Annotated in this window: 59 protein-coding genes (1 of these 59 running past the window's edge); 30 read left to right on the top strand and 29 right to left on the bottom strand. The window is 67.3% G+C overall.

Features of this window, described 5'->3' with window-relative positions:
- Together WDU93_RS05955 and WDU93_RS05950 are read left to right on the top strand one after the other, a co-directional pair.
- On the top strand, positions 1–752 hold the 3' portion of the coding sequence (locus WDU93_RS05955) for an FAD-binding oxidoreductase (protein ID WP_337318587.1). The gene continues 7 nt to the left of window position 1, outside the view; the window shows 752 of its 759 coding nt (coding positions 8–759); the start codon falls outside the window, past its left edge; its stop codon occupies positions 750–752.
- Positions 752–1039 (top strand): DUF6510 family protein, encoded by a 288-nt coding sequence (locus tag WDU93_RS05950; RefSeq protein ID WP_131941901.1) that lies wholly within the window; start codon positions 752–754, stop codon positions 1037–1039. Before WDU93_RS05955 ends, WDU93_RS05950 begins: the two co-directional genes overlap by 1 nt.
- Here the strand turns inward: WDU93_RS05950 and WDU93_RS05945 are convergent.
- On the bottom strand, positions 1009–1647 hold the full coding sequence (locus WDU93_RS05945; protein WP_221844558.1) for a TetR/AcrR family transcriptional regulator: 639 nt from the start codon (positions 1645–1647) through the stop codon (positions 1009–1011). The genes WDU93_RS05950 and WDU93_RS05945 overlap by 31 nt on opposite strands.
- Before the next feature lie 446 nt (positions 1648–2093).
- Here WDU93_RS05945 and WDU93_RS05940 point away from each other — a divergent pair, with 446 nt between their 5' ends.
- On the top strand, positions 2094–2543 hold the full coding sequence (locus WDU93_RS05940; protein ID WP_337318583.1) for a hypothetical protein: 450 nt from the start codon (positions 2094–2096) through the stop codon (positions 2541–2543).
- A complete protein-coding gene (locus tag WDU93_RS05935) occupies positions 2543–3295 on the top strand; it encodes a helix-turn-helix domain-containing protein (RefSeq protein WP_337318581.1) in 753 nt (250 codons plus the stop codon). Before WDU93_RS05940 ends, WDU93_RS05935 begins: the two co-directional genes overlap by 1 nt.
- A 2-nt stretch (positions 3296–3297) precedes the next feature.
- Here the strand turns inward: WDU93_RS05935 and WDU93_RS05930 are convergent, their stop codons facing one another.
- From WDU93_RS05930 to WDU93_RS05905, 6 genes are all read right to left on the bottom strand, one after another.
- The gene (locus WDU93_RS05930) at positions 3298–3984 is read right to left on the bottom strand and encodes an RraA family protein (protein WP_230955752.1); all 687 of its coding nucleotides are present in this window, start codon (positions 3982–3984) and stop codon (positions 3298–3300) included.
- An 84-nt stretch (positions 3985–4068) separates the two neighbouring features.
- Positions 4069–4632: a peptide-methionine (S)-S-oxide reductase MsrA gene (gene msrA, locus WDU93_RS05925; RefSeq protein WP_020625394.1), complete on the bottom strand. Its 564-nt coding sequence runs from the start codon at positions 4630–4632 to the stop codon at positions 4069–4071.
- Entirely contained in the window at positions 4629–5105 is a 477-nt protein-coding gene (msrB, locus tag WDU93_RS05920) for a peptide-methionine (R)-S-oxide reductase MsrB (protein WP_024357795.1), read from the bottom strand. Before msrB ends, msrA (WDU93_RS05925) begins: the two co-directional genes overlap by 4 nt.
- 126 nt (positions 5106–5231) lie before the next feature.
- The gene (cysS, locus tag WDU93_RS05915) at positions 5232–6680 is read right to left on the bottom strand and encodes a cysteine--tRNA ligase (protein ID WP_074041310.1); all 1449 of its coding nucleotides are present in this window, start codon (positions 6678–6680) and stop codon (positions 5232–5234) included.
- A gap of 3 nt (positions 6681–6683) precedes the next feature.
- Positions 6684–7547 (bottom strand): DNA-3-methyladenine glycosylase family protein, encoded by an 864-nt coding sequence (locus WDU93_RS05910; RefSeq protein ID WP_074041311.1) that lies wholly within the window; start codon positions 7545–7547, stop codon positions 6684–6686.
- A gap of 7 nt (positions 7548–7554) precedes the next feature.
- The gene (locus tag WDU93_RS05905) at positions 7555–7929 is read right to left on the bottom strand and encodes a VOC family protein (protein WP_074041313.1); all 375 of its coding nucleotides are present in this window, start codon (positions 7927–7929) and stop codon (positions 7555–7557) included.
- Positions 7930–8006: 77 nt separating this feature from the next.
- On the opposite strand from WDU93_RS05905, the gene WDU93_RS05900 reads away from it, so the two are divergent.
- Complete coding sequence (locus WDU93_RS05900) at positions 8007–8444, top strand: MarR family winged helix-turn-helix transcriptional regulator (protein ID WP_074041316.1); 438 nt, start codon at positions 8007–8009, stop codon at positions 8442–8444.
- Here WDU93_RS05900 and WDU93_RS05895 read toward each other — a convergent pair.
- The 4 genes from WDU93_RS05895 to WDU93_RS05880 are packed head-to-tail and all read right to left on the bottom strand — an operon-like array spanning position 8434 to position 10846.
- Positions 8434–8787 (bottom strand): hypothetical protein, encoded by a 354-nt coding sequence (locus tag WDU93_RS05895; protein ID WP_074041318.1) that lies wholly within the window; start codon positions 8785–8787, stop codon positions 8434–8436. The two genes, WDU93_RS05900 and WDU93_RS05895, sit on opposite strands and share 11 nt — an antisense overlap.
- Entirely contained in the window at positions 8787–9809 is a 1023-nt protein-coding gene (locus WDU93_RS05890; protein WP_131941905.1) for a helix-turn-helix domain-containing protein, read from the bottom strand. Before WDU93_RS05890 ends, WDU93_RS05895 begins: the two co-directional genes overlap by 1 nt.
- Before the next feature lie 45 nt (positions 9810–9854).
- Entirely contained in the window at positions 9855–10313 is a 459-nt protein-coding gene (locus tag WDU93_RS05885) for a DUF5709 domain-containing protein (protein WP_074041172.1), read from the bottom strand.
- On the bottom strand, positions 10310–10846 hold the full coding sequence (locus WDU93_RS05880) for a carboxymuconolactone decarboxylase family protein (protein ID WP_235006254.1): 537 nt from the start codon (positions 10844–10846) through the stop codon (positions 10310–10312). Before WDU93_RS05880 ends, WDU93_RS05885 begins: the two co-directional genes overlap by 4 nt.
- Before the next feature lie 253 nt (positions 10847–11099).
- Between WDU93_RS05880 and msrA (WDU93_RS05875) the strand changes: the two genes are divergently transcribed.
- The 18 genes from msrA (WDU93_RS05875) (at position 11100) to WDU93_RS05790 (ending at position 27888) form a co-directional block, all read left to right on the top strand.
- Positions 11100–11600, top strand: coding sequence for a peptide-methionine (S)-S-oxide reductase MsrA (gene msrA, locus WDU93_RS05875; RefSeq protein ID WP_337318817.1), 501 nt, complete (start codon positions 11100–11102; stop codon positions 11598–11600).
- A 51-nt stretch (positions 11601–11651) separates the two neighbouring features.
- Positions 11652–12020, top strand: a complete 369-nt coding sequence (locus WDU93_RS05870) for a GNAT family N-acetyltransferase (protein WP_186372635.1) — start codon at positions 11652–11654, stop codon at positions 12018–12020.
- A 28-nt stretch (positions 12021–12048) separates the two neighbouring features.
- Complete coding sequence (locus WDU93_RS05865) at positions 12049–12429, top strand: thioredoxin family protein (RefSeq protein ID WP_119217789.1); 381 nt, start codon at positions 12049–12051, stop codon at positions 12427–12429.
- Positions 12429–12917 carry a carboxymuconolactone decarboxylase family protein gene (locus tag WDU93_RS05860; protein ID WP_074041171.1) on the top strand — a complete coding sequence of 163 codons (489 nt, stop codon included), beginning with the start codon at positions 12429–12431 and terminating at the stop codon, positions 12915–12917. The genes WDU93_RS05865 and WDU93_RS05860 overlap by 1 nt, the downstream gene beginning before the upstream one ends.
- 255 nt (positions 12918–13172) lie before the next feature.
- Positions 13173–13946, top strand: a complete 774-nt coding sequence (locus WDU93_RS05855; RefSeq protein ID WP_160126273.1) for an AraC family transcriptional regulator — start codon at positions 13173–13175, stop codon at positions 13944–13946.
- A 583-nt stretch (positions 13947–14529) separates the two neighbouring features.
- Entirely contained in the window at positions 14530–15333 is an 804-nt protein-coding gene (locus WDU93_RS05850) for a hypothetical protein (RefSeq protein ID WP_074041169.1), read from the top strand.
- Complete coding sequence (locus tag WDU93_RS05845; RefSeq protein ID WP_074041168.1) at positions 15330–16505, top strand: ParB N-terminal domain-containing protein; 1176 nt, start codon at positions 15330–15332, stop codon at positions 16503–16505. Before WDU93_RS05850 ends, WDU93_RS05845 begins: the two co-directional genes overlap by 4 nt.
- A gap of 84 nt (positions 16506–16589) precedes the next feature.
- Positions 16590–17279, top strand: coding sequence for a hypothetical protein (locus WDU93_RS05840; RefSeq protein ID WP_144589458.1), 690 nt, complete (start codon positions 16590–16592; stop codon positions 17277–17279).
- Positions 17280–17294: 15 nt separating this feature from the next.
- Entirely contained in the window at positions 17295–18914 is a 1620-nt protein-coding gene (locus tag WDU93_RS05835) for a M23 family metallopeptidase (RefSeq protein WP_235006255.1), read from the top strand.
- Positions 18915–18920: 6 nt separating this feature from the next.
- Positions 18921–19226: a DUF6112 family protein gene (locus WDU93_RS05830; protein ID WP_074041166.1), complete on the top strand. Its 306-nt coding sequence runs from the start codon at positions 18921–18923 to the stop codon at positions 19224–19226.
- A 213-nt stretch (positions 19227–19439) separates the two neighbouring features.
- Positions 19440–19712, top strand: coding sequence for a DUF6112 family protein (locus tag WDU93_RS05825; RefSeq protein WP_337318815.1), 273 nt, complete (start codon positions 19440–19442; stop codon positions 19710–19712).
- 38 nt (positions 19713–19750) lie between these two features.
- Positions 19751–21259: a conjugal transfer protein TrbL gene (locus WDU93_RS05820; RefSeq protein WP_337318539.1), complete on the top strand. Its 1509-nt coding sequence runs from the start codon at positions 19751–19753 to the stop codon at positions 21257–21259.
- Between the two features lie 3 nt (positions 21260–21262).
- On the top strand, positions 21263–22732 hold the full coding sequence (locus WDU93_RS05815) for an SCO6880 family protein (RefSeq protein WP_337318537.1): 1470 nt from the start codon (positions 21263–21265) through the stop codon (positions 22730–22732).
- A gap of 93 nt (positions 22733–22825) precedes the next feature.
- Positions 22826–24295: an ATP-binding protein gene (locus tag WDU93_RS05810; RefSeq protein ID WP_420064045.1), complete on the top strand. Its 1470-nt coding sequence runs from the start codon at positions 22826–22828 to the stop codon at positions 24293–24295.
- Between the two features lie 71 nt (positions 24296–24366).
- Positions 24367–24849: a hypothetical protein gene (locus WDU93_RS05805; RefSeq protein WP_337318533.1), complete on the top strand. Its 483-nt coding sequence runs from the start codon at positions 24367–24369 to the stop codon at positions 24847–24849.
- Positions 24846–26597 (top strand): type IV secretory system conjugative DNA transfer family protein, encoded by a 1752-nt coding sequence (locus WDU93_RS05800; RefSeq protein ID WP_420064043.1) that lies wholly within the window; start codon positions 24846–24848, stop codon positions 26595–26597. The genes WDU93_RS05805 and WDU93_RS05800 overlap by 4 nt, the downstream gene beginning before the upstream one ends.
- Before the next feature lie 112 nt (positions 26598–26709).
- On the top strand, positions 26710–27219 hold the full coding sequence (locus tag WDU93_RS05795) for a single-stranded DNA-binding protein (protein WP_337318531.1): 510 nt from the start codon (positions 26710–26712) through the stop codon (positions 27217–27219).
- 21 nt (positions 27220–27240) lie between these two features.
- On the top strand, positions 27241–27888 hold the full coding sequence (locus tag WDU93_RS05790; RefSeq protein ID WP_337318529.1) for a hypothetical protein: 648 nt from the start codon (positions 27241–27243) through the stop codon (positions 27886–27888).
- Positions 27889–27951: 63 nt separating this feature from the next.
- Here the strand turns inward: WDU93_RS05790 and WDU93_RS05785 are convergent, their stop codons facing one another.
- From WDU93_RS05785 to nrdH, 6 genes are all read right to left on the bottom strand, one after another.
- Positions 27952–28206, bottom strand: coding sequence for a helix-turn-helix domain-containing protein (locus WDU93_RS05785; RefSeq protein WP_313480966.1), 255 nt, complete (start codon positions 28204–28206; stop codon positions 27952–27954).
- 19 nt (positions 28207–28225) lie between these two features.
- Positions 28226–29512 carry a tyrosine-type recombinase/integrase gene (locus tag WDU93_RS05780; protein ID WP_337318525.1) on the bottom strand — a complete coding sequence of 429 codons (1287 nt, stop codon included), beginning with the start codon at positions 29510–29512 and terminating at the stop codon, positions 28226–28228.
- Positions 29513–29878: 366 nt separating this feature from the next.
- On the bottom strand, positions 29879–30859 hold the full coding sequence (nrdF, locus tag WDU93_RS05775) for a class 1b ribonucleoside-diphosphate reductase subunit beta (RefSeq protein WP_337318524.1): 981 nt from the start codon (positions 30857–30859) through the stop codon (positions 29879–29881).
- Positions 30860–30903: 44 nt separating this feature from the next.
- A complete protein-coding gene (gene nrdE / locus WDU93_RS05770) occupies positions 30904–33063 on the bottom strand; it encodes a class 1b ribonucleoside-diphosphate reductase subunit alpha (RefSeq protein WP_337318521.1) in 2160 nt (719 codons plus the stop codon).
- Positions 33045–33479 carry a class Ib ribonucleoside-diphosphate reductase assembly flavoprotein NrdI gene (gene nrdI, locus WDU93_RS05765; RefSeq protein WP_337318519.1) on the bottom strand — a complete coding sequence of 145 codons (435 nt, stop codon included), beginning with the start codon at positions 33477–33479 and terminating at the stop codon, positions 33045–33047. Before nrdI ends, nrdE begins: the two co-directional genes overlap by 19 nt.
- 63 nt (positions 33480–33542) lie before the next feature.
- Positions 33543–33776 (bottom strand): glutaredoxin-like protein NrdH, encoded by a 234-nt coding sequence (gene nrdH / locus WDU93_RS05760; protein WP_337318518.1) that lies wholly within the window; start codon positions 33774–33776, stop codon positions 33543–33545.
- Between the two features lie 378 nt (positions 33777–34154).
- On the opposite strand from nrdH, the gene WDU93_RS05755 reads away from it, so the two are divergent.
- The 4 genes from WDU93_RS05755 (at position 34155) to WDU93_RS05740 (ending at position 38755) form a co-directional block, all read left to right on the top strand.
- Positions 34155–35363 carry an MFS transporter gene (locus WDU93_RS05755; protein ID WP_337318516.1) on the top strand — a complete coding sequence of 403 codons (1209 nt, stop codon included), beginning with the start codon at positions 34155–34157 and terminating at the stop codon, positions 35361–35363.
- A 29-nt stretch (positions 35364–35392) separates the two neighbouring features.
- Complete coding sequence (locus WDU93_RS05750) at positions 35393–36148, top strand: alpha/beta fold hydrolase (protein WP_337318515.1); 756 nt, start codon at positions 35393–35395, stop codon at positions 36146–36148.
- Entirely contained in the window at positions 36145–37305 is a 1161-nt protein-coding gene (locus WDU93_RS05745; RefSeq protein ID WP_337318513.1) for an acyl-CoA dehydrogenase family protein, read from the top strand. The genes WDU93_RS05750 and WDU93_RS05745 overlap by 4 nt, the downstream gene beginning before the upstream one ends.
- A gap of 79 nt (positions 37306–37384) precedes the next feature.
- Complete coding sequence (locus WDU93_RS05740) at positions 37385–38755, top strand: aspartate aminotransferase family protein (RefSeq protein ID WP_337318511.1); 1371 nt, start codon at positions 37385–37387, stop codon at positions 38753–38755.
- A gap of 146 nt (positions 38756–38901) precedes the next feature.
- On the opposite strand, the gene WDU93_RS05735 is transcribed toward WDU93_RS05740, so the two are convergent.
- From WDU93_RS05735 to WDU93_RS05705, 7 genes are all read right to left on the bottom strand, one after another.
- A complete protein-coding gene (locus WDU93_RS05735; protein ID WP_337318509.1) occupies positions 38902–39441 on the bottom strand; it encodes a hypothetical protein in 540 nt (179 codons plus the stop codon).
- Positions 39442–39512: 71 nt separating this feature from the next.
- Positions 39513–41171 carry an amidohydrolase gene (locus WDU93_RS05730; protein WP_337318507.1) on the bottom strand — a complete coding sequence of 553 codons (1659 nt, stop codon included), beginning with the start codon at positions 41169–41171 and terminating at the stop codon, positions 39513–39515.
- Position 41172: 1 nt separating this feature from the next.
- Entirely contained in the window at positions 41173–42027 is an 855-nt protein-coding gene (locus WDU93_RS05725; protein ID WP_337318505.1) for an ABC transporter permease, read from the bottom strand.
- The gene (locus WDU93_RS05720; protein ID WP_337318503.1) at positions 42024–42908 is read right to left on the bottom strand and encodes an ABC transporter permease; all 885 of its coding nucleotides are present in this window, start codon (positions 42906–42908) and stop codon (positions 42024–42026) included. The genes WDU93_RS05725 and WDU93_RS05720 overlap by 4 nt, the downstream gene beginning before the upstream one ends.
- Positions 42901–44085: a polyamine ABC transporter substrate-binding protein gene (locus tag WDU93_RS05715; protein ID WP_337318502.1), complete on the bottom strand. Its 1185-nt coding sequence runs from the start codon at positions 44083–44085 to the stop codon at positions 42901–42903. The genes WDU93_RS05720 and WDU93_RS05715 overlap by 8 nt, the downstream gene beginning before the upstream one ends.
- A 55-nt stretch (positions 44086–44140) precedes the next feature.
- Positions 44141–45298 carry an ABC transporter ATP-binding protein gene (locus WDU93_RS05710; RefSeq protein WP_337318500.1) on the bottom strand — a complete coding sequence of 386 codons (1158 nt, stop codon included), beginning with the start codon at positions 45296–45298 and terminating at the stop codon, positions 44141–44143.
- Between the two features lie 134 nt (positions 45299–45432).
- On the bottom strand, positions 45433–45705 hold the full coding sequence (locus WDU93_RS05705; RefSeq protein WP_337318498.1) for a metal-sensitive transcriptional regulator: 273 nt from the start codon (positions 45703–45705) through the stop codon (positions 45433–45435).
- A gap of 35 nt (positions 45706–45740) precedes the next feature.
- Here WDU93_RS05705 and WDU93_RS05700 point away from each other — a divergent pair, with 35 nt between their 5' ends.
- Positions 45741–47018: a DUF445 domain-containing protein gene (locus WDU93_RS05700; protein ID WP_337318496.1), complete on the top strand. Its 1278-nt coding sequence runs from the start codon at positions 45741–45743 to the stop codon at positions 47016–47018.
- Between the two features lies 1 nt (position 47019).
- Entirely contained in the window at positions 47020–47919 is a 900-nt protein-coding gene (locus WDU93_RS05695) for an arginase family protein (RefSeq protein WP_337318494.1), read from the top strand.
- A 27-nt stretch (positions 47920–47946) separates the two neighbouring features.
- Here the strand turns inward: WDU93_RS05695 and WDU93_RS05690 are convergent, their stop codons facing one another.
- The 4 genes from WDU93_RS05690 to hutH all read right to left on the bottom strand — a co-directional run bounded on the left by WDU93_RS05690 (position 47947) and on the right by hutH (position 53143).
- Positions 47947–48591, bottom strand: a complete 645-nt coding sequence (locus WDU93_RS05690) for an NAD(P)H-binding protein (protein WP_337318493.1) — start codon at positions 48589–48591, stop codon at positions 47947–47949.
- A gap of 37 nt (positions 48592–48628) precedes the next feature.
- A complete protein-coding gene (gene hutI, locus WDU93_RS05685) occupies positions 48629–49789 on the bottom strand; it encodes an imidazolonepropionase (protein ID WP_337318491.1) in 1161 nt (386 codons plus the stop codon).
- A gap of 167 nt (positions 49790–49956) precedes the next feature.
- Positions 49957–51609, bottom strand: a complete 1653-nt coding sequence (hutU, locus tag WDU93_RS05680; protein WP_337318490.1) for a urocanate hydratase — start codon at positions 51607–51609, stop codon at positions 49957–49959.
- Positions 51602–53143, bottom strand: coding sequence for a histidine ammonia-lyase (gene hutH, locus WDU93_RS05675; RefSeq protein WP_337318488.1), 1542 nt, complete (start codon positions 53141–53143; stop codon positions 51602–51604). The genes hutU and hutH overlap by 8 nt, the downstream gene beginning before the upstream one ends.
- Positions 53144–53194: 51 nt before the next feature.
- Between hutH and WDU93_RS05670 the strand changes: the two genes are divergently transcribed.
- Positions 53195–53983, top strand: a complete 789-nt coding sequence (locus WDU93_RS05670) for an IclR family transcriptional regulator (protein ID WP_337318486.1) — start codon at positions 53195–53197, stop codon at positions 53981–53983.
- Here WDU93_RS05670 and WDU93_RS05665 read toward each other — a convergent pair.
- Positions 53962–55370, bottom strand: a 1409-nt coding sequence (locus WDU93_RS05665; RefSeq protein ID WP_337318485.1) for a LuxR C-terminal-related transcriptional regulator, incomplete at its 5' end; no start/stop codon positions are given. The genes WDU93_RS05670 and WDU93_RS05665 overlap by 22 nt on opposite strands.

Here is a 55370-nt window from a genome sequence, read left to right as displayed (position 1 = left end):
AGACCCGGCTCGCTCCGCCTCGCCCCCGCGTGAGGCCGGCGTGGTTCGTCGCCACGGTTTCAGAGGTCCGCCCGGAGACGCCGACCGCGGTGCGGCTGGTGCTCGATGTTCCGGGCTGGCCAGGGAGCGAGGCGGGAAGTCATCTCGATCTACGCCTGACCGCTCCGGACGGCTACCAAGCGACGCGGTCGTACTCGATCGCATCCTCAGAGCCGGGCGGAACGATCGTCCTCGCGGTCGATGAGCTGCCCGATGGCGAGGTGTCACCGTTCCTCGTCCGCGAACTGCGCGCCGGTGATCAGATCGAGGTCCACGGACCGCTGGGATCGTTCTTCCTCTGGCGCCCGGGACAGAGCCAGCGCCCCGTGCAGCTCATCGCCGGCGGGTCAGGCGTCGTTCCCCTCTACGCGATGGCAGCCTCCCATGCGGCCGCGTCCGATCCCGTTCCGTTCCGGCTGCTGTACTCGGTGCGTACGCCCGAAGACATCTATTTCCGCCATGAGCTCCTCGAACTGTCGGACGGGTCGTTCGCCATGGACCTCGTGTATACGCGACGAGCGCCAGCCGGATGGCAGGAGCCCGTCGGACGGCTCACAGAGTCGACTGTCGCCGCGCGGACGCTCCCCCCGGAAGACCGTCCGCGCATTTTCGTGTGCGGTTCGACAGGCTTCGTCGAAGCCGTCGCGCCGTGGCTCGTGAAGCTCGGTCATGCGCCGCAAGACATCCTCACCGAACGATTCGGAGGCCTATGATGACCAGCCATCTTGACGGCAACATCCTCTCCGGGACTCTCGCCGAGTTCCTCGTTCCAGACGCAACGATGATCGAGGGACGCTGCGGAGGTTGCGGGCATATCGCGCCCCTTGGCGAATCAGTCGTGTATCCGGACGCTCCGGGGCTGGTCGTACGCTGCAACACGTGCAGCCATGTGCTGGCGACGATCATCGACGCCGGTGAACGACTCTTCCTCAGCTTTGCGGGGCTGACCGCGTTCGCGATGAAGAGGGATCAGGTTGAGGAGCCGGTCTCTGTCGCGTAGGCCCTGAGCTGTGCGATAGCCATGTCGAGAGCAGCACGCATCGGATAGATGTCTCGGCTCGCCTTCGCCAGAAGATAGCCTCCCTGGAGTGCCGACAGCAGCCCACTGGCAAGCGCTCGCGAGTCCGCATCGCTGCGCAACACGCCGCGTGTCTTCAGCCTCTCCACGGCATCGATCAGCATCTCCAGCCACTCATCGAAGTGGGCAGCGATCGCGCGGCGGGCATCCTCGTTGTGGTCTGCGATCTCGTTCGCCAGAGACCCGAGCGGGCACCCGTATGCGCCGTTGCGTAGCGCGTTCCGTTCGACGAGCTCGTCCCGCCACAGCTCGAACCCGCGCAGGGACTCCACTCGTCGAAGGCGTCGGCGCTGCTGCGTCAGGACGTCCTCTGCCCGGGTCTCGATGACTTCCTTCACGAGTGCGTCCTTGTCGGCGAAGTGCTGATAAACCTGAGACTTCGATGTCGCACTGGCGGCTCGGACGTCGGCGAGGGTCGTCGCGGCGACACCTCGCTCATACATCAGCTGGTTCGCTGCGTCGACGATACGTGCCCTCGTTGCCGCCCCTTTCGGCGTCAACCGGCGTGCACTCGTTCCGTCGGCAGTCACGCCTCCAGGGTAGTCTCCCCCGTCCGCAGGGATCGAAGTCGTCCGTCACGCGATGCCAGCCCGGCCGGTCCAGTCAAGCCCCGCGGAGCGGGAGGCTCGCATCGCATGCCCTCATAATAATGGACCTTTGAGTCCTTCTCCAAGTCGACCCGGATCATGTGAAGCAATCCGCGCCGCCTGCGTTTTCATGCTTCTAGAACCTCTCCTCGTTCGACACTCGGTTCGCGCTTTGGTCTGGCGAGTCCTTTTCTGTCGTCGTAGGCTGGTGGTCATGATGTGCGGGAAGCCACGCGGTTCACGGATCTTCCGTGTGCGCGAGAACGTCCGAGCCAAGGGCTCGATGCCGGCGCCCGCGCGCGCCCGTCCGCGAGAACGTTGCGTGCTCCGCAGGAGAGGGGCGTTCGGTGGACCTGCCTGTCAAGCTCGGTGACGCACAAGAGTTTCTGATGCTCGTTCCTTCCCCTCTTGCGGAGCGGGTGGCTGAGGACGAGCGTCTGGTCGTGGCGGCCTATCGGTTTCGTCGGGGCCTGGGCATCCGGGCCCGCCGGGCGCTGGCTTCACGGATCGAGCACGAGGTGACCACTGCGCTTCACATCGTCCGGCCAGGGACCGTCGTGGTGGCGTTCGACGGTGCCGGCACGATGTCTCGAGCCCGAGTGCACAGGTTGGCGACGGGCGTAGTCGGTGAGGTGAGCAGGAGCGCCACCAATCTCGTCGGCGCGGACACGACCGTGATTGGAGTCGTGGTGATGTCACCGGCCGAGCGAGATCTCGCCGCCGCGTGCGTGCGGCATGTCGCAGAGCAGCCACCGCACCGGGGCGACGGGCTCGTCTTTCACGCCAGCGACCTCCGCCGGGCGAACATCTATGAGCTGATCGAGGAAGCAGTCCTGTGATGACGGTCAGCTCTCCCCGTGGTCGCAGCGAGGACCACCTGTTAGTCATCTACCAGCGTCGGAACGCCTCGGTCCTGTCGCTGCAGGGGCGGGACACCGAGCTGACCCCCGGGAGCATCGTCGTTGTCCCCCGCTCGACGGTGGAGAGCGCGATGCCCACCGAGGATGCCGATCGCATGATCGTCGAGGTGCCGTTGGGTGTGGTGGGGTTGACGGCGGATCAGATCGCTGAGGTCTCGGGTGTCGACCTGCAGGAGCGGACCTCGCTGGCGGCGCTGCTGCGGTCCGTGCTCGGGGGCGTGATGGACTCCGAACTCAGCCTCCGCGACGAGGTCGACGTGTTCGCGCCCGTCGCCGACCTGCTGAAAGTCACCCTGCTCAGCGCCCTCACTCCCGACCGCGCCACGACCCGGTATCCGCTGGCCGAGCAGATCGTCACCTACGTGCTCGACAACCTCACCGACCCCGGCCTCGGAGCCGCCAGGATCGCGAAGGACCTGCACGTGTCCGAGCGTCTGCTCTACGCAGAGATGTCCCGCGCGGACATCAGGCTCGCGCAGCTGATCCAGTCCCAGCGCCTGCGTCGCGTCCGCGACGCCCTGACCGCACCGGCCACCATCGACGTCCCCATCGGTGTCCTCGCCCAACAGCACGGATTCGTCTCCGCCAGCCACTTCAGCCGCATCTTCCGCGAAGAATTCGGCACCACACCCCGCCAATGGCGCAACAACACCACACCACCGGGACCGTGAGGTCACCGCTCGCGTGTCAGGCCTCCGTTGCGACCTTCCCGCGCGATCAGGTCACGGGACGCGCTGTCGTCGGCGCGGATCTGATGGGCGGTCTCGAGCACTTCGTCGATGTCGCTGTCGGGGATGACGACGGCTCCCGATGAGTCGCAGAAGATGTACTGGCCCGGATAGATGCCCACTCCTTCGATGACGACGGGAACATTTGCCTGAAACGGCGTGACCACTGCTCCACCCCAGGCGACGGCCTCTCCCGAGCACCATGCGGCGAACGGTTCCGCGGCCAGTTCGTCGAAGTCACGAAGGCGTCCGTCAGTCAGGACGCCGGCGAGGCCGACGTTGGTCGCACGGGAGAGCTTCGTTCCACCGGCGAGAGACGTCGAGCTGTGGCCGTTGCTGGCCATCACGAGGACCGTGTTGCCGGGATCGGCTGCTGATCCGTCGACGGCCTGGTGGAACAGCCGTCCGAAGGTGTATTCCTCCGGGTCGAGCGCGGCGTGGCAGGTCGGGAAGAAGGAGATCGTCGCGACGCGCCCGAACAGGATGCGTTCGGGTGCCGGACTGACGAGCCCGGTGATATGGGCGCGGTGACGGTGCTTCCGGCCGAGCGCATCGGTCAGGTCTGCGCATGTGAGGACTGCGGCTGACGCTGCGCGACGTCGCTCCACCGCGTTGTCTTCATCTTCGTTCACGGTCGTTCCGCATCATTCCTCCGTCACTGATGACGCGGGGGCGCGCCACCGGCTCAGCGGTGACGCGCCCCCACGTGGACATGGTCAGACGGAAGCCTCGGTCGCCTGGATGCGGCGGGGCAGGACCCAGCCGGCACGAGGGTAGTGGCAGTTGTAGCCGTTCGGATACCGCTGGAGGTAGTCCTGGTGCTCGGGCTCGGCCTCCCAGAACGGGCCGGCGGGCTCGATCGTGGTGACAGCCGATCCTGGCCACAGACCGGAGGCATCGACGTCGGCGATCGTCTCCTTGGCGACCTGCTCCTGCTCGGGGGTGAGCGGGAAGATCGCCGACCGGTAGCTGGTGCCGATATCGTTGCCCTGACGGTTCAGGGTCGACGGGTCGTGGATCTGGAAGAAGAACGCCAGGATGTCCCGGTACGTCGTCTTCGATGGGTCGAAGACGATCTCCACGGCCTCGGCGTGGCCGGGGTGGTTGCGGTAGGTGGCGTGATCGTTCTGCCCGCCGGTGTATCCGGCGCGGGTGCTGATCACGCCCGGCTGCTTGCGGATGAGCTCGTCCACGCCCCAGAAGCAGCCGCCGGCCAGGACGGCCGTCTCGGTGCCGGGTGTGCGGGTGACCTCTCCGGTGTCGTGAATTCCACTGGTCATGATGTGTGCTCCTTCGTGGTCGTGGTGGTGGTCTCGAACAGTGAGCGGAACTCTCCATACCCCTCGGCCTCCAGGTCGGAGACGGGGATGAACCGCAGCGCGGCGGAGTTCATGCAGTAGCGCAGGCCGCCGGCGTTCGCGGGGCCGTCGTCGAAGACGTGCCCGAGGTGGCTGTCCGCCCCGGTAGAGCGGACCTCGGTGCGGGGCATCCAGAGGGATCGGTCCGTCTTCGTGTGGACGGCGTCAGCGACGACCGGCTTGGTGAAGCTGGGCCATCCGGTTCCGCTGTCGTACTTGTCGGTGGATGAGAACAGGGGCTGCCCGGAAACGACGTCCACGTACAGGCCGTCCTCGTGGTTGTCCCAGTACTCGTTGCGGAAAGCCGGCTCGGTGCCGTCCTTCTGGGTGACGCGGTACTGCTGGTCGTTGAGGCGGCTCAGGGCCTCAGAAGTCTTGCTGTAGTCGTGCGACACGATTTCCTCCTTGTCCGGCGCCGCTGGCTGCGGCGTCACTGTTGATAACGCCGGGGTGACGCGGTTTGGTCCCGCTAATCTGGGAATAGGCTGTGACTTGAAGAACCCTCCTGTTGCTATTTCGGATCATGCGCTATTTGCTTCACCGAAGACCCATGTCGTGCTCGACTGACTGTCGCTGAGCACGATGCCGGCGGCGTCGAGTTCGTCACGGATACGGTCTGCCGTGCGGAAGTCCCCGACCGTGCGGGCCTGGGCTCGCTGGTCGAGCGCCTGGGCGATCAGAATCTCCAACGCCCGCTCGACGCGCAGGGGTCCAGCGGTTGATTTGCCCCACGGCATCTCGTGCGGATTGATGCCGAGGACGCCCGTCATGGCGAGCACGGCGTCCCGTGCGTCGGCACCGGCCCGCGCGTCGTGCTGGGTGAGGGCGGTATTGCCGCGCCTGACCTCGTCGTGGAGGACGGCGAGGGCCATGGGGATGTTGAGGTCGTCATCCAAGGCGTTTCTGAATGCGACCGGCAGCTTGCTCGCATCCGCCGTCTGCCTCGAGTCGTTCGCGCTCCGGGCGATGAAGTCTTCGATTCTGCGCATCGCCGCCGCGGCGGATCGCAGGGCGGATTCGGTCAGCTCCAGGTTCGACCGGTAATGGGCCGATCCGAGGTAGTAGCGCAGGTCGATAGGACGTATCCCCTGCAGAAGATCGTCGACGGGTGTCGCGTTGCCGAGGGACTTGCTGATCTTGTCGCCGCCGGACGTGACCCAGCCATTGTGCATCCAGTAGCGCGCGAATCCGTATCCGGCGGCACGGGACTGCGCCTGCTCATTCTCATGATGAGGAAAACGCAGGTCGAGCCCTCCACCGTGGATGTCGAAGCTCTCTCCCAGGTAGCGGAGGATCATCGTCGAGCAGCTCAGATGCCATCCCGGGCGTCCCGGCCCGTAAGGCGAATCCCATGCCGCGCCCGCGGCACTCGCCTCTCCTACCGCCACATCTGAGGGAACGGATTTCCAGAGCGCGAAGTCGCGAGGGTCGCGTTTCCCCGTCGCCTGATCGGCATGTTCGTCTCCGGGGAGAGTGCCGGTCTCCTGTGAGGTCAGAGAACCGTAGTCAGGCCATGATGAGACGTCGAAGTAGACGTCTCTCTCATCGTCTCCCGCTCGGTACGCGTGGCCTCGTTTGATCAGCCGGTCGATGAACGCAAGCATCTCGGCGGTATGCCCCGTCGCGCGCGGCTCGATCGTCGGCGGCAAGATACCGATCATGCGATAGGCGTCGGCGAACGCCCTCTCCTGGCGAGCAGCCCACGCCCACCATGGAACGCCCGCCGTGTTGCTCGCAGCAAGAATCTTGTCGTCCAGGTCGGTGATGTTTCGGACCAGGGTCACGTCGAGCTCGTGGCCGATCTGGAGCCATCGTCGCAACTGGTCGAAGACCACTGCCGAGCGGAGATGGCCGACGTGTGGCGGAGCCTGAACGGTCGGACCGCACAGATAGATGCCGACGCGACCCGGTCGCAGGGGCGCGAACGTGCACAACGATGATGTTCCGCTGTCGAAGAGCCGTAACGTCATCGATCAGCTCATCTCACGGGTGCGCTGCTCTCGGAGCGCACGGAGGTGGACCGCGGCCCAGGAGCGGAAGGGGCGCCAGCGTTCTGCGACCTCCTCAAGCAGCGATTCGGGCCCGTACTGGTAGGAGATCTCGGCGTAAAGGCGGCGTTCCGCGCGCGGAAGGACGTCCTGGGCGTTGGCGCCGCGGATAAGGACGAGGTCCGCGGCGAACGGTCCGATGCCTGTCACCGTGAGGAGCTCGCGGCGAGCAGATTCTTCGGGCGTAGTTCGGAGCCGGGGACCGTTGAGCAGTCCGGTGAGCGCAGCCTCGGCGACAGCCCGGAGATAGTCTGGCTTCCGACCGGGTAGGTCCAGTTCTCCGGCGTCGATGGCGCGGATGAGCGCATCGGGCGCGGGAAAGGCCCCGTCGTCCCCGTGCGCGACGATAAGGTCGCGGCGGACTCGGGCAGCAACCGGGACGCGAGTGCGCTGCGACAAGACGCACCAGGCTGCGGCTTCGTAGGGCGAATGGAAGCCGCACGGGCGATATCCGGGGAGAGCCCTTTGGGCGGTGGCGATGATCGGGTCGCGATCGCCGACAGCCGCCCAGGCCCGCGCGTCCACATCAAGAGAGAGGAAGCGGCACACCTGCTCAGCTGCTGCGGCCAGATCGCCAGTGCCGGACAGGCTGATCTGGGCGCTCTCCCCGCGCTGGGTGACGCGGGCGGACACGGGCGTCCAGTCATGCTCGCTCATAAAGCGCGCAGAGAGGACGTCCGGGTCGCCGCCGGCCGCGATCGCGGTAGGGGTGAATTCTTCCCAGAACCGCTTGCTGGTGCGCAAGGACCACGGCCCGAGGACCTGGACCGAGAGGGTGTGCTGCGCCATGGTGGCATTAGGCGCGGGCGTGAATGGTGACGACGTAGCCGTCGGGGTCACGGAATGAGAACTGCAGTCCGAACGGCCCCTCGAACGGTTCCTGCGCGATCGCCACTCCCGCGTCGACCAGGCGTGCATGCACGCCTTCCGCGTCGTCGTTGTGGAACCAGACTCCGGCGCCGGCGCCGAGCTGAGGCATCGCGTCGAGATCCACACCGGGGAACGGGTCGCGGACGGCGAACGCGGCTCCTCCTGCGGAGAAGACGGTCGCCGCGGGGTTCGAGTCTGGGAGGCGTGTGAGTCCGACGAGCTCCTCGTAGAACTTCGCGGAGACGGCGCGGTCCCGCACCTGGAAAGAGACGAAGTCCGGGCCGGTGGTTGTTGCTGCCATGAGCAGGCTCCTGTTCTGTTCAATATCGCCAGTGTCAATATCCTGACACTCGTTGGAGTGTGTGTCAAACTATTGACATGGATGCATTGGACCGGAGCCCGGAGTCGCTGGGGGTGCTGATCAAGGAGACGCAGTCGCTCCTGAACCAGCGAATGGACGATCGGCTTCGCCCGCTGGCGCTGAGTGTGCCGCAGTACGCGTGCTTGACCGCCTTGCAGGACACGCCAGGCATCACGAGCTCCGAACTCGCCCGGCGCGCGTTCGTGTCTCGCCAGTCGATGAACGTGCTGCTTCAGGGGCTGGAGAAGCGGGGACTGGTCACCCGCTCGAGTGATCCTGGGCCCAGGCGGGAACGGAGCGTGGTGCTGAACGATGCCGCAGAACTCCTCCTCGAACGCGCACATGAGGAAGTCTCCTCGGTCGTTCATCGCATGACCGTGGAGGTTGAGCCGGTGGAGCGCGTCCGTCTTTACGAGCTTCTGGCTCGTTGCCGCGACGCCCTGCTCATTCCTTGACGGCATTGTCAGGCCCGGGGAGCTGATACCGGCCGATGGCGCTGTAGGACCCGCGGCGGAAGCGGAGACCAGCGATCCGCCCGTCTTCGACGAGCCAGCGCAGTTCATAGCACGCGCGGTAGTCCGGCGGCCAGAAGGAACAGAACTGCCCCTCTGCATCCACATACCACTCCCCCAACGTGGGTCTTCCGTTCTCGACGTACACGGTCTTGCCGTCCTCGGCGAATGCCTGCGTTGCCCCGTCCTCGTACAGGATCGATGCGGCCGTCAGCGCGCGAGGGATATCCGGTGCTCGAACTTCCTCCGCGTCGATGACGGTGAGGTCAGATAGCGGCTCGTTCATCAGTACGTCTCCTCTGGCCTGATCTGCTGCGGGCGGTCCAGTCGGCTCTCGTCCTGGGTCTCATCGGGGCGAGGTGTGGTGTTGTTGCGCCATTGGCGGGGTGTGGTGCCGAATTCTTCGCGGAAGATGCGGCTGAAGTGGCTGGCTGAGACGAACCCGTGTTGCTGGGCGAGGACGCCGATGGGGACATCGATGGTGGCCGGTGCGGTCAGGGCGTCGCGGACGCGGCGCAGGCGCTGGGACTGGATCAGTTGCGCGAGCCGGATGTCGGCGCGGGACATCTCTGCGTAGAGCAGACGCTCGGACACGTGCAGGTCCTTCGCGATCCGGGCGGCCCCGAGACCAGGGTCGGTGAGGTTGTCGAGCACGTAGGTGACGATCTGCTCGGCCAGCGGATACCGGGTCGTGGCGCGGTCGGGAGTGAGGGCGCTGAGCAGGGTCACTTTCAGCAGGTCGGCGACAGGCGCGAACACGTCCACCTCGTCGCGCAGGCTGAGCTCGGAGTCCATCACGCCCCCGAGCACGGACTGCAGCAGCGCCGCCAGCGAGGTCCGCTCACGCAGATCCACCCCAGAGACCTCGCCGATCTGATCCGCCGTCAACCCCACCACACCCAACGGCAGTCGGAAGAAGTCCCCGATGACCCCCTCGTCGAAAGCGTGGACGTAGGGGCTCGTGCTCGGGTAAACGACGATGCTGCCTGGAGTCATCACGGTCTGGTCATCCCCACGGCGCAGCATCGACCGGTTGCCGCGCTGGAAGACCACGAACAATGACTCGTCGTTGTCCGCTGTGATCATCCGCTGGGGGCGCATAGCGAGGGCAGCCAGCGAGGGCACCGTCTGGACGGACAGGGCTCTCAGCTGCCCAATGTCTTGGTAAGACACGCTCACGCGAGCCTCGCGGCCTTGCGGGTCGAGAGTCAGGTCTGTCTGGACGAGGTTCTCGCAGAGCATCGTCCGGATCGTCTCCACGCGGTCACGTGGATCAATGCTGCGCGAGTCCCATGTCTGCTGCATCATTACAGCCTCCGCCGGTCTTCCGGGCTTCCCCGGTCTGATTCCAGACTATTGCCGGTCATAGTCGCCCTCGTCGATGACGACATGGATAGCCGCCTCCTCGGCGGAGGCGGCACCATTGTCGATGCCGATGTCGGATGCCCAGAAGTCGGAGGACGGGTCAGGGTTGCCGGGTTCGGTCCAGATCAGCCGCCCAGCGCGTACCGATCCGACCTGGTCGTCAAGGATCTCGCCGTCCGTGCCGATGATGTCGCCGATCCCGTCGCCCATCGGCTCTTCAGGTTCGTACTCCGGCACCTCACGCGCCAAGCGAGCCGCCAGCGGTTCTCGGGTGCGTGCTTCGCGCGCCGTGAATCCCCACGACAGTTCGGATGACCGCCGCTCCGGCGGAGAGTATCCCGGGCCGTCGTCGTCGGAGTCTTCGCCGAGAAGATCCGAGTCGAGGCTCTCATCCGGCGGAAGCAGATCGAACTCGATCTCCTGCCCGCTGACCGATCCGTCAGTCATGATGGGTTCCCTTTCTTTCCCCCGACGCCTGGGCTCTCAGTCTCACGAGCAGGCTCTTCGTCACCGGGCAATACGACTGGCACCGCGCCCTGCGCGAGCTTCAGCCTCGTCCACACGTTCATGTTGATGACGACGGCTGCGATCTCGGCGATCTCACGCTCATCGAAAAACACCGTCAGCCCTTGATGCATCTCATCGAAGTGCTCGTGCTCGTAACGTGTCAGCGCTTCGCAGTACGCGAGTGCGAGTGCTTCGGAACCGGAGAACATCGTGCTCTGCCGCCAGCTCGCCAGGTGCGCGACCATCGCCGCGCCGATGCCGACTTCCACGGCGATACGCGTGTGCAGGATCAGGCAGTAGGAGCACGGATTGATCTGCGCAACCCGCAATCGGAGAAGGGCGGCTAGGCGATCACCGATCGACAGCTTCGCGGTGTACCCGAACCCCGTGGCCATCTGCTTCGCAAGCTCATGGAAGTCAGAGAGATCCGGATCAAAGCGCACATTCTCGAAATCGATCTGCTCTGATATCACGATCTCTCCTCACCGTAGGGCACGGTTCGCTGGCTTGCCGGAGTTCCGGCGCCTCCTCTGACGGTAGGTCCGCTTCTCTGCCCCGTGTGGCCTGCTCCTGCAGAGAGCTGTCTTCTCCCTGCAACCGCCGGTCCCGCTTCCGAACGCCGCAGGTCGCGGACATTACGCTGCACAGCCAGGCCACCTGGACAGCACTCCGCTCCGTATCGTGACCCGAAGGGGCGTGTTGCCCGCCGCGAAGAGAGAGAAGACGATGCCGACCTCGAGAGTGATCCTCGCCAGCGGCTGCTTCTGGGGAGCCCAGGAACTCTTCCGCTCGCTCCCGGGCGTGGTGAGCACCCGTGTCGGATACTCCGGCGACGACGACACGCCCAACGCGACCTACCGTAATCACGGGGATCACGCCGAAGCGCTCGAAGTGATCTATGACCCCTCGGCCATCCGATTCCAGATACTGCTGGAGTTCTTCTTTCAGATTCACGACCCCACGACTCGGAACCGCCAGGGAAACGACATCGGGCGCAGTTACCGATCAGCGATCTTCACGACGACCGAGGGACAGATGAAAGTCGCCTTCCACGTGATCGAAGCGATCAACGCTTCGGGCCGCTGGCCAGGAGAAGTCGTGACCGAGGTCGGCGAAGCCGGCCCTTTCTGGGAGGCCGAACCCGAGCACCAGGACTACCTGCAGAAGCACCCCAATGGGTACTCGTGCCATTTCATCCGGCCCGACTGGGTACTACCGGGCCGCTGACCGAGATCTCGCGATAGGAGAGACATGAAACATCCCGACGGAATGATCGGCTTGACCGCGACCGACGCCGACACCGACCTCCCGGCTGTCTCCTCGGACGCAGCGGAAGACTTCGTCATCACGGAGAACGTCGAGTCAGAGCTGTACGAAGCGACCGTGGACGGCAAGCTCGCTGCAGGCCTGCTCTACAGCAGAACCGGCGACCGGGTGCTCCTCCTCGCAACCTCGGTGTTCCCGGAGTTCCGTGGAAAGGGAGTCGCTGCGCGGCTCCTCGGGGGCGTCCTGGACAGTCTCCGCAAGGACAACATGACCGCGACGGTCTCATGTCCCTTCGCCGCCGCGTACATCCGCGCTCATCCGGAGTATGCCGACATCGTCGACGCGCGATTCCCCGGCAACCCCCACGGACACCACCACTGAGCATCATGAGTACAAGAGGAGAACTCGCATGGCAACCGTCGAACTGACCGAAGACAACTTCGAGGTCACGATCAATCAGAACGACATCGTCCTCGTCGACTTCTGGGCGGACTGGTGCGCACCATGCCACCAGTTTGCGCCGGTCTTCGAGAAGTCATCGTTAGACAATCCGGACGTCGTCCACGCGAAGCTCGACACGGAGTCGGAGCAGCGCATCACCGCGGCCGCCCAGATCACCGCGATTCCGACTCTGCTCGCCTTCCGTGAGGGGTTACTCGTCTTCAGCCAGGCGGGGGCCCTACCGCCCACTGCCTTGGCTGAAGTCGTAGAGAACGTCAGAGGACTCGATATGGACGAGGTCAGAAAGGGCCTCGACTCCGATGGTGACTCGTCCAAGGACGATCGCTGATGTCCACCTTGCATGAACCGCGCCCATACATGGACAAGGCCGTCCCTGAAGCATGGGAAGCCGCTTCTACGTTCGCGACCGCTGTGTCTGAGGCCGCGTCGCAACGTGGGCTCACTCCCGCGGAGAGCGAGTTGGTCAAGGTTCGGGCGTCACAGCTGAACGGATGCGTCTTCTGCCTTGATCTGCATTCACGGCAGGCGAGGCGCGCAGGAGTCAATCAGCAAGTACTCGACGTCTTGCCCGCCTGGCGCGAGTCGACTCTGTTCAGCGATCGAGAGCGAGCCTTGCTCGCGATCGCTGAAGCAGCCACCCGACTCCCGCTCGACGCCGCCGTGAATGCCGAGCTCGCGCAGGCCCGAAACACCCTCGCCGAGGAGGAGTTCGCGGCCGCGGAGTGGGTCGCCGCAGCCATCAATATGTTCAATCGGGTCTCCATCCTCAGCGAACACCGCGTGCGGCCACGCGACTCGGAGGGCAAGCTGAGCTGACAGCGTGCCATGCGCAGCGTGGCCGCTACGCCAGAGGACGCGTTCGAGGCCGCACATGACTTGCCACCCGCTGCGCCCCTCAGGTTCACGCGCCCCTACGCAGCGGTTCGGGCACCAGGCGATATCGCGGCCATAGAGATGGTGCGCACGGTTCCATCAAGCCGTACCGTATTTCGGCACGCGAAGATACTCAACGTCGTCGAAGGCTCTTGCGCCCTCGAGACTGCTGAGAGCGTGCACGTCCTGCGTCCTGGCATGTCTCTTGCCCTCGGCACCGGCAAATGGTGCCGCGTGCGCCCATCACCGTCCGTACGCATCTGGGCCATCTACGCCGACGAACGGTTCTGGCGCACCCAGATGGCATGGTTCCTTCCCGACGCAGAGCGAGTGGTCGCAGGAATGCACCCCCTCGAGTGGGACGGCCGCGCGATCGTCCTTGCACCGGGTATCGCTGCCCTGCGGCAGGTCGAGCCGCTATGGCGACAGATGAGCATCCTGCGTAGCGGGACCCATTCGCCCGAAGTCGTCGCGACTCACACTCTCGAGCTTCTCGCACGATGGATGAGGCTGATACTGCCAACTTTCCTTGATGAAGCATCGGACACCCCCACAACACCGTGGACGCCCATCAATGGACGACTGACCGACACCGGATCTATCGGCTACATCGGTCGAGCAATCCAGTTGCTTCGCGGGCGGATCGCAGAGCCGTGGACCGTTGGAGCACTCTCACGAGAACTCTCACTTTCACGAACCCACCTGACCCGCATGTTCGTACAGCACGCCGGCGCCGCCCCAATGCGCCTACTCACTGAACTCCGGCTCACCGAGTTCGCGCGGCTCATCGAAGAAACAGACATCTCCGTGATGCGTGCCGCGAGCGAAGTCGGGTGGAGCGACCCGCGCGTCGCATCCCACTGGTTCCACCGTCGCTACGGCATCACGCCGACACAATACCGACGCACACCACACACGGTTCCTGATCATCGACAAGGCAAGGCTGTCGCTGTCAATGACTCAGCTCTGTGAGGCGATGGCATCGTCCCAACGAACTTGCCCATCAGGTTCGCAGAGAATGCGACGGTCACCTCGGCTTCCCTTACCGCTACTCGCCGCATGAACCGTGACTCTCGACGAATGACCCAAGTTCGTCACGTGCATCTCGACGGATACGCCGCAGGTCAGTAGACCGGACCAGACATGTCGGGTTCGCTGTGGAGCCTGATGGTCGGCACTCCGTCTGCTATCCGTCCTCGCTCCGTTAATCCTCCCGACGCAGCTCATGGCCGCAAGGCGTTCCGCGTCTTGCGGGAGTCCCTGGGAAGGAGTAGCGCATGGCTATAGAGGGGATACGAGGCGAAGCTCGCGAGGCCTGCAACAGGTTCGCGAAGGTCATGACCAACTTATGCCCCCGGCGGTCGGCCGATGCTGCGGGCCGCGAGTTCGCTGCGGCATGTCCACTGGCAGAGGTGGTGTTGGTCGAGCGTGAGCGAAGAGCAACGCTCATGCCAGACGCGCCGCCCGAGTGCACAGGATCGGTTCCTGACCGCGCCGAGGGTTTGGGGTCGCGTTCACACACCTATTGGTCACCTCGTCCTAAGGAGTTGACCTCATGAGAGAACCTTCATCTGAACCACTTCCGGACTTCACCACCGGCGAAGGGCTCCGTGTCCTGCTGGAGCAGCTCACCGCCGAGCATCTCTGGCGCACACACCCCGCCGCCCGCGCGTTGATGCAGTATGCGCAGGAGAAGTACCTTCCGCTCGCACGGTCCTGGCACCGCGACCCCGCCGATGCCGCGTACGAGGCGTTCATGGCGATGCGGACGCCGGCGATCCGCCGTGCCGCGGACCCGTGGGCGGCGATCACCCGCGCTGTGGAGCTCGGCATCGCGGCCGAGGTGCACGCCGAACGTCTGCTCACCTCGACGGACAAGGCCCGCAGGCCCGATCAGCGTCCCGACGAGTACCCGATGCGGGCCGGCCACTACGAGACATTCTTCTACCATGTGCTCGCCGCCGCGAGCCCGCCGGCCTCACCGACCGTCGCCGTGGAACGGGTAGTGCGGTCCGCGTCGGTGTTCCTGGTGAGCACAGGCTGGCATCCCCGCACCATCGAGACCGCGGTGGAATATATCTGCCACCGGCTGACGACTCTGGCGAGCACCCAATCCGGGATCGACGTGCTCCGCAAAGACGACGCGATGCGGCAACGGCTCGGGTTCTCCGCTCGCGATTGGAGCGGGCTGTTGCGTTTGCTGCTCGGGCCGCGGTCGAAGAAGGAAGCCACCGGTGCCGATCCGGCACGTCTGGGGATCTTTGCGCGGCTGCTGCTCGGTGACCGTACCGAGGATCTTCTTGCTGATCATCAGCTTGCCGCTGTTTCCCGCAAGTTCACGAGAGGGGCGGCCGCATGAACGCGAGGGTGCCCGCAGATGGGCAGCCGGTGGCGCAGTTCCCGATCGACGACATCGTCCTGGGTCGCTCCTTCCGGCGTGAGCTGGGTGATCTGAGCGATCTGACCGCGTCGATCCAAACCCTCGGGCTGCTGTGCCCGATCGTGATCACCTCCGACGGGGTCCTCATCTCCGGCAGGCGCCGCCTGGAAGCGATGCGGCAGCTCGGGCATGCGACCGTCCCGGTGTGGATCGCATCTGAGGTGTCCGACAAGCTGCGCACGCTGCTGGCGATCCAGGACGACAATCTGCTCCACAAGCATTTCACCACGACGGAGAAGGCGGCCCTGTACGCGGAGTACAAGACGCTCCTGGCCGAGGAGAACGCCCGCCGTCAGGCCGCGACTCGGTTCGGCGCCGCCGCCCTCCCGGGCTCGGACGACGGCGAGGCCGACGACAGCGACCCGGAGGAGAAGGAAGTGATGATCGTCGCGACCTATCAGGGTAGCGACAGCGGCCGTTGGGATTCACAACCACCGGCGAAGCGGAAGTCCCGCGTGCAGGCCGCGACCGCGGTGACCGGCCGGGACTCCTCCCAACAGCTCGAGCAGGTCCTCGCGCTGGAACGGCTGGCAACCAACGAGGACGAAGACGAACGAGTCCGGCGGGCAGCCGCCGAAGCGGTCGTGGAGATCAACGGCGACGCGAAGGTCCACGGCCGCTACCACGAGGTCATCGCCCTGCGCGGGGTGTGCTGGCTGGAGAAGACCGCGGTGAACGAGTCCGCGACTGCCGCCGTCCGGGAAGCCGCCGACGACGAGCTCCGCGCGGTGCGGCAGATCGACCGACCGGTGGAACGATCCCGGGCGGTCGCCGCTGCCATCGCCCGTGTCCGCAAGCTCGCCCTCACGCCAACTTCCACTGCGGCAACCGAGGAGGACGGCGAATCGGGTGCGGAGGATGAGGGGATGTCCGCGGACGGGGTCCGGGGCCGCTACCACGCCCGCCGGCTGGTCGACATCCTCGCGAAAGCGGAGGGGTGGTGGGAGATCAACGACGCCACGCTCGTCGGCCAGTACGCCACCGACGAGCAGTGGGAGGCGATCACCAGCCACCGTAAACAGGCGACCGCGTTCCTCGACACCGCCGCCGATGCACGCCGCACCACCACCAGGACGGGCCTGGTGCCGTGAGATGACTGGCCGGGTGGGGTCAGACGCCCGCACCTACATGGCACACACCGTTGACGGATCTGCTGTGAAAGGACGCCCCCTGCCATGTCGACCGATTTCGCCGATGCGGCCCCGCGCAAGCGGGGCCGCGCCCTGTTGATCGCCGGTATCTCCGGAACGATCATCCTTCTCGTCCTGGTCGGCCTGGGCGTGTACGGACTGATCGCCCGCCCGCACGAGAACACGCCTGCCCCGGCCCCGACCGCCTCCGAACAGCGGCCACCGGCTTCGACGCCCTCCGGACCATCTGACCTGATGCCGCTGCCGCGCACGAACGACCCGATCCGGTACGCACGCGCCGTCGCCGTATCCCTCTTCACGTGGGACACGGCATCCGGGCTCGGGCCCGCCGACTACGGGCAGGTCGTGCTCTCCGACGCCGATCCCACCGGAACCGAGACCCCCGGTCTTGCCTCCGACATCGCCGGCTACTTCCCGGCGTCCGACGCCTGGCGGCAGCTCACCGGGCACGCCACTACCCAGCACCTCACCATCGAGACTGCGGTCGTGCCCGACGCCTGGGCCGACGCGGTCGCGCAGGACCGGTCGGGCACGATCGTGGACGGGATGATCGCGGTCACCATCGACGCCACCCGGTATCGCACCGGCACAGTCTCCGGGCAGGAAGCAACCAGTGAACACCCGGTGTCGTTCACCGTGTTCCTCGCATGTGAGCCCGCGTTCGACGACTGTCACACGTTGCGGCTGTCCGAGCTCGACAACCCGCTGCGCTGACCCCCGGGGGCTGTCGTGCTGAAGAAGATCCTCGTCGTGCTGGCGATCCTCGCCCTGTGCGTAGGACCGGCGACCGCGCTCGTCGGCGTCGGGGTGCTGATGAACCCCGCCGCGAACGCGAGCTGCGGCCCCGGGTCGTCGCTGACCGTGGGGCCGATCCCGGACGAGCTGGAAGTGACCACGCGGGACGGTGAGACGTTCACGCTGAACAAGAAGCAACTCACGCACGCCGCGACCATCATCACCGTCGGCGGGCAGACCGACGGCGTCGATGTCCGCGGGGTCACGATCGCGCTCATGGCCGCTCTCACCGAGTCGGTGCTACGGCAACTGTCGAACACCGGCGTTTACCCCGAATCCGGGGACTACCCGAACGACGGCAACGGCAGCGACAACGATTCCCTCGGGTTGTTCCAGATGCGACCGCAGGCCGGGTGGGGCACCGTCGCCGAGCTGATGGACACCACCTACCAGGCCCGCGCGTTCTACGGCGGTCCGTCGGGGCCGAACTTCCCCTCCCCACGGGGGATGCTCGACATCCCCGGCTGGCAGAGCATGGACATGGGCGAGGTCGCCCAGGCGGTCGAGGTCAGCGCGTTCCCGGAGCGATATCAGAACTACCAGCCCGTCGCCGAAGCGATCCTCGCCGCCCTCACCGTGCCGGCACCCTCCGGCACCGGCGGGGGCACCGGGTCGGTACCGGAAACCAGCCGCATCCTGTTCCCGCTGCCCGAGGGGACGTGGACGAAGACCAGCGACTGGGGGTATCGGTCCGACCCGTTCACCGGCGAGACCACCTACCACGCAGGCACCGACTATGCCGCCGCCGACGGCACCCCGATCTACGCGGCCGCTGACGGGCGGGTCGTGTGGTCGGAGTTCAACGGCGGCTACGGCGGCCTCATCATCATCGAGCACACCGTGCAAGGCGAAGCCGTCCGCTCCGTGTACGCGCATATGTGGGAACACGGCATCCACGTCCGAGAAGGACAGACCGTCACCGCCGGCACTCACATCGGCGATGTCGGCTCCTCCGGCCGCTCCACCGGCGCGCACCTGCACTTCGAGATCCGGCCTGGCTCCACCGGCACCGAATCGATCGACGCCGACCAGTGGCTTATCGACCACGGCGCCGCCGAACCGGACGGCACCAGCACCCCCGGCCCCGGCTGCGCACCCGCCGGCACTACTACGCCAGCGGCAGAGTTCACCGGCGACGGCACCGAGATGGTCGATGACCCGACCGGCACCAGCGGGCAGATCACCGCCCGCACCGCGCACATGGTCGTCCAGACCCGCAACGCGTTCGCCGACACCGGGTGGGCGTGCTACTCACCACGACCAGGGACACGGTCGGATCATCCTCTCGGGCGGGCGTGCGATGTCACCGTCGGCAATCAGATCGGCCACTACCCAACCAGCGAGCAGGTCGCCTACGGGTGGCAGGTCACCGAATGGCTTCAAGCCAACGCCGAGCCCCTCGGGATCTCCTACCTCATCTGGCAAGGCACGATCTGGTCGCCCGCGCAGGCGGACGAGGGGTGGCGGCACTATACCGGCGGCGGCATGCACGACCCCGGCGACGTCACCGGCGGCCACTTCGACCACATCCACATCTCCGTGAAAGACGGGTGAGCATTCATGCCGCATCCCCACGTCCCGACGAAGCCCGTGCTGTCCGGGAGTGTGTTCCCCGATTTCGGAGCCGTCGGCGGATCGAACGAGCTCGAGAGCATCATCGGTGCGCTGCTGACCGTCGTGTTGATCCTCGCCGTCCTCATGCTCATCGTGTGCGCGATCATGTGGGCGATCGGCTCCGCGAACGGCCACCACCAGGTCGCCACGAAAGCCCGCATCGGCGTGTGGACGGCGCTCGGTGCTGCCGCCCTTGCCGGGGCCGGGGTCGCATGGATGAACTGGCTCATCACGATCGGCGGGCAGCTCTAACCCGGGTCGGGAGGCGAGAGCTCAGGGGCGGGGCGGTGGAGGAGACGAGGCTCCACCGCCCCGCTTTCTGCCGTGCGGGGTCCGGTGTGCGCACCTGTGCGATACCCGGCCGGCGCCTGGCCGGGTATCCGCCTGGTTCATGAAGGAGCACCCGTGTCCGCCGTTCTCGATCTCACCACCACCGTCTTGCCCCACGTGGCCGCTCTGGCCCCGATGGAGGTCGACATCGACCCCAACAGTTCGGGGCTGCCCGGCATCGCGCAGCTGCGCACCATCGTCGGCGCCGTGATGACGGTCGGCCTGATCCTCAGCGTCCTGGCGTTGATCATCTCGGCGATCATCTGGGGCTTCGGCGCGAACAGCAGCAACCCGCATCTGGCCGGGCGGGGAAAGATCGGGGTCCTCGTCTCCTGCGGGGCCGCGATCATCTGCGGCGCAAGCGTCACGCTCATCAACTTCTTCTGGAACGTCGGCCAGGCCGTCTGAACGGCCCCTCCACCGCACCGCCCCGGAAGGAGACCGTCATGGCACTGTGTGACGTCCCGGTCATCTCGAACGTCTGCGACGCCGTCGGAGAAGGGGCCGCGACGCTCGTCGCGGCCCCTTTCGACTGGCTTGCTCAAGCGATGGGACAGGCCGCCGCCTGGCTGTTCGAGGGCGTCTGGTATGTCTTCGACACCACCACGCTCGTCGACGTCCAGTCCCCGGAGTACGTCGGCGTCTACAACATCCTCTTCGGCGTCGCCGTGCTGATCATGCTCGTGTTCTTCTGCCTGCAACTGATCACCGGCCTCATCCGCCGAGACCCCACCGCACTCTCTCGGGCGGCGCTCGGACTCGGCAAGAGCGTGCTCGGGTCGTTCCTCATCATCACGCTCACCGCGACGCTGCTGGAGATCACCGACCAGTTGACCATCGGCATCATCCAAGCCACTGGCAACTCGATGGAAGCGATGGGCGACAAGATCGCCCTGCTCGCCGCGGGGCTCACCGCGATCAACCTCTCCGCTCCCGGTGTCGGCGCGATCATCACCATCTTCTTCGCCGGCCTCGCGATCACCGCCGCGGCGATCGTGTGGTTCTCGCTCCTGATTCGCAAAGCGTTGCTGCTCGTCGCAATCGTGCTCGGGCCGATCGCGATCAGCGGCGCGAGCTGGGACGTCACCCGCGGCTGGTTCGGAAAATGGGTGTCGTTCGTGATCGCGCTGATCTTGTCCAAGCTCGTCCTCGTCGTGGTGTTCCTCGTCGCGATCACCCAGGTCTCCCAGCCGATCGACTTTGACCTGGCATCCATCGCCGACCCCATCGCGGGGATCGTGCTCATGTTCGTCGCCGCGTTCGCGCCGTACATGGTCTACAAGTTCATCTCCTTTATCGGGTTTGACATGTACCACGCGATGAGCGCGGAGCAAGAGGCCAAGCAGTCCATGAATCGGCCCGTGCCCACTCCGTCCAAGCCCGCTGGCGACGGCCCGCAGAAAGTCCTCGACGGGAAGGGTCAAGGCGATGGCCCACCGCCCGGCAGCGGGGGTGGTGGAGGCGGCGGCACGCCGCCCCCGCCTCCGGACGGCGGGAGCGGTGCGACCGCTGCTGGTACTGGTGGAGCCGGAGGCGGCGCTGCGGCTGGTGGCGGGGGCGGCGCAGCCGGTGGTGCTGCCGGTGGTGCTGCCGGTGGTGCTGCCGGTGGTGCTGCCGGTGGTGGCGGGACTGCTGCAGGTGGCGGGGCTGCTGCGGGAGGTGCGGCAGCGGCCGGACCCGCCGCAGTCGCGGTCGTCGCGGCGGCGGCCGTCAAGGAAGCCGCCACGGCCGGCCCCAAGCTCGGTGGCGTGATCGGCGGTGCTGCAGAGGACCAGGCATCAGCGGCTGGCCAAGATAGCGCCCCGCCTCCGTCCGGTAACGCACCCCCGCCGTCTGCCCCATCGGCGCCGCAGGAGCCGCCGTCCAGCACACCGTCGGCATCGTCTGGCCCGTCGTCGACGCCACCGCCGAAGGACCCGCCGCCACCGAACACGGCGCCTGAAGGGAAGGAGTAACCCGTGGCGAAACCGCAGAACACGAAAGACGACTACCCGCTGACGGCGGTGAAGTTCTCCCGCCTCACCCGGCGTGGCCTCATCCTCGGCTTGTCGCTATCGCAGGTGATCGCGCTCGCGATCGCCGGGCTGGCGTTCATCGGGTCGCTGTACGCGGGAGGCGGGATGATCCTCGCCTATACCGCCCCGATCTGGGTCACCTGCCTGGCCATCACCTGGGTCCCGATCGCGGGCCGCAAGACCGTCGAGTGGCTGCCCGTCGGGGTGCACTGGCTGTGGCGGGTCACCGTGAAGCAGACGATCTACCGGATGCGGGTCGTCAAGCCCCGCCCCGCCGGGACCCTCGCGCTCCCGGGGGACATGGCGGCGCTGCGTCAGTACGAAGACCCGATCACCGGAGCGGTCATGGTGCATCACCCCTACGCAGCCACGCTGACGGCGCTGCTGGAAGTCACCCATCCCGCGTTCGTGCTCCTGGACCCTGGCGAGCAGGAACGCCGCGTGGCCAGTTGGGGGCGAGTCCTCGCGACATGCTGCCGGTCCGGGCGCATCGCCCGCTTGCAGGTGCTGGAGCGCACCCTCCCGGATTCAGGGAGCGGGCTTGCGCAGTGGTGGGCCGAGCACGGCAACCCCGACGACGAGTCGTGGACGTCGCGCACCTACGCCGAGCTCATCGACCGGGCAGGCCCTGCCGGGGAACGCCACGCGACGACGATCTCCCTCGCCCTGGACATGAAGGCCGCTGCCCGGGCGATCCGCACCGCCGGCGGCGGCATGAAAGGTGCAGCCGCCGTGCTGCGACAGGAGATGAACACCCTCACCGCCGCGCTCCACTCCGCCGAGCTGAAAGCCACCGGATGGCTCACACCCGGCCAGCTCGCCGTGATCCTACGCTCCGCGTACGACCCGGCGATCGCCGCGACCCTGGAACGCTCCGGGAACCTCGGGCAGGACCTGGCCACGGCAGGACCGGTTGCGTTGGAGGAGACCTGGAACGGGCTCCGCTCCGACAGCGCACACCATGCCGTGCTCTGGGTCAGCGAATGGCCCCGATCGCTCGTGTACCCGGGGTTCCTGTCCCCGGTGCTCCTCGCCTCCGGGGTGCGGAGATCGTTCTCGTTACTGTGCACGCCGATCCGGTCGGATCAAGCGGCCCGTGACATTCGGAAGAAGAAGGTCGAGTACATCTCCGACGCCGCACAACGCCAGAAGATCGGACAGGTCGAGGACGCCCAGCAGTCCGCCGAGTATCAGGACGTGCTGCAGCAAGAAGCCGACCTCACCAGCGGGCACGGCATCCTCCGCTACACCGGGCTGATCTCTGTCAGCGCCCCCACCCCGGACGAGCTGGAAGCGGCGGTCTCGAAGATCGAGCAGGCCGCCATCCAAGCCTCCTGCGAGACCCGGCGGCTGGTCGGACAGCAGGCGCAGGCGTTCACCGCGGCCGCACTGCCGCTCGCACGCACCGTCTGACCCTGGGGCGCCGGTCCCGCACCTCCTTCCTGCACACCGCCTGCCCGGGCGGGTGCAGGAAGGAGTCGTGCTGTGAGCATCCCGAAACGTCGCGTGTACTCGACGGTGCTGATCGGACCGGAGTCCGAGCACCGCAAGCAGCGCCGCGCCCGCCGGAAGGCCGCCGCGCAGATCCAAGCGAAGGACGTCGCCGCCCGCAAGGCCGAAGCGCGCGCCCAGTGGGAGGCGGAGCAGGCCGAGCGCCGCGCCACCACCTACCTCCCCCGATCTGGTGAGTCAGGTCCCGCCGCCCTCCGCTCGCTGCGAGGGCTGCGGCTTCCCTCCCATCAGGACACCAGCGCCGCGCTCGCCGGTGCGTACCCATTCCTCGCCGAAGGCGGACTCGGGCCGGAAGGCGTGTTCGTCGGACAAGATATGTACTCGGGCGGGTCGTTCGTCTACGACCCGTGGGAGCTGTACAAGCGCGGCGTCATCACCGCCCCCAACATCGTCCTGGCCGGCATCGTCGGCTCCGGAAAGTCCTCGCTGGCGAAGTCGCTATACACGCGGTCGATTCCGTTCGGGCGTCGCGTCTACGTCCCCGGCGACCCGAAAGGCGAGCACACCCCCGTCGCGGAGGCTGTCGGCGGGAAGGCGATCGTCCTCGGCCACGGGCTGAAGAACCGGCTGAACCCCCTCGATGAGGGCCACCGGCCCTCCAGTCTGACGGATATCGAATGGGGCGCCCAGGTCGCCTCCCGGCGGCGGGAGCTGATCGGCGCACTGGCCGAGACCGTCCTCGAGCGGTCGCTGTCGCCGTTGGAACACACGTCGATCGACGTCGCTCTCTCCGCCGCCGTCGCCAACAACGACATCCCGATCCTGCCAATGATCGTGGACCGCATCCTCAACCCCGACAGCACAGACGACACCGACGGGCGGCTCGCTGAGGACGGCCGGATCGTCGGGCACGCACTGAGGCGCCTGGTCGCCGGGGACTTGCAGGGCTTGTTCGACGGGCCCTCCACGGTCACCTTCGACCCGTCCCTGCCGATGATCTCCCTGGACCTGTCCCGGGTGGCGGAGAACTCCACCCTCATCTCGGTACTGATGACGTGCTCGTCGGCGTGGATGGAATCGGCCCTCCTGGACCCCGAAGGCGGACAGCGGTGGGTGATCTACGACGAAGCCTGGCGTCTCATGTCCCATCCCGCGCTGCTCAAGCGCATGGACGCGCAGTGGCGGCTCGCCAGGCATTACGGGATCGCGAACATGCTGATCTTCCACAAGCTGACAGACCTCGACAACGTCGGCGACAGCGGGTCCGCGATGCGGGCCCTGGCGTCGTCCCTACTGGCGAACGCGGAGACGCGGATCATCTACCGGCAGGAAGCCGACCAGCTCGGCACCACCGCGACCGCGCTCGGCCTCACTGGCACCGAACAGTCCCTCCTACCGGGCCTAGGCACGGGGCAAGGACTGTGGCGGATCAAGGAGCGATCTTTCGCCGTCCAGCATCAGCTGCATCCGGACGAGCTGTCCACGTTCGACACGACCACGCGGATGATCGGGCGGCAAAAATGAGCGAACTTGCACCCTCACGCCGCTCCCGCCGCAATCGCGCCACGACACGCGAAACCGATGGGGATCTCGTGGTGCCCATCACACTCCCGCACCTGGTCGTCCGGGTAGACGCGGACGACCAGATCAGCGTCACCCTCGACGGTGCACCCGTCACAGGGGAGCCCGTCGGCAGGCACGCGCTCGGCGGGCTGATAGACGAGGTCCTGCGACGGCGGAAGGTGCCGGTGCGGGTGGAGATCGTCGAGCACAGCGGCACCACCTACACCGATGTCCTCACCCCGCCCGTCCCAGAGCCCGACCCCGAACTGGCCTCCGAGACCGCGGGAATGACCGCACAGGACCCCAGGCTGCCGGTGTTGTTCGAGGCAGTCGGGGAAGGCTTCGTCCCCGGTGAAGATGTCGCTCTCGCGGTGATCATCCGCCATTCCTCCTCCGACGGATACGGACGTGTGCGGCACGTGATCGAGGACCGTGAACTGCAAGGCGGCGGCAGTGAGGTGCTGCTGTTCGGGCGGATCTCCGGCACCACCCACATCGTCGGAGGGCTGGGATGAACCCGCACCAGCCGTCCCAGATGCTCGCGAACTTGGGACTTGCGGCCCTGGCGGGGTTCGCTGTCCTGGCCGGGCTGCTTCGCGCCGCCGGTAGTGCCGCTGCGTTCTTCACCGGGCTCCCGCAACCCACCGGCGGGCCCTCAACGGGGCTCGGTGTGCTGCTCACCCCGGCTACCCCGGGCGAGGCGATCGGCGCGCCGGGCCTGAGCCCGGTCGTGTACTGGCTGGTCCTCGCCATCACAGTCTCGGTCCTCGGGATCATCGTGTGGTGGGTGTGGCGAGTCATCGCGCGCGCGAAAGAGAACCGGGCGCAGGATCCGCGCCTGCTCCACGGCATCGCCACTGCGCGCGATGTCGCCAAAGCCGCAGGGACGAAGGCCCTCAGGAAACGGGCGGGCACGTTCCGGCCTTCGCTGGAAGATCCTTCCCCCGAGGACGTCGGCTACCTCCTCGGCCGGTCGAAAGGGCAGGAGGTGTGGGCGACCGTGGAGGACTCCATCCTGCTTATCGGCCCACCCCGGTCGGGCAAAGGGCTGCATGTCGTGATCAACGCGATCCTCGATGCTCCCGGCGCCGTCATCACCACCTCCACTCGGCCCGACAACCTCACCGCGACGCTGAAGGCCCGACAGCGCGTCGGACCGGTCGCGGTGTTCGACCCTCAGCACCTCGCTGAAGGACTCCCCGCGGGCATGAAGTGGTCACCGGTCCGCGGATGCGAAGACCCCTTGACAGCGATGATCCGCGCCACCGGGCTCGCCACGGCCACGAACTTCGGCTCCGTGTCCGGCGGCGACTTCTGGCAGGGCAAGACCGCCGCCGCCATCCAGGGGCTCCTCCACGCCGCAGCGCTGGACGGGCGGGACGCAGCAACCCTGTACCAGTGGGCGCTGAACCCCGCCGCTGCCGCGGATGCGGTGCGGGTACTGCAATCCAACCCGCAGGCAGCACCCGGGTGGGCGGACTCACTCGACGCGATGCTACAAGCCGACCCCAAGACGCGCGACTCGATCTGGCAGGGAGTGTCCCTCGCGTTCTCTGCGTTCGCCGACCCGCGCGTCCTGGACGCAGTAACACCGGGTCCGCGAGACCGGTTCGACCCCGAGACATTCATCCGGGATCGCGGCACCCTGTACCTCCTCGCCACCGGCGCTGGGGCCGGGGCATCCTCGGCGCTGGTGGCCGCCTTCATCGAAGACCTCGTCGAAACCGCCCGCAAGATCGCCGCCACCTCACCAGGCACACGACTAGATCCACCGATGCTCCTCGCACTCGATGAGATCGGCAACCTCGCACCCCTGCCCTCGCTTCCCACGCTGATGGCCGAAGGCGGCGGCACGGGGATCACCACCCTGCCAGTGCTGCAGTCCCTCGCACAGGCACGCGAGAAATGGGGCGAGAACAACGCCAACGCGCTGTGGGACGCATCAATCGTGAAAGTCATCCTCGGCGGCGCATCGAACTCACGAGACCTGCAGGACCTCTCAGCGCTGATCGGAGAGAGAGACGAGATCACCGACTCCGTCACCATCGGCGAGCAAGGACACCGCTCCGCGCAACGCTCGATCCGCCGCGTAGCGATCATGCCCCCGGACGTGATCCGCACGCTGCCGTTCGGGATCGGAGTGGTAATGCTCCGCACCGCCCGCCCCATCATCACCGACCTGCGCGCCTGGCCTGCCCGTAAGGACGCCGCGCAGCTGAAAACGGACCGGAAGGAGATCGAGGCGCTCCTGCACACGTCCTGAAACCGGTTCTCTCGGTCCTTTGGGGTCTGACCTGCGCACCTGTCTGGTGCCTCCCGCTCAACCGCGGGGGCACCAGACAGTTTCGTTGTTATCAGGAAGGACCTCAGTTCTCATGGCCATCAAGACCTCGCAGGCGATCAACGGCTTCATCTCCGCCGATCCCCGCCTCACCTTCTCCGAATCCGGGCAGGCGCGCTTCTACGCCCGCATCGGCATCAACCACTACGAGCCCCAGCAGGACGGGTCCTTCCGCAAGCTCGACCCGACCTACCACGACCTGATCCAGTTCGGGAAGTCCGCCGAGATGTCCGCCGACCGGTACGTCAAGGGCGACGACATCGTCGCGCAGGGCTACACCCGCGAGTACACGCGCAACGTCAACGGCGAGGAGCGCACCGATGAGCAGTTCGTCGCCAAGCGCATCGCGCCCGACCCGAACATCACGGACTTCACGATCGACCGCCGGCCCGCCGCCGAGCGTCAGGCCGAACGCGACGCCGACCGCGAAGTCGGACGCGACGCCGAGCGTGAGGAACCCGACCGAGCAGCCCAGCTCGGCTCGCCCACCCCTACCACCTCGCGAGAGGCCGAAGCGCCCGCGATGGAAGCGGTCGGCCGATAACCCCTACCGGAGGGCAGTGACGTGGCCGATAACGACCCGACCCAGAACCCCGAACCGGGCGACCCGGACGTGAACTTCGAGCCCGAGTCCGACGAACCAGACATCGAGGACGACGAGCCCGACGAGATCGACGAAGGCGAGAGACGGGACGGCGGCCCCCGGGCAGGCGCGGGCGGGAGTGATGACCTCCCGCCCGTGCCTCGCCCGATCAACTGGCGCACCCTGTCCTCCGACGACGCCGAGCACGAATGGCTCGACCTCAACGAATGGGTGAACTGGCTCCGGCACGAGTTCGCCCTCCCCCCGCAGATCGTCCCTCCCATGTGGCACCGCCACCCGGAACTCGTGTGGGAGCTCTCCGCTCTCTACACCCGGTGGCTAGGCTGCTACGACCCAGAGCAGGACGCCGCCGGGGCTATCTCGTTCATGACCGACTTCGCCGCCGCCCGGACCCGGCTACGCGAATGGGTACAGATCTCCGGCACCCGCCTCGATCGCGACCGCCCCTCCCGGCAAACCGTCTGGCCCGGCGAAGATCCGCTCCGGGCGGGCGAAGAGATTCCGATCACTGACCGGGACGAGGACTTCGTGGACTTCGTCGTCGAAGACGTCACCCGGCGTGCGGAAGCGGAAGCGGCGTTCCTGCGCGACGAGACGCCGCCTGTGTGAGCTGACGGTGAACCGCAAAGTGTGGGCGGGCCTTTCAGGCCCGCCCACACTTTGGTCTTGCGTCTACTTGGCTGAAGGGATCTCGATGAGCAGCTTCTCGCGGAGTTCGTCCGGGTCGACGCGGATCAGCCGTCCAACCCGGTAGCCGCTCACGGTGCCGTCCGAGATGCGACGGCGCAGCGTCTTGATCGACACTCCGTAGGTGTCGGCGGCGACAGCCAGCGAGATCAGCTTGAGCGCCGGGGGCTGCGAACGATCGTGAACGGCCATGGTAGTGCCTCCCTTGTTGATGAACTCTTTCTCCTGATAGGTGTCCATGGCTGTCCCACGTCGACTCTCATGCCTTCCTGGCCGCGTTGATCCGCTCCTGGACGCGATCGCTCATACGGTCCGCGAGCTCACGATCGCGGGCCATCGTGGCGTGCTGGTAGCGGAGGACGACTCGGATGTCGGCGTGGCCGCCTCGCCGCATCAGCTCTGCGAGGGTCGCGCCCTCCTGGGCGAAGATCGTCAGGCCCGTGTGACGGAGATCATGGAACCGGAATCGCGGCCGGAGGTCAGCGACACGGTCTCGAGCATCCGCCCACACGTATCCCCATCGCGTGTTGGACAGAGGAACGCTGCCACGGACGTTCGTGGGGATCAGCGGCGCTTTGGCCTCGGCCGCGACGTTGTCACGCAGGTGATCCTTGAGGCGGTCGATCATGAGCTTCGGGATGCTGAGCGTCCGTCTGCCCGCGTCACTCTTGAGCCTCTCCGAGTAGTCGCCGGTGTTCGCGTTCAGTTGCCGGCGCACATGCAGGGTCGCGGTGTTCTCGTCGTGCCACTCGATGTCCCTGCGCTGCAAGCCCAGGCACTCCCCGCGGCGCAGCTGGCACCACGCGGCGAAGAGCACCATGATCGCCCAGTGATCCGGGGTTACGTCGTACAAGGCCTCGACCTGCTCGGGGCTCGCAACGTCTTCGTCCTCGTCGTGGTCGGCGTCGTGCCGGACCGCCTCCTGCTTCGGGATCGAGATGTTCGGTGCAGCGGGGATGATTCCTTCTCGGGCTGCCTGGCGGAGGATCATCATGAGGACGATCAGTACCGGTCGCGTGATGCCGTTGAACTTCGACTTCGGATTCAGCGGCGAGGGTATCGCGTCGAGGCGATCGGTCATCTGTCGGATACGTGCCTCGTCGATCTGCCGTATCGGGGTGTCTTCGAACTCGGGGATGAGGTACCCGTCGACCTTGCTCTTGTAGGCGCGGACGGTGGCGATAGCACGCTTCCTGCCGCTGCGGTTCGGCTCCGTGCGGATGAAGGCCACCCAGCGTTCCGCGTACTCGGAGAATCCGATGGACCGCGCCTTCTCCGCTTCCGCCACTGCACGGCGGCGAGCGGCGGTCACCGAGGGCGGCTCCCACTGCTGACGGGCAATCAACGTGTGAACGCCTGCGAGCCACGCGCGGGCGTCTGTCTTCGTCAGAAACGTCAGCGGCTTGTCGTCCTCTGTCCGGGCGGTGTAGACCTCACCGTCGGGTGCGGGATAGCGCGCCTGCCAGCGGCCGGAAGGGAGCTTGCGAAGGCTCCCCCAGCTCTCTCGCCTGGCTGCTGCTGTTTCCCGGGTCTTGGTGGTGCTCATCGTGTCCTCCACTGGTCTCGAGCGGACTCACGCGATCCCTCGTGCCACTCCGTGCCACAAGAGGACAGGAAGCCCCGAAAAGGGCTTTCTACCTGGGTTTTCTTGCCGCACTTTAGGCGCCCTATGGCACGCTGTGGCACGAGGTCGGTGGCATGCCGGGACCGAACTTCGGTCAGCGGACCACCCCGCTCTCTCCTGGAAGGTGCGGGCGTGCCACCCGCGTGCCATACCCAACGGCTGCTGACGTTCATATCTGTCCTCCTGTGTTCTTCGGAAGGAGGCGCGAAAAGAGGCCCGGATCTGCAGAAACCTGCAGATCCGGGCCTCCCGGTCGACTCTTGTCAGAGTCTGTCTAGAACGTGGACTTCAGAAGTCCCAGTCGTCGTCTTCCGTGGCCTCGGCCTTGCCGATCACGTACGACGAGCCCGACCCCGAGAAGAAGTCGTGGTTCTCGTCGGCGTTGGGCGAGAGGGCGGAGAGGATCGCCGGGTTCACGTTCGTGACCGTCGACGGGAACATCGGCTCGTAGCCCAGGTTCATCAGGGCCTTGTTGGCGTTGTAGTGCAGGAACTTCTTGACGTCTTCGGTCAGGCCGACGCCGTCGTAGAGGTCCTGCGTGTACTGCACCTCGTTGTCGTAGAGCTCGAACAGCAGGTTGAAGGTGTAGTCCTTCAGCTCCTGGCGGCGTTCCTCGGTCTCGTTCTCGAGCCCCTTCTGGAACTTGTAGCCGATGTAGTACCCGTGCACGGCCTCGTCGCGGATGATGAGGCGGATCAGGTCAGCGGTGTTGGTCAGCTTCGCCTTGGACGACCAGTAGATCGGCAGGTAGAAGCCCGAGTAGAACAGGAAGCTCTCCAGCAGGGTCGATGCGACCTTGCGCTTGAGCGGGTCGTCACCCTGGTAGTAGTCCATGATGATCTGCGCCTTCTTCTGAAGGTTCTGATTCTCGGTGGACCAGCGGAACGCCTCGTCGATCTCCCGGGTCGACGCGAGCGTCGAGAAGATCGACGAGTAGCTCTTCGCGTGCACCGACTCCATGAACGCGATGTTCGTGTAGACCGCTTCTTCGTGCGGGGTGATCGCGTCGGGGATGAGCGACACCGCGCCGACCGTGCCCTGGATCGTGTCGAGCAGGGTCAGCCCGGTGAAGACCCGCATCGTGAGCAGCTGCTCCTCAGGCGTCAGCGTGTTCCACGACTGGATGTCGTTCGACAGCGGCACCTTCTCGGGCAGCCAGAAGTTGTTCACCAGACGGTTCCAGACCTCGAGGTCCTTGTCGTCCTGGATGCGGTTCCAGTTGATCGCCTGCACGTGGTCAACGAGCTTGAGCGGTTGATGCGGAGTCATGATTCGTCTTTCCTAGATCCTGGGTCGCTGAGCCTGTCGAAGCGTCACAACATGCAGCTGACGCATTCAGTCATGTCGGTGCCCTCGAGGGCCAGCTGACGCAGACGGATGTAGTAGATCGTCTTGATGCCCTTGCGCCATGCGTAGATCTGCGCCTTGTTGATGTCGCGGGTGGTGGCGGTGTCCTTGAAGAACAGCGTCAGCGACAGACCCTGATCGACGTGCTGGGTGGCAGCGGCGTAGGTGTCGATGACCTTCTCGTAGCCGATCTCGTAGGCGTCCTGGTAGTACTCCAGGTTGTCGTTCGTCATGAACGCGGCCGGGTAGTACACACGGCCCAGCTTGCCTTCCTTGCGGATCTCGATCTTCGAGGCGATCGGGTGGATCGACGAGGTCGAGTTGTTGATGTACGAGATCGACCCGGTCGGCGGCACCGCCTGCAGGTTCTGGTTGTAGATACCGTGCTTCTGGATGCTGTCGCGCAGCTCGACCCAGTCCTGCTGCGTCGGGATGTGCTTGCCCGCGAAGAGCTCCTTGACCTTGTCGGTCGCCGGCACCCAGGCCTGCTCGATGTACTTGTCGAAGAACTCCCCCGACGCGTACGTCGAGTCCTCGAAGCCGTCGAAGGTCTGACCGCGCTCGATGGCGATCTTGTTCGACGCGCGCAGCGCGTGGAACAGCACCGAGTAGAAGTAGATGTTCGTGAAGTCGATGCCCTCTTCGGAACCGTAGAAGACGTGCTCGCGAGCGAGGTAGCCGTGCAGGTTCATCTGACCGAGGCCGATCGCGTGCGAGCGGTCGTTGCCGTCTTCGATCGAACGCACCGAGCGGATGTGGCTCTGGTCGCTGACGGCAGTGAGCGCGCGGATCGCGGTCTCAACCGTCTGGCCGAGGTCTTCGGCATCCATCGACAACGCGATGTTCATCGAGCCGAGGTTGCACGAGATGTCCTTGCCGATCTCCTTGTACGACAGGTCGTCGTTGTAGGTGGTCGGCGTGTTCACCTGCAGGATCTCGCTGCAGAGGTTGGACATGTTGATGCGGCCCTTGATCGGGTTGGCCTTGTTCACCGTGTCCTCGAACATGATGTACGGGTAGCCCGACTCGAACTGGATCTCGGCGATCGTCTGGAAGAACTCACGCGCATTGATCTTGGTCTTCTTGATGCGCGCATCGTCGACCATCTCGCGGTACTTCTCGGTGACAGAGATGTCGCCGAACGGCACACCGTAGACCTTCTCGACGTCGTACGGCGAGAACAGGTACATGTCCTCGTCGTTCTTGGCGAGCTCGAACGTGATGTCGGGCACGACGACACCCAGCGACAGGGTCTTGATGCGGATCTTCTCGTCGGCGTTCTCACGCTTGGTGTCGAGGAAGCGCATGATGTCGGGGTGGTGCGCGTTGAGGTACACCGCACCGGCGCCCTGGCGGGCACCGAGCTGGTTGGCGTAGCTGAAGCTGTCTTCGAGCAGCTTCATGACAGGGATGATGCCCGAGGACTGGTTCTCGATCTGCTTGATCGGCGCACCAGACTCGCGGATGTTCGACAGCGACAGCGCCACACCGCCACCGCGCTTGCTCAGCTGCAGAGCGGAGTTGATGCCACGGGCGATCGACTCCATGTTGTCTTCGATGCGCAGCAGGAAGCAGCTGACGAGCTCGCCGCGCTGCGCCTTGCCGGCGTTGAGGAATGTCGGCGTGGCCGGCTGGAAACGACCCGAGATGATCTCTTCGACGAGGTTGACGGCGAGCTTCTCGTCGCCGTCGGCGAGCGCGAGCGCGGTCATCACGACGCGGTCCTCGAAGCGCTCGAGGTAACGCTTGCCGTCGAAGGTCTTCAGCGTGTAGCTGGTGTAGTACTTGAAAGCGCCGAGGAAGGTCTCGAAGCGGAACTTCTTCGAGTAGGCGAGGTCGTTGAGCTTCTGCACGAACTCGAACGGGTACTGGTCGATGACCGCACCCTCGTAGTACTCCTTCTCGACGAGGTAGTCGAGGCGCTCACGCAACGAGTGGAAGAACACGGTGTTCTGGTTCACGTGCTGCAGGAAGTACTCTCGTGCGGCACGCTTGTCGGCATCGAACTGGATCTTGCCGTCGGCGTCGTACAGGTTCAGCATCGCGTTCAGGGCGTGATAGTCCAGCCCCTCATACGAAGGGTTGATCTTGAACGCCACCTGCTCAGTCACTGCTGTGTCCACCATCGTTCCAATCCGTCGCTCACGCGATCGACGTCGTCTGGCGTGCCGAATACCTCAAGCCGGTACAAGTGCGGCACGTGACACTTGCGGCTGATGATCTCTCCGGCCAGGCAGAACGCCTCGCCGAAGTTGGTGTTGCCTGCGGAGATGACTCCGCGAAGGTTGTTCCGGTTGCGCTCGTCGTTGAGGAAACGGATCACCTGCTTGGGGACCGCACCCTTCTCTTCACCGCGCCCCTGACCACCCCCATAGGTGGGAGTGATCAGGACGAAGGGCTCATCGATGATGAGCGGCTCTTCTGTGCTGTGCAGAGGGATGCGGCGGGAGGGAAGTCCGAGCTTCTCGACGAAGCGTGCGGTGTTCCCGGAAACGCTCGAGAAGAAGACCACGAGCGGCGCGGTTGTCGCGACGGCGCTCATACTCCTCCTCTTGGGTTCCTGAGCCCGTCGAAGGGCTCCTGGGTTACTGAGCCTGTCGAAGTACTAAGCCAGGCGAGCGGCGAGCTCGTCGATCTTGTCGGGACGGAAGCCCGACCAGTGGCCCTCGTCGGTGACGACGACGGGCGCCTGCATGTAGCCCAGCGCCTTGACCTGCTCGAGCGCGTCAGCGTCCTCAGAGAGGTCGTGAATCTCGTACTCGATGCCCTTGGCGTCGAGGGCGCGGTACGTGGCGTTGCACTGCACGCATGAAGGCTTCGTGTAGACGGTGATCGACATGGTGATGTCTCTTCTTCCCCTCGGATCCTGATGATTCTCCGGCAAACCCCCGCCGGGAGTTCAATACTACATATGGGTACGGACATTGGAAGTGACCACAAGGGGTAGTAGTTACATCCGTGTAGTTTTCAACAGCTCTCCACACGTTCAACACAGCTTGTCCACGGTTCCTTCCACAGGCGCGGCGGCCTGCCGCACCCCCACGAACCGCAGGATTTCGCGGGAGCTCGCTCCCCCGTCGTGATCCATCCACAGGGCGCACGCTACGCCGGGCCTCCGACATCGGATTTCCTGTGGAGAACACCTCCCGGCGTGTCGCGGCGTGTCGCCGCATCCGCTCACTCGCGACCCCCGCGGCGGTGGCTGTAGCGTGGTCTGGTGGCGGGATATCGGGACCTTCTTCGCACACCCGGAGTCGCGCGCATGATCGCCGCGCAACTGGTGGCGCGCTTCCCCAATGGGATGACCTCTCTGGGCATCCTGTTGCATGTCGAGCAGCAGACCGGCTCCTACGGTGCCGCCGGACTCGTGCTGGCTGCAGCATCCGTCGGTCAGGCCGCCGCGGGCCCCGTCACCAGCCGATGGATGGGCGCGTGGGGCATGCGTCGCGTGCTCACCTTGACCCTCACGGTGTGCGTCGCCGCGGTGCTCTGCCTGGCCCTGCTGCCCCTGACCCTGCCCGGGTACATGGCATTCGCGCTGCTCGCGGGTCTCTCCACCCCTCCGGTGCAAGCGGCCGTGCGCACGATCTACCCCAAGCTCGTCAACTCCAGCCAGCTCACCCCCCTGTTCTCGCTCGACGCTTCCCTGCAAGAGATCATCTGGATCATCGCGCCGGTCGTCATCACGGTCGTCTCCACCCAGGTCGGCACGACGCAGGGGCTGCTGCTCGTCGCAGCGATCATGGTGGGCGGTGGCATCTGGTTCATCTCGGCCCCCGAACTCGGCCGCGTTCGCATCCCGCGCAGCCGTCGGGCCTTCGGCCGCGTCGTGCTCAAGCCGCCGGTGATGCTGGCGACCATCCTCGGCTTCCTGCTGATCGGCGCGTGCTCGGCCGTCGAGGTCGGCGTGGTGGCGACGTTCGGTCATGGCGGCCTGGAGGCCGGCCTCGTGCTCGCCGTCTTCTCCATCGGCAGCCTCGCGGGCGGTCTCACCTTCGGACACATCCCGATCGGCCCGTGGGCCATGGCACGTCGGATGCTGATCGTCACCGTCGGCCTCGGCCTGACGATGGTCTCTCTCAACATCTTCTGGATCGGCGGGACGCTACTGCTCGCGGGGATCGGCGTCGCGCCCGCGCTCGCTGTGCTGTTCGCGATCACCACCGCGAGTGTGAAATTCAGCGAGACCGCCGAGGCGTTCGGCTGGGCGGGCACCGGCCAGCTGATCGGCGCCGCGGCAGGCTCCGCCGTGGCCGGCATCCTCATCGATCTCGGCGGCCCCACCGGCGCCTATGCGGCCGCGGCGCTGTTCGCCGGTGCCGGTTTCCTCGTGGCCGTCGCCTGCGTGAAGGCGTTCCCCGATCTGCGCCACCGCGATCCAAGTCCGCTCCCCGACACCGAAGCGGTACCGGTCACGCCTGCGTGAAAGGCGCGGCGCAGTCATAGGCTGATCACATGCCTGCTCCGCTCGTCCTGCCCCGCCTCACTTGGGGTGATCCCGCGTCCACGAAGACCGTCCTGCTCGTGCACGGACTCGGCTCCTCTGCGGCCCTCATGTGGCGCATCGGCACCGCCCTGGCGGATGCCGGATGGTGCGCTGTCGCGGTCGACCTGCGCGGGCACGGGGATGCCCCGCGCGCGCTGGACTACACCGTCGCCGCGTATGCCGCCGATGTCGCGGCTGTCCGCCCGGAACGAGGAGGCGCGTGGGATGCCGTGATCGGCCACTCCCTCGGCGGCGCGGCATCCACCGTCGCCGCCGCAGCCGACCCCGACTGGACCCGCCGCCTCGTGCTCATCGACCCGGCGATCCACATCGCCGGGCGCGACGCGGGCATCATCCGCCGCAGCCAGGAGCGCGCCTTCACCGAACCGAACGTCGAGAGTGTCGGCGCCGAGCACCCGCACTGGCACCCGCAGGATGTGGAGCTCAAGGTCGACGCCGTGCGCCGCGCGAGCGCCTGGGCGGTCGAGGAGACGAGCGCCCAGAACCAGCCCTGGGATGTGCGCGAGGCAGCCGCCCGCCTGACGGTGCCCACGCACGTGGTGGGCGCCGACCCCGAGGAGTACAGCATCTTCACGGGCGATCTCGCCGATGAGGTGCTGAAGAACCCGGTCATCACGATGTCGATCGTCACCGGAGCGGGCCACTCGCCGCACCGAGACAAGCCCGAGGCGACCGTGGAGCAGATCCTGGAAGCCCTGCGATGACCGACTTCGACCCGGCCACCTATCTGCCCGACGACCTGCTCGACCGCATCCGGGAGCGCGCGCCGATCCACGACCGCGAGAACACCTTTCCGCAGGCCGACCTCGATGAGTTGCGCGCCGCCGGGTATCTGTCGATCCTCGTGCCCGCCGAGCGCGGTGGCGCAGGGCTCAGCCTCGAACAGGCCGCGATTCTGCAGCAGCGCCTCGCGACCGCCTCGCCGGCGACAGCGCTTGCGATCAACATGCACCTGGTCTGGACGGGTGTGGCGAAGGTGTTCAGCGACCGCGGCGTTCCCGGCCTGGAGTTCGTGCAAGACGGCGCCGTGGCCGGCGAAGTCTTCGCATTCGGCATCAGCGAGGGCGGCAACGACCTCGTCCTCTTCGGCAGCGACACGGATGCCGCACCCCAGCCCGACGGCGGCTACGCCTTCACCGGCACCAAGATCTTCACGTCGCTGGCGCCGGTGTGGACGAAACTCGGCCTGCATGGCCTCGACACCACCAGCGCGGATGCCCCGAAGCTCGTGTTCGCGTTCGTCGACCGGACGGATGCCGTCGTCACAAGCGACGACTGGGACACGCTCGGAATGCGCGGTACGCAGAGCCGCACCACCCGCCTGAACGGCGCCGTGGCGGCACCCGATCATGTCGTGCGCCGAATCGACCCCGGCCCGAATCCCGACCCGATCGTGTTCGGCATCTTCAGCGTCTTTGAGATCCTCTTGGCATCCGTCTACACCGGCATCGCGCGGCGCGCACTCGACCTCTCGGTCGCGGCAGTGCAGAAGCGCCGATCCAAGAAGACCGGCACGGCCTACAGCCAAGACCCCGACATCCGCTGGCGCATCGCCGACATGGCCCTCGCCTACGATGCCCTGCCCCCGCAGATCGCCGCCCTGGCCCGCGAGGTCGACGCTCAGGTCGATCACGGCGCACGCTGGTTCACCCTGCTGTCCGGCGTGAAGCACCGCGCCGTGACGATGGCCAAGCACGTCGCCGATCAGGCGATGCTCACCGGCGGTGGCGGCTCGTACTTCAGCAGCAACGAGCTCTCCCGGCTGTATCGCGACGTGCTCGCCGGGATGTTCCACCCCTCCGACCCGGAGTCCGCACACTCCACAGCCGCTTCGGCGTGGCTCGGTCCACTGGGCACCTGAACGACGGCATCCGTCGGAAAATCTCCGCCCTTCTTCGCATTCTGTTGCTCTGACTATTCCTCGATGTCAATATCGAAGCATGGACACGGAACTGCAGCGGAAAGCGAAGGATCACCTCTGGATGCACTTCACCCGTCAGTCGACGATGGAGACCTCCGGAGTGCCCGTGATCGTCAAGGGGCAGGGGCACCACATCTGGGATGCCGGGGGAAAGCAGTACATCGACGGCCTCGCCGGCCTGTTCGTCGTGAACGCCGGTCACGGTCGTCGGCGCCTCGCTGAAGCTGCTGCTCGCCAGGCCGAGGAGCTCGCGTTCTTCCCGCTGTGGTCTTACGCCCACCCGGCAGCTATCGAACTGGCTGACCGGCTCGCCGACGAGGCGCCGGGTGACCTCAACCGGGTGTTCTTCTCCACCGGTGGCGGCGAAGCGGTGGAGACCGCGTTCAAGCTCGCCAAGCATTACTGGAAGCTGCGAGGCAAGCCCACCAAGCACAAGGTGATCTCGCGCGCGGTCGCCTATCACGGCACTCCGCACGGCGCGCTGGCGATCACCGGCATCCCGGCGATGAAGGCCATGTTCGAACCGGTCACCCCTGGCGGGTTCCGGGTGCCGAACACGAACTTCTACCGCGCCGCCGAGATGGGCGCGCCGGCCGATGACCTCGAGGCCTTCGGACGCTGGGCGGCCGACCGGATCGAGGAGATGATCCTGTTCGAAGGCGCCGACACCGTCGCCGCCGTGTTCCTCGAACCGGTGCAGAACTCGGGCGGATGCTTCCCGCCGCCCCCTGGTTACTTCCAGCGGGTACGAGAGATCTGCGACCGGCACGACGTGCTGCTCGTCTCGGACGAGGTGATCTGCGCCTTCGGCCGGCTCGGCCACACCTTCGCGTGCACGGGCCTCGGGTTCGTGCCCGACATGATCACCTGCGCCAAGGGCATGACGAGCGGCTACTCCCCCATCGGCGCGACGGTCGTCAGCGACCGCATCTATGAACCGTTCTCGCACGGGGATGTCACGTTCCCGCACGGGTACACGTTCGGCGGGCATCCGGTGTCGGCGGCGGTCGCGCTGGAGAACCTCGCGATCTTCGATGAGGAGGGGCTCAACGCGCACGTGCGCGAGAACTCGCCCCTGTTCCGGGCGGAACTGGAGACGCTGCTCGACCTGCCGATCGTCGGCGACGTGCGCGGCGACGGATACTTCTTCGGGATCGAACTCGTCAAGGACAAGGCCACCCGCGAGACGTTCGACGCCGATGAGTCCGAGCGGCTGCTGCGCGGGTTCCTCTCGAAGGCGCTGTTCGACGCCGGGCTGTACTGCCGGGCGGATGACCGCGGTGACCCCGTCATCCAGCTCGCGCCGCCGCTGACAGTGGGGCCGGCGGAGTTCCGCGAGATCGGCGACATCCTGCGCGGTGTGCTCAGCGAGGCCGCCCGCATCCTCTGACCCTTCGTCTCGCTTCACTCGCTCAGGGACCGGAGAATCTGGGTCGCTGAGCCTGTCGAAGCGCCGCACCCTTCGTCTCGCTCCGCTCGCTCAGGGACCAAGCCCCGGTTCCTGAGCGAGGAGCGCAGCGACGAGACGAAGGACGCTCAGGCCAGCTCTTCGGAGACGACCTCGTAGCGGATGCCATCGGGGCTGATCACGGTGATACCGAGCGCATCGAAACCGTCGGCGCGCAGCCGTTCCGGGCTGATCTCCTCGCCCGAGATGAGCCGCAGCACACCTTCCTCGTCACGGAAGTCGTCTTCTTCATCGTCCCAGTCGATGTTGTCGACGACAGCGATCTCCACCTCGAACACGGCGACACCGTCGCGCTCGAGCAGCGTGTCGGCGACGCGTTCCGCCAACTCGTCGCTGTCATACTCCTCGACGAACATCGCGTCATAGCCGTGCCGCGCGGCATCGAAGAGCACGATCTCCTCGCCGGTGTCGACAGCTCGCGCAACGACCAGCGACGGCTGTTCATGGTCGACGATGAGGCCGTACTCCTCGAGAATGCTGCCGCTGTAGCGGATCTCGAACCGGCGGCCACCCTCTGCCGAACGCAGCGCGAACGCGCGCACGATGTCTTCGTCGCTGTCGATCGCGAGAACGTGTCCGGCCAGATGCGTGGGAGTCAGAACAGTCATGCGCCCCATGCTAGGCCCAGCCGCGCGTGGCCTCCGGGTGGGTCGCTGAGCCTGTCGCAGCGCCCCAGATCTCACTCGGCCGCGTAGACCCGCTCACCCTCGACCCAGGTGCCGAGCACGCGCGTGTTCCCGATCTCCTCGGGCGGACCGTCGAAGGGGTCGCGGTCGAGCAGGGCGAGGTCGGCCAGCATTCCCACCCCGATCGTGCCGGTCTCGGGCAGGCTGTTCACCCGCGCCGACCCAGCGGTGTACGCCTGCAGCGCGGTGCCCAGATCGATCGCCTGCTCGGGCAGGAACGGCGGGTAGTCGCCCTCCCACTGCGAGGGCGCCGAGCGACGATTCACCGCCGTGTGGATGGCCGCGAGCGGATCCGGCGTCGACACCGACCAGTCGCTGCCCGCGGCGAGCGCAGCACCGGACCGCAGCAGATCACCGAACGGATACTGCCAGCCCGCGCGCGGCTCGCCGAGGAACGGCAAGGTCAGGTCGACCATCTGCGGTTCCAGCGTCGCCCACAGCATCTGCATGTTGGCCGTCACCCCGAGCCTGCGGAACCGGGGCACGTCGTCGGGGTGCACGACCTGGATGTGCGAGATGTGGTGCGGGTTTCCGCGCGGTCCGTTGCGGCGCAGAGCCGCTTCGACGGCGTCCAGGCATTCCCGCACGGCGCGATCGCCGATCGCGTGGAAGTGCAGGGTGAAGCCCAGCGCGTCCAGGCGCGCCGCTGCCTCTTTCAACAGTTCGGGCTCGACGAACGAGATGCCGGAGTTGTCGGTGAGGTGCCCGTGCCCGTCGCAGTAGGGCTCCAGCATCGACGCGGTGAAGTTCTCGGCCACGCCGTCCTGCATGATCTTCACGCTCGTGGCCGCGAAGCGGCCGACCCGGCCGGCGTCACGTTTGGCGACGAGATCGTCGATCTGCTCCAGCCCCCGCGCGCGGTCCCACCACAGCGATCCCACCACGCGGCCGGTGAGCTCCCCCGCCGCAGCCGCCGCGAGATACGCCGGCAAAGGGTCACCCGCATCACCGTAGGAGGTGCCGACGATGGCATCCTGCCAGGCCGTGATCCCGAACGAGTGCAGGTACCGCTGCCCGACGGCGAGCGCCTCGCGCAGCCGAGCCGGCGACTCGGGCGGAAGGAGACGATTGACCAGCCCCATGGCACCTTCGTGCAGGGTGCCGGTCGGATGCCCCTCGGCATCCCGCTCGATCCGCCCGTCCTCCGGGTCAGGCGTGTCCCGCGTGATCCCGGCCAGCTCCAACGCCTTGCTGTTCACCCATGCCCCGTGCCCGTCTCGGTTGGGCAGAAAGGCGGGCCGGTCGGCGACCGCCCGGTCGAGTGCAGCTGCGGTGGGTGTGCCTCCGGGGAACGCCGACATCTGCCAGCCGCCGCCGAGCAGCCATTCGTCGTGCGGATGCTCCGCGACGTAGGCGCGGATCCGAGCGAGGTACTGCTCCTCGGTCGCCAGCTCCGACAGGTCGCAGCGCAGCATGTCGAGACCACCCCAGAGCGGGTGCACATGCGCATCCTGGAATCCGGGCACGAGCAGCCGCCCGTCCAGGTCGATCACCTCGGTCGACGGGCCGATCAGACCCGCGGCATCCACCCCGACGGCGACGATGCGACCATCGCGAACCGCGACGGCGTCCCCACGCCCGCGCGACGCATCGGAGCGGAAGACGCGGCCGCCGTACGCGCCGCCGGCGAAGATCAGGTCGGCATGCGCCATTTCAACCACCTCCCATCGTGCGCGCGATATCGGTGGCCGAGTCGCCGGCCCGCTTGAGCACCAGCGCGACGAGCGCCAGAGCGACGAGCGTCAACAGCAGCATCACCGTCGAGACGGCGGCGATCTCCGGCCGCAGGCCGCTCCGCAGTGAACTGAGCACATACACCGGCCAGGGCGTCGTGCCCGAGACCTGCACGAACGCCGAGACGACCGTGTTGTCGAGGCTCAGCGTGAACGACAGCAGGAAGCCTGCCAGCACCGCCGGCATCGCCAGCGGCAGCGTCACCTTCCAGAACGTGCGGGCGGGGGTCGCGTAGAGATCGGCGGATGCCTCTTCGAGGCGGGCATCCTGACCGACCAGGCGGGCGCGCACGATGTACGAGACGATCGCGATCGAGAACAGAGAATGGCCGATCACCAGGCGCACGGTGCCGTCGTTGAACATCGCCATACCGAGGTCCTGCCCGAGGAACACCATCCACGGCAGCAGGGCGATCGCGTCGACGATCTCGGGGGTCACCGAGACCAGCAGCAACAGACCCAGGAACCACCACACCCATCGGCCCGGCCGGCGCGCCATCGCGATCCCGGCCAGGGTCCCCAGCAGCGAGGCGAGCAGTGCGGCGATGAGTCCGGTGCGCAGAGACACCATCACCGCGTCCCGGATCGCCGGTTTCTCCACGAGCGCCGCGAACGGCGCCAGGCTGAAGCCGTCCCATGCGACGAGCAGGCGGCCCGAGTTAAACGACGAGAGGATGATCACCACGATCGGCAGGAACAGGAAGGCGAACACCACGACCGCCCAGATCGTCAGCAGACGGTCGCCGGTGCGGCCGGCAGCGCGTGCGCGGCTCATGCGGACTCTCCCAGGACGAGGCGGTTGCGGGCGCGGAACGGGTACGACACGAGCCACAGGATGAGGGCAGCGACCCCGATGGTCGCCATGATCACGAGGATCAGCAGCACCGCCATCGCCGAGCCGAGCGCCCAGTTCTGCGCGGTGCCGAACTGGCTGGCCACGAGCTGGCCGATCATGTTGCCCTGTGCCCCGCCAAGCACGGTCGCGGTGATGTAGTCGCCCATCAGCGGGATGAACACCAGCAGCACCCCGGCGATGATGCCGGGACGGGCCAGCGGCACCGTCACCCGGAGGAACGTCGTCACCGCGCTGGCGCCGAGATCTTTGCTGGCCTCGCGCAGGGGCGTGCCGACGCGGTCGAAGGCGACGAACAGCGGCAGGATCATCAGCGGCAGGTAGTTGTAGACCACGCCGATGAGCACGGCGCCCCTGGTGTAGAGGATCTCGAGGGGCCCGTCGGTGAGACCGATGCCCTGCAGCGCGGTGGAGAGCCACCCCTCGGGCGAGAGGACCACCTGCCAGCCCAGGGTGCGGACGAGGAAGTTGGTCCAGAACGGCACCATCACAAGCGCCAGCAGCAGACCTCGTCGCGACGGCGGCGCCTTGACGGCCATCCAGTACGCGACGGGAAGACCGATCAGCAGGCACAGCAGCGTGCCGATCACACCGATCCACAGCGTGTTCAGAAACGTCGTGAAAAACGTCGGCGAGAGCGCCTCGAGGTACCGATCGAAGGACAGCACGTCATTGGCATGGGTGCCGAAGATGCCGGGCTTGTACCCGAAGCTGAACCACACCACCATCGCGATCGGCGCGACGAAGAAGATGAGCAGCCAGGCCCAGGCGGGCACGGCCAGCCCGAACCGCGGACTACGCACCCGCGGCGGCCTTCGTCTTGTTCCAGATCTCGACCACGCGTGTCTGCGCGTCGGTGACCTTGCCCTCGTGCATCGTCTTCACCTGCGCCTCGTCGAAGAAGACCATGTCGAGCTTTTCGACACCGGCCTCCTCGGCGGCCTCGCGGATGCCGGCTGCACCGGTGTCGTACCCGATGTAGTCGACCTGAGCGAGCTGGTTCTCCGGCGTGAGGATGAAGTTGAGGAACGCATGCGCCGCCTCGGGGTGCGGCGCGCCGACGGCGAGCGCCCAGTTGTCCATCCACAGCTCCGTGTCGGGCGCGCCGAGCACCCACTGCCAGCGGTCGGGGTCGGGTGACTCGAGGATGCCGATGCGCGCGTCGCCGTTCCATGACTGCATGAGCACGTGCGAGGCCTGCGGGATCGCCGCCCCACCCGGGTAGGAGTCGAAGGCGGAGATGTGCGGTGCAAGCTCTTCGACGAGGAACTTCTCGCACGCGTCCAGGTCGGCCGGGTCGGTGGTGTTCCAGTCGATGCCGTTGGCCCAGTAGTAGATGCCGCCGAGCGGTGCGGGGTCGTCGAGCACCGAGGTCTTGCCCGAGGCCTCGTTCTGCGCGGCGTCGATGAAGTCGGCCCAGGTCTTCAGCTCACGGGTGATCACGGTCTTGTCGTAGACGAATCCGGTGGTGCCCCAGGCCTTGCAGATGGAGTACTCGTTCTTGGGATCCCATGCCCGGCCGAGGAAGGCCGGGTCCATGTATTCGATGTTCGGGATGAGGTCGAGGTTGAGCTTGGCGAGCAGGCCGTTCTCGATCATCTGCGGGATGAACACGCCGGTGGGCACGACGAGATCGAATCCGCTGGTGCCCTTCGCGGCGACGAGCTTGGCGATCATCTCCTCGTTGGAGCTGAAGGTGTCCATGACGACCTTCGCCCCGCTGTCGCTCGTGAAGGCCTCGATGACTTCGGGGGCGTCGTACTCGCCCCAGCTGTAGATCGACAGCGAGTCTTCGACGGTGCCGCCGGTGGCTCCCGGCGCAGGCTGCCCCAGTCCCTGGCCGCCGGGCGAGCAGGCGGTGAGGATGCCCGCAGCGCCCACCGCGGCAATCGTGCCGATGAAGCCCCGGCGGGTGAGCTGGTGCCGCAGGACAGGGGCGATGGTGCTGTCGGCAAGGATGCGAATGCTGGCGTCGTTCATGAGTGCACTCCTTCGTGCGTCTTCTCGGGCCCGCTCTGCCGGGCGGGCCCCTGCTTCAGGTACGAGCGGGTTCGGGCAGGGTGATCACATGGGTGGCGGTGGTGGGGATGCCGTCGTCGGCGAAGAGCCGCACGTCGGCGGGCGACCAGGCGCAGCGCACGTCGTCGCCGACGGCGACGTCGGGGGCGGTGGGGGCCGGGGTGCGCACGAGCACGGTTTGGCCGTCGGTCGTGCCGACGACGACCTGCAGGATCTCGCCGAGGTACGACACGCTGAGCACGCGACCGTCGATGCCCGCACCGGATGAGGCGGCCGGCTGCAGACGGATGAACTCGGGCCGGATCGCCGCGACCGCTGGGCGTCCGGGGTCGACCCGGGCGTCACCCCAGCGCCCCTCGACGACCCCGGCGGTCGTCTCGACCGCATTCCCCTGCGCGGCGACGGTGCCGCGCAGGAAGTTCTGCTGTCCGATGAAGGAGGCGACGTAGGCGGAGGCCGGCGCGGCGTACACCCGCTCCGGGGCATCCAACTGCTCGATCCGACCGGCTCGCATGACGGCGATCCGGTCGCTCATCGACAGCGCCTCGCCCTGGTCATGCGTGACGAACACGAATGTCGTGCCCAGCCGGGCCTGCAGCAGCTTGAGTTCGACCTGCATCTCTTCGCGCAGCTGCCGGTCCAGCGCCGCAAGCGGTTCGTCGAGCAGCAGCACGCTGGGGCGGTTGATCAGCGCGCGGGAGAGCGCGATGCGCTGCTGCTGACCACCCGAGAGCTGGGTGGGCTTGCGGTCGGCGAACCGACGCAGCTGCACCATGTCGAGGGCAGCGATGACCCGCTCGCGCTGTTCTGCTTTGGGCACGCGGCGCTGCTGCAGGCCGTAGGCGACGTTCTCGGCGACGGTCATGTGCGGGAAGAGCGCGTAGGCCTGGAAGACCGTGTTGACCTCACGCTTGTAGGGCGGCAGGCTCAGCACGCTGCGCCCGGAGATGCGGATGTCGCCGGCATCCGGGTACTCGAAGCCGGCGATCATGCGCAGCGTGGTGGTCTTGCCGCAGCCGGACGGGCCCAGCAGCGAGAGGAACTCCCCCGGCTCGACCGTGAGGGAGAGGTCGTCGACGGCGACGGCATCGCCGTACGTCTTCGTGATGCCCTCGATCTGCACGCCCCCGGTGCGGGTATCTGGGGCGGAATGCGACGGTGCGGAATCGGTCATGAAACCTCCACGGTGAGATCTGACTGTCGCCAGTCAATCGCAGCGAGGCGAGGAGGTACAGCGAAATGCGAAGATCGGATGCGATCTTGCGACGATATCCGTTGCAAAGGTCAGAGCCCGCAACGGATAGTCGGCTACTTTGCGTCGAACTGGAACGCCTTCATGAGTTCCTCGACGGCCTGCTCGCGCTGCTCGCCGCCGTCCTCGAACATGTGGGTGACATGCGTGCGCAGGTGGTTCTCGAGCAGCAGGCGGTTCAGCGATTCCAGCGACTTCTGGATGGCACGGGACTGCGTGATGATGTCCATGCAGTACTCCTCGTTCTCGATCATCCGCGTGACGCCGCGCAGTTGACCCTCGAGGATGCTCGCGCGATGCAGCGCCCGCTTCTTGATGTCTTCGATCACTCTTAGAGCGTAGTCGCCGTGACAGGATGGAGGGCATGTCGCGTACGCCGATGGCGCTGCTCTCGCCCGCCGATCAAGAGCGGTTGCGGGGACTGCGCCGGATGAAGGCCGTTGCCCTGGGGGCACTGATCGTGATGGCAATCATCTTCGTGATCGCCTTCTGGCTGCAGGGGCGCTACCCGTGGTTGGGCTACGTGCGGGCGGCCGCCGAGGGTGGCATGGTCGGCGCTCTGGCCGACTGGTTCGCCGTGACCGCCCTGTTCCGGCATCCGCTGGGTCTGCCCATCCCGCACACCGCGATCATCCCCAACCGCAAGGACGAGATCGGTCGGTCGCTGGGCGAGTTCGTCGAGACGAACTTCCTCTCGTCCGAGGTAGTGCGCGAGAAGGTTTCGACGACGGCGGTCGCGCAGCGCCTGGGCGACTGGTTGTCGCAGCCCGTGCACGCCGAGCGGGTGGCCACCGAGGGCTCCGCGATCGCGTCCGCCGTGCTGCGTGCGCTCAGCGATGACGATGTGCGCGACCTCATCGCCGACCTCGCCAGGGAGCACCTCGTCGACCCCGAGTGGGGGCCGCCTGCGGGAGCGTGGCTTGAGCGCATCGTCGAGGCGGACGCGCACCGCGGCGCCGTCGACCTCGCCGTGGACAGCATCCACACGTGGCTCGACGCCAACGCCACCGCATTCACGGGACTCATCTCGCGCCGCCTCCCGTCCTGGGTGCCGCGCATGGCGCACCGTTTCGTCGACGAGACCGCTTACAACGAGGCCGTGAAGTTCATCCGCGCTGTGCAGGCCGATCCGCAGCATCCGGCCCGGCTGGCGATCGACGGCTACCTGGCACGCCTGGCCGATGGCCTGCAGCACGATCCCGAGATGCGGGCCCGCCTCGAGCGCGCGAAGGCCGGCGTGTTCGACAGTCCCCGCGTGGGAGAGCTCGCCGCGCAGGTGTGGAACACCGCCAAGGCCGGGCTGCTCGATTCGCTCGCCGACTCGGACAGCGGTCTGCGCCGGCGCGCTGTGGCCGCCCTCGTCGACATCGGTGGGCGCCTGCAGTCTGATGCTGGGCTGCAGCGACGCGTGGATGGGTGGGCGACCGAGGCCGCGGTCTTCCTCGTCGACCGCTACCGGCACGACATCGCGTCGATCATCACCGACACGGTCGAGCGGTGGGATGCCGCCGAGACGACCGAGAAGATCGAGCTCATGGTCGGTCGCGACCTGCAGTACATCCGCCTGAACGGCACGATCGTGGGCGCCCTCGCCGGGCTGGCCATCTTCGCCGTCGCTCATGCCCTGATCCCCGGAGTCTGACATGGCCCTCTCCCACGACCCGCTCTGGCCGCGCGCCGGCGGCTGGCCCGCCTTCGATGCCGACGCGGATGCCGATGCGGCGATCCTCGGCGTTCCCGCGTGGCGCACCTCGCTCTCCCCGACGGGGGCGCACGCCACGCCTGCCGCCGTGCGCGAGGCGCTGGCCCGGTACAGCCCCACGCTGATGGGTCCGCCGCCGGTGGATCTGAACGCCGTGCTGCGCATCCGGGATGCGGGGGATGTCGCGGAGCCGGACGGCGACGAGGGTGTCGCTGCCGTCGTCGCTCGCGTGCGGGGGCTGGAACCGGCGTTCGTCATCGCCCTCGGAGGCGACAACTCGGTGACGTACGGCGTCGCGCGGGGCGCACGGGCGACGGGTCTGATCACGTTCGACGCGCACTTCGACCTGCGCGACGGCGTCTCCAACGGATCGCCCGTGCGCCGGCTCGTCGAAGACGCACCGGACGGCGAGCGCATCGATCCGACGCGGATCGTGCAGATCGGCATCTCCGACTTCACCAACTCTGTCGCCTACGCGCAGCGCGCCCTCGACTGGGGCATCCGCGTGATCACCCTCGATGAGGTGCGTCGACGCGGCATTGACGACGTCGTCGCCGAGGCACTCGAGATCGCCGGTGCGGGCCCCGACGCCCGCATCCATTTGGATGTCGACGTCGACGTGTGCGACCGCGCCGTGACACCCGGGTGCCCGGCGAGCGCACCCGGGGGCCTGGCGGCGTGGGAGCTGCGCGCACTGACCCGTGCGGTCACGTCGGATGCCCGGGTCGTCAGCGCCGACCTCGTCGAGGTGGATGCCACCACCGACACACCTGATGGGCGGACGGTGCGACTCACGGCGCTGTGCGTGCTGGAGATGCTCGCCGGCCTCGCGGCGCGCTGACCGCGGGGCTACCCGGCGAGCGCTGCGTCAGCCGCGCAGCGCCTCGGCGATCGGCACGGTGCCGTCGTTGAAGCGGATCGTGCGGCCGATGGTGGCCGGCTCGATGAGGGTCTGCGCGACGACCAGCGCCACGTTTCCCCTCGACACCTCACCGGAGTCATCCGCCTCGGCGTCGATCAGACCGGTGGGTTCGGCAAGCGTCAGGCGGCTCGGGCCGAGCACCGTCCAGTCCAGGGTGCTGCGGCGCAGGTGCGCGTCGGCCGCGGCCTTCGCTTCGGCGTAGGCGAAGAACCCGTCGGCTTCGTCGATGCCATGCGTGGGTGAGGATCCGAAGTAGGACACCATCACGTAGCGCGCAACGCCCGCATCGCGGGCTGCGTCCATCGAGCGGATCGCCCCGTCACGGTCGACCGCCATGGTGCGCTCGGCGTCGCCGCCTCCGGCACCGGCCGACCAGACAACGGCATCCTGGCCTTCCAGCATGCGGGCGACGCCGCCGCGCGTCTCGCGTTCGATGTCGAACACGACGGGCGTGGCGCCGAGCGCACGCAGCTCGTCGGCGTGGGTGTCGTCACGGATCACCGCGGAGACCTCGTCGCCGCGGGCGGCGAGCAGCGGGATGAGCAGACGGGCGACTTTGCCGCGGCCGCCGAAGATCGTGATGCGAGTCATCACCCCACGCTACCCCGGCCTGCCGGCACCGGGGTCGTCACTCGAGGCGGGCGATGCCGTCCTTCCACACCTGGGCGACCAGGGGCACCCCTGGCCGGTAGGCGAGGTGCACGCGGGTCGGGGCATCGAGCAGCACGAGGTCGGCGCGCATGCCTGCGGCGATCACGCCCACGTCATCGCGGCGCAGTGCGGCCGCTCCCCCGGCGGTCGCCGCCCACACCGCCTCGGCGGTCGTCATGCCCATGTCACGCACGGCGACGGCGATGCAGAACGGCATCGACGAGGTGAAGCTCGAGCCGGGGTTGGTGTCACAGGCAAGCGCGACGGTCACGCCGGCGTCGATCAGCCGCCGCGCGTCGGGGTAGGGCTGGCGGGTCGAGAACTCCACGCCGGGCAGCAGGGTGAGCACAGTGTCCGAGGCGGCGAGCGCGGCGATGTCGGTCTCGGTCAGGTAGGTGCCGTGGTCGACGGATGCCGCCCCCACCTCGATCGCCAGCTGGATGCCCGCGCCCGGGCCGAGCTGGCTGGCGTGCACGCGCGGGGCGAGCCCCTTGGCGATGCCCGCCTCGAGCACGCGCCGGGACTGCTCCACGGTGAAGGCGCCGGTCTCGCAGAACACGTCGACCCACTTCGCGTGCGGCGCGCAGGCGTCGAGCATCGGTCCGATCACGAGGTCGACGTAGTCGTCGCCGCGATCGGCGTACTCGGCGGGCACGACGTGCGCCCCGAGGAAGGTCACCTCGGGGGTGACCTCGGCGGCCAGGCGCACGAGGCGCTCCTCGGTCGCGACGTCGAGCCCGTAGCCGCTCTTGATCTCGACCGTGGTGGTGCCCTGGGCGAGCATCTCGGCGAGGAAGCCCTGCAACCGCTCGCGCAGGTCGTCGTCGGAGGCGGTTCTGGTGGCGGCGACGGTGGAGCGGATGCCGCCGGCGGCATACTTCTGGCCTGCCATGCGCGCCTCGAACTCCGAGGCGCGGTCGCCGCCGAAGACGAGGTGGCTGTGGCTGTCGACGAAACCGGGGATGACGGCTCGCCCCCCGGCATCCACGATCTCCTCCGCCGCGGGAGCGTCGGCGGCGTCACCGACCCAGACGATGAGCCCGTCATCGACCAGCACCGCAGCATCGTGGCGCGTGCCGCTGCGGTCGTCGCCCGCCGCGACGTTCGTCGTCAGTTCACCGATGTTCGTGATCAGCATCCGCCCACCCATCTCACCCTCCGCACCCCTCATCCGCCGCACCCCTCATCCTTGTCCCACTTTCCGCCCCACGTGTCCCACTTTCTGCAGAGCATGTCCCACTTTCTGCTGTCAAACCGGGGTCATAACAGCAGAAAGTGGGACATGGGTCTGGCGGCGGAGGGGCGTCAGAGCATCGGCACCTTCAGGCCGCGCTCGCGGGCGACATCCTTGGCGTGCTCGTAGCCGGCATCCACATGGCGCATGACGCCGGTGCCGGGGTCATTGGTCAACACGCGCTCGAGCTTCTCCGCGGCCAGCGGCGTACCGTCGGCGACGGTGACCTGACCGGCGTGGATGCTGCGCCCGATGCCGACGCCGCCGCCGTGGTGCAGCGAGACCCAGGATGCCCCGGATGCCGTGTTCAGCAGCGCGTTCAGCAGTGGCCAGTCGGCGATCGCGTCGGAGCCGTCCTTCATGGCCTCGGTCTCACGGTACGGAGAGGCGACCGAACCCGAGTCGAGGTGATCGCGGCCGATGACGATCGGTGCCTTCAGCTCGCCTGAGGCGACCATCTCGTTGAACTTCAGCCCGGCGAGGTGACGCTCCTTGTAGCCGAGCCAGCAGATGCGGGCGGGCAGCCCCTCGAAGTGCACCTTCTCGCCGGCCTTCTCCAGCCACCGGTGCAGCGCGGCATCCTCCGGGAAGAGCTCCGCGATCGCCCGGTCGGTCTTGTAGATGTCCTCCGGGTCGCCCGAGAGCGCCGCCCACCGGAACGGCCCGCGCCCCTCCTCGAACTGCGGACGGATGTACGCCGGTACAAAGCCGGGGAAGGCGAACGCACGGTCGAAGCCGCCAAGCTCTGCCTCGGCACGGATCGAGTTGCCGTAATCGAACACCGCGGCGCCGCCATCCTGGAAGGCGACCATCGCGGCCACATGCGCGGCCATCGACTCCCGCGAGCGGCGGGTGAACTCCTCGGGATCACGCTCGGCCTCCGCCTTCCAGTCGTCGAAGGCGATGCCGACCGGCAGGTACGCCAGCGGATCGTGAGCGCTGGTCTGATCCGTCACCACGTCGATCGGCACACCGCGGCGCAACAGCTCGGGGAACAGCTCCGCGGCGTTGCCGACGACGCCGACGGAGAGCGCCTCACCGGCATCCTTCGCGGCCACGGCACGTGCGACGGCTTCGTCGAGGTCGGTGGTGTACTCGTCGAGGTAGCCGTGCTCGACCCGTCGCGCCAGACGCGACTCGTCGACGTCGACGATGAGCACGGCACCCTCGTTGAGTGTGACGGCGAGCGGCTGCGCGCCGCCCATGCCGCCCGCGCCTCCGGTGAGGGTGAGCGTGCCGCGGAGCGAGTCGCGGCCGAGCGAACGCGCGACGGCGGCGAACGTCTCGTAGGTGCCCTGCAGGATGCCCTGGGTGCCGATGTAGATCCACGACCCTGCGGTCATCTGCCCGTACATGGTCAGACCCAGCGCCTCGAGGCGGCGGAACTCGGGCCAGTTCGCCCAGTCACCGACGAGGTTGGAGTTGGCGATGAGCACACGCGGCGCCCACTCGTGGGTGCGGAACACGCCGACCGGTTTGCCGGACTGCACGAGCAGCGTCTCGTCGGGTTCGAGCTCGTCGAGCGTGCGCACGATCGCGTCGTACGCCTCCCAGCTGCGGGCGGCGCGACCGGTGCCGCCGTAGACGACGAGGTCTTCGGGGTGTTCGGCGACCTCGGGGTCGAGGTTGTTCATCAGCATCCGCTTGGCGGCCTCGGCACCCCAGCTCTTGGCGGTGCGCTCGTTGCCGCGGGCGGCGCGGACGGTGCGGGTGAGGTCAGACATTCGCGTGCTCCTTCGCAGTGGCGAGGACGGCACCGGAGCGGACGAGCTCGGTGACGGCCTCCATGTCGGGTGAGAGGAAGTGGTCGGGGCCGGGTCCGGCGGCGACGGTGCGGACGAGATCGCGCACGGCACCGGTGGCAGGTCCTGCCTGCAGCGGGGCGCGCAGATCCAGGGCGCGGGCGCCGGTGAGGATCTCGATCGCGAGGACGCGCGTGAGCCCATCGATCGCGCGACGCAGCTTGCGTGCGGCCGCCCATCCCATCGAGACGTGGTCCTCCTGCATGGCGGATGACGGGATGGAGTCGACGGATGCCGGCGCGGCCAGTCGCTTGAGCTCCGAGACAATGCCTGCCGCCGCGTACTGGGCGATCATGAGCCCGGAGTCGACCCCCACCTCGTGTGCGAGGAACGGCGGCAGGCCGTGGCTGCGGGCCGGGTCGAGCGCGCGGTCGGTGCGACGCTCGGAGACAGAGGCGACGTCGGCCACCGAGATCGCGAGGAAATCGAGCACGGCGGCCACGGGCGCGCCGTGGAAGTTGCCGTTGGATTCGATGCGCCCGTCGGAAGTGATGACAGGGTTGTCGATGACGGATGCCAGCTCGCGTTCGGCGATCATCGTGGCGTGGGCCATGGTGTCGCGCGCGGTGCCGTGCACCTGCGGCGAGCAACGCAGCGAGTAGGCGTCCTGCACGCGCCCGTCGTCAGGCCCCTTGTGGCTGGCGACCATGGGCGAGTCGCCGAGGAAGGCGCGCAGATTCGCCGCGGATGCCGCTTGTCCCAGCTGCGGACGCAGTGCCATGAGGTCGGCGGCGAACACGGCATCCGTGCCCAACTGCGACTCGATCGACATCGCGGCGGACAGGTCGGCGGTGGTGACGAGAGTCTCGAGGTCGTGCAGGGCAAGCACGAGCATCCCGAGCATCCCGTCGGTGCCGTTGATGAGGGCGAGCCCCTCCTTCTCGACGAGCACGAGCGGCTCGATGCCGGCGGACGCGAGCGCCTCGGATGCCGGCTGCAAGACGCCGGCGGCGTCACGAACATCGCCCTCCCCCATGGCCGCCAATGCGACGTGCGAGAGCGGGGCAAGGTCCCCGGAGCACCCGAGCGAGCCGTACTCACGGACGATCGGCGTGATGCCGGCATTGAGCATGGCGGCGTAGGTGTCGACCACGACGGGGCGCACACCGGTGTGACCCGAGGCGAGGGTCTGCAGGCGCAGCAGCTGCAGGGCGCGCACGACCTCGGTCTCGACCTCGGGGCCGGTGCCGGCCGCGTGGGAGCGGATGAGGCTGACCTGCAGCTGGCGGCGACGGTCGGGCGCGATGAACGTGGTCGCGAGGGCACCGAAACCGGTGGAGACCCCGTAGTGCGGATGCGGGTCTGCGGCGAGTCCGTCGATCACGGCACGGGCGGCGATCACCCGCTCACGCGCTTCGTCGGCGATGACGACAGGGGCGTGATGGCGAGCGACGGCGACGACATCGGCCGGCGACAGGGTCGCCGCGCCGACGATGACGGGGGTGGTGATCTGCATACTTCGATTCCACACCGTCTCGGCGCGCGATCGGATGCCGCATGGCAGACTGTGTCTGTGATCTCAGACAATACCGACGGTGTCGGGAGCCGCCCGCAAGTGCCAGCGGCCGATCACACCCTGCGCATCCTTCGCCACCTGGCCCGGCGGCCGGCACCGGTCGCCGCCTCCGCGCTGGCTCGCGATCTGGGTATCCCCCGCTCGACGATCTATCACCTGCTCGCCACACTCGAGGAGCATGGGTTCGTCGTGCACCTACCGCAAGAGCGGCGCTGGGGTCTGGGCACGAGCGCGTTCGAGCTCGCCGGCGGCTATGCCCGACAGGAGCCGCTCGCGCGGCTCGGCCGACCGTTGCTGGCCACGCTGGTCGACCGGCTCGGCGAGAGCGCGCACCTGGCGGTGATGAGCGGGCGCGACGTGCTGTACATCGTCGAGGAGCGGGCGGCTCGCCGCCCCGCGCTGGTGACAGAGGTGGGCGTGCGACTGCCGGCGCACCTCACCGCCACTGGGCGGGCCATGCTGGCAGCGCTGCCTGCCAGTCAGGTGCGTGCGCTGTATCCCGATGCGGCCGCGTTCACCGAGCGCACCGGGCACGGACCCACGCGTCCGAGCGAGTTGCGCAGCATCCTGCAGGCGGTGCGCAGCTCGGGCTACGCGAGCGAGGACGGCGAGGTGACGGCCGCGTTCCGTTCCGTGGGTGTGCCGGTGCAGGATGCCTCGGGCTGGCCGGTGGCGGCGGCCGCGGTCACCTGGTCGGCTGAGCGGGAGCTCGACCCCGAGCGCGCGGTCGCGGCCCTGCGTGAGACGGCGACGGAGCTTCAACGCAGACTGCGGCGCTGACCGGAACCGGATGCCGCACCCGCAATCGCCGCGCGCGACGGGAGCTCCCACCGCTGCAGCACCGCTCCCACATGCTTTTCGACGGTGGACTCACTCACCCCCAACTGGTCGGCGATCGCCCGATTGGTCGACCCGGCCACGATGAGCTCGACGACCTGCCACTGCCGTCCGGTGAGCCCCGGGCGCGGGACATCGTCACCCAAGCGTCCGCCCAGAGCCGCCGCGACGCCGGCCCGCGTCGCGACGCCGAAGGCGTGCAGCACACGGGAGACGTGGATGCGCACAGTGTGCTCAGAGAGGTACTCGATCGCGGCGATGTCAGCGTTGCTGAGTCCTGCCGCAATGTGCAGTCCGATCTGTCGTTCCCGTGGCGAGAGGACTTCCCAGCCGTGGTGTGCTGCGGGCGGCAGCCGGCGACCGATCGCGCGCAGCTCGCGCGCGGCGGACGCACGCACCGAGGCGAAGCCGGCAGGATCGGTGCGAGCGACGACCTGTTCGAAGTGACGGGTGGCCTCACCGCGCTCCTGCAGCGCGATCCGCGCCTTTCCGACGAGCAGTTCGGCAGCGACGGCTTCGAACTCTCGGCCACGCTCGCGTGCGCGTCGTACCGAGCGTTCTGCCGCGAGCAGCGCGCCCTGCGCGTCTCCCTCTGCGAGCGCCACCCGGCTGATGATTCGGTCGACTGTGGGCCCGCCAATAGGGTGATCGACGAACGGCATCGCCCGCAGTAGCCACGCTCGCGCCGCGTCGAAGTCCCCCTCGTCCAGCGCCACGCGGGTGAGCACTTCGAGCGCCCAGCCGCGATCGACCGTGCGAATACGCGCGAAGTCGGCGCTGACAGCGGCGCGCAGGACCGCGCGCGCGGCCGTCGTGGTGTCGTTGTCGAGATCGGCGGCATATGCGGCAAGCAGCAGGACGCCGCTCAACGCGGCGTTCGTCGGTGACAGGTCGGATGCCAGGATGCTGCGCACGCCAGCTCGCGCCCTCGTGCGCCGACCACCCGCGGCGGCGATGAAGGTCAGGGTGGCAGAGAGAAAAAGCCGCGCGGACGGGGGAACGTCGAGTGCCATTCCCGCCTCCGCTTCGTGCGCAGCACCGATGACATCACCGGCGAACAGCCGGACGCGAGCACGAAACGCGTGTACGAATGGCAGGAACGGATGCATTCCGCCGAACAGCTCCACCGGTGCGGGCATCACGTGGAGAAACTGCGCCGCGAGGTCGATCCGGGCTTCCGACAGCGCGGATTCACCAAGCATGCAGAGCAGAGGGATGCGCAGCTCCGGACGGAAAGCGGCATGCAGGTCAAGGGCCTCATCCAACGAGATGGTCGGCGCTTGGCTGAGAGCACCCGAACGCGCGAGTCCGCCGGCCGCTGCCGTTAACG

It is taken from the genome of Microbacterium istanbulense (genome assembly GCF_037204145.1).
Lineage (GTDB): Bacteria > Actinomycetota > Actinomycetes > Actinomycetales > Microbacteriaceae > Microbacterium > Microbacterium istanbulense.
The sequence above is the reverse complement of the archived record's forward strand: the minus strand, read 5'-3'. Positions and strand labels throughout refer to the sequence as shown.

What these genes read in the sequence shown, in the direction of transcription:
- msrA (WP_020625394.1), bottom strand. Translation starts at nt 4,632, where the DNA reads ATGACCAGTGGAATTCACGACACCGGAGAGGTCACCCGCACACCCGGC.
- WDU93_RS05940 (WP_337318583.1), top strand. Translation starts at nt 2,094, where the DNA reads ATGCTCGTTCCTTCCCCTCTTGCGGAGCGGGTGGCTGAGGACGAGCGT.
- nrdH (WP_337318518.1), bottom strand. Translation starts at nt 33,776, where the DNA reads ATGTCGATCACCGTCTACACGAAGCCTTCATGCGTGCAGTGCAACGCC.
- WDU93_RS05780 (WP_337318525.1), bottom strand. Translation starts at nt 29,512, where the DNA reads ATGAGCACCACCAAGACCCGGGAAACAGCAGCAGCCAGGCGAGAGAGC.
- WDU93_RS05800 (WP_420064043.1), top strand. Translation starts at nt 24,846, where the DNA reads ATGAACCCGCACCAGCCGTCCCAGATGCTCGCGAACTTGGGACTTGCG.
- nrdE (WP_337318521.1), bottom strand. Translation starts at nt 33,063, where the DNA reads ATGGTGGACACAGCAGTGACTGAGCAGGTGGCGTTCAAGATCAACCCT.
- WDU93_RS05830 (WP_074041166.1), top strand. Translation starts at nt 18,921, where the DNA reads ATGCCGCATCCCCACGTCCCGACGAAGCCCGTGCTGTCCGGGAGTGTG.
- WDU93_RS05695 (WP_337318494.1), top strand. Translation starts at nt 47,020, where the DNA reads ATGGCCCTCTCCCACGACCCGCTCTGGCCGCGCGCCGGCGGCTGGCCC.
- WDU93_RS05725 (WP_337318505.1), bottom strand. Translation starts at nt 42,027, where the DNA reads ATGAGCCGCGCACGCGCTGCCGGCCGCACCGGCGACCGTCTGCTGACG.
- WDU93_RS05690 (WP_337318493.1), bottom strand. Translation starts at nt 48,591, where the DNA reads ATGACTCGCATCACGATCTTCGGCGGCCGCGGCAAAGTCGCCCGTCTG.
- msrA (WP_337318817.1), top strand. Translation starts at nt 11,100, where the DNA reads ATGCCGACCTCGAGAGTGATCCTCGCCAGCGGCTGCTTCTGGGGAGCC.
- WDU93_RS05865 (WP_119217789.1), top strand. Translation starts at nt 12,049, where the DNA reads ATGGCAACCGTCGAACTGACCGAAGACAACTTCGAGGTCACGATCAAT.
- WDU93_RS05840 (WP_144589458.1), top strand. Translation starts at nt 16,590, where the DNA reads ATGTCGACCGATTTCGCCGATGCGGCCCCGCGCAAGCGGGGCCGCGCC.
- hutH (WP_337318488.1), bottom strand. Translation starts at nt 53,143, where the DNA reads ATGCAGATCACCACCCCCGTCATCGTCGGCGCGGCGACCCTGTCGCCG.
- WDU93_RS05740 (WP_337318511.1), top strand. Translation starts at nt 37,385, where the DNA reads ATGGACACGGAACTGCAGCGGAAAGCGAAGGATCACCTCTGGATGCAC.
- WDU93_RS05735 (WP_337318509.1), bottom strand. Translation starts at nt 39,441, where the DNA reads ATGACTGTTCTGACTCCCACGCATCTGGCCGGACACGTTCTCGCGATC.
- cysS (WP_074041310.1), bottom strand. Translation starts at nt 6,680, where the DNA reads ATGACGTTACGGCTCTTCGACAGCGGAACATCATCGTTGTGCACGTTC.
- nrdF (WP_337318524.1), bottom strand. Translation starts at nt 30,859, where the DNA reads ATGACTCCGCATCAACCGCTCAAGCTCGTTGACCACGTGCAGGCGATC.
- WDU93_RS05715 (WP_337318502.1), bottom strand. Translation starts at nt 44,085, where the DNA reads ATGAACGACGCCAGCATTCGCATCCTTGCCGACAGCACCATCGCCCCT.
- WDU93_RS05795 (WP_337318531.1), top strand. Translation starts at nt 26,710, where the DNA reads ATGGCCATCAAGACCTCGCAGGCGATCAACGGCTTCATCTCCGCCGAT.
- WDU93_RS05820 (WP_337318539.1), top strand. Translation starts at nt 19,751, where the DNA reads ATGGCACTGTGTGACGTCCCGGTCATCTCGAACGTCTGCGACGCCGTC.
- WDU93_RS05850 (WP_074041169.1), top strand. Translation starts at nt 14,530, where the DNA reads ATGAGAGAACCTTCATCTGAACCACTTCCGGACTTCACCACCGGCGAA.
- WDU93_RS05710 (WP_337318500.1), bottom strand. Translation starts at nt 45,298, where the DNA reads ATGACCGATTCCGCACCGTCGCATTCCGCCCCAGATACCCGCACCGGG.
- WDU93_RS05730 (WP_337318507.1), bottom strand. Translation starts at nt 41,171, where the DNA reads ATGGCGCATGCCGACCTGATCTTCGCCGGCGGCGCGTACGGCGGCCGC.
- WDU93_RS05910 (WP_074041311.1), bottom strand. Translation starts at nt 7,547, where the DNA reads ATGGCGCAGCACACCCTCTCGGTCCAGGTCCTCGGGCCGTGGTCCTTG.
- WDU93_RS05860 (WP_074041171.1), top strand. Translation starts at nt 12,429, where the DNA reads ATGTCCACCTTGCATGAACCGCGCCCATACATGGACAAGGCCGTCCCT.
- WDU93_RS05905 (WP_074041313.1), bottom strand. Translation starts at nt 7,929, where the DNA reads ATGGCAGCAACAACCACCGGCCCGGACTTCGTCTCTTTCCAGGTGCGG.
- WDU93_RS05935 (WP_337318581.1), top strand. Translation starts at nt 2,543, where the DNA reads ATGACGGTCAGCTCTCCCCGTGGTCGCAGCGAGGACCACCTGTTAGTC.
- hutI (WP_337318491.1), bottom strand. Translation starts at nt 49,789, where the DNA reads ATGCTGATCACGAACATCGGTGAACTGACGACGAACGTCGCGGCGGGC.
- WDU93_RS05750 (WP_337318515.1), top strand. Translation starts at nt 35,393, where the DNA reads ATGCCTGCTCCGCTCGTCCTGCCCCGCCTCACTTGGGGTGATCCCGCG.
- WDU93_RS05785 (WP_313480966.1), bottom strand. Translation starts at nt 28,206, where the DNA reads ATGGACACCTATCAGGAGAAAGAGTTCATCAACAAGGGAGGCACTACC.
- WDU93_RS05845 (WP_074041168.1), top strand. Translation starts at nt 15,330, where the DNA reads ATGAACGCGAGGGTGCCCGCAGATGGGCAGCCGGTGGCGCAGTTCCCG.
- WDU93_RS05825 (WP_337318815.1), top strand. Translation starts at nt 19,440, where the DNA reads ATGGAGGTCGACATCGACCCCAACAGTTCGGGGCTGCCCGGCATCGCG.
- nrdI (WP_337318519.1), bottom strand. Translation starts at nt 33,479, where the DNA reads ATGAGCGCCGTCGCGACAACCGCGCCGCTCGTGGTCTTCTTCTCGAGC.
- WDU93_RS05855 (WP_160126273.1), top strand. Translation starts at nt 13,173, where the DNA reads ATGTCTCTTGCCCTCGGCACCGGCAAATGGTGCCGCGTGCGCCCATCA.
- WDU93_RS05745 (WP_337318513.1), top strand. Translation starts at nt 36,145, where the DNA reads ATGACCGACTTCGACCCGGCCACCTATCTGCCCGACGACCTGCTCGAC.
- WDU93_RS05895 (WP_074041318.1), bottom strand. Translation starts at nt 8,787, where the DNA reads ATGAACGAGCCGCTATCTGACCTCACCGTCATCGACGCGGAGGAAGTT.
- WDU93_RS05885 (WP_074041172.1), bottom strand. Translation starts at nt 10,313, where the DNA reads ATGACTGACGGATCGGTCAGCGGGCAGGAGATCGAGTTCGATCTGCTT.
- WDU93_RS05950 (WP_131941901.1), top strand. Translation starts at nt 752, where the DNA reads ATGACCAGCCATCTTGACGGCAACATCCTCTCCGGGACTCTCGCCGAG.
- WDU93_RS05900 (WP_074041316.1), top strand. Translation starts at nt 8,007, where the DNA reads ATGGATGCATTGGACCGGAGCCCGGAGTCGCTGGGGGTGCTGATCAAG.
- WDU93_RS05890 (WP_131941905.1), bottom strand. Translation starts at nt 9,809, where the DNA reads ATGATGCAGCAGACATGGGACTCGCGCAGCATTGATCCACGTGACCGC.
- WDU93_RS05700 (WP_337318496.1), top strand. Translation starts at nt 45,741, where the DNA reads ATGTCGCGTACGCCGATGGCGCTGCTCTCGCCCGCCGATCAAGAGCGG.
- hutU (WP_337318490.1), bottom strand. Translation starts at nt 51,609, where the DNA reads ATGTCTGACCTCACCCGCACCGTCCGCGCCGCCCGCGGCAACGAGCGC.